Source organism: Pseudomonas sp. Irchel 3F6 (assembly GCF_900187595.1).
Lineage (GTDB): Bacteria > Pseudomonadota > Gammaproteobacteria > Pseudomonadales > Pseudomonadaceae > Aquipseudomonas > Aquipseudomonas siliginis.
Genome location: NZ_FYDP01000007.1, coordinates 114,592 through 171,075 on the forward strand (window position 1 = coordinate 114,592; position 56,484 = coordinate 171,075).

At 61.2% G+C, this 56,484-nt stretch carries 54 protein-coding genes (2 of these 54 cut by a window edge); 28 read left to right on the forward strand and 26 right to left on the reverse strand.

Annotated elements, in window-relative coordinates; genetic code table 11:
- Positions 1-337 carry the 3' portion of a large-conductance mechanosensitive channel protein MscL gene (mscL, locus tag CKW30_RS21590; protein WP_024014404.1) on the forward strand. 77 nt of this gene lie to the left of the window's left edge, so the window shows 337 of its 414 coding nt (coding positions 78-414); the start codon falls outside the window, past its left edge; the stop codon is at positions 335-337.
- A 45-nt stretch (positions 338-382) separates the two neighbouring features.
- On the opposite strand, the gene CKW30_RS21595 is transcribed toward mscL, so the two are convergent.
- On the reverse strand, positions 383-1,159 hold the full coding sequence (locus CKW30_RS21595) for a ferredoxin--NADP reductase (protein WP_095181864.1): 777 nt from the start codon (positions 1,157-1,159) through the stop codon (positions 383-385).
- Between the two features lie 313 nt (positions 1,160-1,472).
- Between CKW30_RS21595 and CKW30_RS21600 the strand changes: the two genes are divergently transcribed.
- Both CKW30_RS21600 and CKW30_RS21610 read left to right on the forward strand, forming a co-directional pair.
- Positions 1,473-2,183: an autoinducer binding domain-containing protein gene (locus tag CKW30_RS21600; RefSeq protein ID WP_177434230.1), complete on the forward strand. Its 711-nt coding sequence runs from the start codon at positions 1,473-1,475 to the stop codon at positions 2,181-2,183.
- A gap of 174 nt (positions 2,184-2,357) precedes the next feature.
- Positions 2,358-3,482 carry a class I SAM-dependent methyltransferase gene (locus tag CKW30_RS21610; protein ID WP_095181865.1) on the forward strand — a complete coding sequence of 375 codons (1,125 nt, stop codon included), beginning with the start codon at positions 2,358-2,360 and terminating at the stop codon, positions 3,480-3,482.
- A 72-nt stretch (positions 3,483-3,554) separates the two neighbouring features.
- On the opposite strand, the gene CKW30_RS21615 is transcribed toward CKW30_RS21610, so the two are convergent.
- The 3 genes from CKW30_RS21615 to CKW30_RS21625 all read right to left on the reverse strand — a co-directional run bounded on the left by CKW30_RS21615 (position 3,555) and on the right by CKW30_RS21625 (position 6,263).
- The gene (locus CKW30_RS21615; RefSeq protein ID WP_016773090.1) at positions 3,555-3,722 is read right to left on the reverse strand and encodes a DUF2474 domain-containing protein; all 168 of its coding nucleotides are present in this window, start codon (positions 3,720-3,722) and stop codon (positions 3,555-3,557) included.
- A gap of 84 nt (positions 3,723-3,806) precedes the next feature.
- A complete protein-coding gene (gene cydB / locus CKW30_RS21620) occupies positions 3,807-4,814 on the reverse strand; it encodes a cytochrome d ubiquinol oxidase subunit II (RefSeq protein WP_024014408.1) in 1,008 nt (335 codons plus the stop codon).
- 3 nt (positions 4,815-4,817) lie between these two features.
- Complete coding sequence (locus CKW30_RS21625; protein WP_095181866.1) at positions 4,818-6,263, reverse strand: cytochrome ubiquinol oxidase subunit I; 1,446 nt, start codon at positions 6,261-6,263, stop codon at positions 4,818-4,820.
- Between the two features lie 470 nt (positions 6,264-6,733).
- Between CKW30_RS21625 and CKW30_RS21630 the strand changes: the two genes are divergently transcribed.
- The gene (locus tag CKW30_RS21630; RefSeq protein ID WP_095181867.1) at positions 6,734-7,969 is read left to right on the forward strand and encodes an MFS transporter; all 1,236 of its coding nucleotides are present in this window, start codon (positions 6,734-6,736) and stop codon (positions 7,967-7,969) included.
- A gap of 5 nt (positions 7,970-7,974) precedes the next feature.
- Here CKW30_RS21630 and CKW30_RS21635 read toward each other — a convergent pair whose 3' ends face one another.
- Entirely contained in the window at positions 7,975-8,526 is a 552-nt protein-coding gene (locus CKW30_RS21635) for a DJ-1 family glyoxalase III (RefSeq protein WP_095181868.1), read from the reverse strand.
- A gap of 67 nt (positions 8,527-8,593) precedes the next feature.
- Positions 8,594-9,040, reverse strand: a complete 447-nt coding sequence (locus CKW30_RS21640) for a DUF4879 domain-containing protein (RefSeq protein WP_095181869.1) — start codon at positions 9,038-9,040, stop codon at positions 8,594-8,596.
- 220 nt (positions 9,041-9,260) lie between these two features.
- Here CKW30_RS21640 and CKW30_RS21645 point away from each other — a divergent pair, with 220 nt between their 5' ends.
- From CKW30_RS21645 to CKW30_RS21660, 4 genes are all read left to right on the forward strand, one after another.
- Positions 9,261-10,556, forward strand: coding sequence for an NCS2 family permease (locus tag CKW30_RS21645; RefSeq protein WP_016773083.1), 1,296 nt, complete (start codon positions 9,261-9,263; stop codon positions 10,554-10,556).
- Positions 10,553-11,632, forward strand: a complete 1,080-nt coding sequence (trmA, locus tag CKW30_RS21650; RefSeq protein WP_095181870.1) for a tRNA (uridine(54)-C5)-methyltransferase TrmA — start codon at positions 10,553-10,555, stop codon at positions 11,630-11,632. Before CKW30_RS21645 ends, trmA begins: the two co-directional genes overlap by 4 nt.
- A 270-nt stretch (positions 11,633-11,902) precedes the next feature.
- Positions 11,903-12,343 carry a type II 3-dehydroquinate dehydratase gene (gene aroQ / locus CKW30_RS21655; RefSeq protein WP_041477760.1) on the forward strand — a complete coding sequence of 147 codons (441 nt, stop codon included), beginning with the start codon at positions 11,903-11,905 and terminating at the stop codon, positions 12,341-12,343.
- 5 nt (positions 12,344-12,348) lie between these two features.
- Positions 12,349-13,203 (forward strand): shikimate dehydrogenase, encoded by an 855-nt coding sequence (locus tag CKW30_RS21660; protein WP_095181871.1) that lies wholly within the window; start codon positions 12,349-12,351, stop codon positions 13,201-13,203.
- Positions 13,204-13,321: 118 nt separating this feature from the next.
- Here the strand turns inward: CKW30_RS21660 and CKW30_RS21665 are convergent, their stop codons facing one another.
- Both CKW30_RS21665 and quiC read right to left on the reverse strand, forming a co-directional pair.
- Positions 13,322-13,999: a TetR/AcrR family transcriptional regulator gene (locus CKW30_RS21665; protein ID WP_016773079.1), complete on the reverse strand. Its 678-nt coding sequence runs from the start codon at positions 13,997-13,999 to the stop codon at positions 13,322-13,324.
- A gap of 102 nt (positions 14,000-14,101) precedes the next feature.
- Entirely contained in the window at positions 14,102-16,003 is a 1,902-nt protein-coding gene (quiC, locus tag CKW30_RS21670) for a 3-dehydroshikimate dehydratase QuiC (RefSeq protein WP_095181872.1), read from the reverse strand.
- A 361-nt stretch (positions 16,004-16,364) separates the two neighbouring features.
- Here quiC and CKW30_RS21675 point away from each other — a divergent pair, with 361 nt between their 5' ends.
- The gene (locus tag CKW30_RS21675) at positions 16,365-17,699 is read left to right on the forward strand and encodes an MFS transporter (protein ID WP_041477757.1); all 1,335 of its coding nucleotides are present in this window, start codon (positions 16,365-16,367) and stop codon (positions 17,697-17,699) included.
- 118 nt (positions 17,700-17,817) lie between these two features.
- On the opposite strand, the gene CKW30_RS21680 is transcribed toward CKW30_RS21675, so the two are convergent.
- Complete coding sequence (locus tag CKW30_RS21680) at positions 17,818-18,696, reverse strand: DMT family transporter (RefSeq protein WP_095181873.1); 879 nt, start codon at positions 18,694-18,696, stop codon at positions 17,818-17,820.
- A gap of 390 nt (positions 18,697-19,086) precedes the next feature.
- Between CKW30_RS21680 and CKW30_RS21685 the strand changes: the two genes are divergently transcribed.
- Entirely contained in the window at positions 19,087-19,971 is an 885-nt protein-coding gene (locus CKW30_RS21685; protein WP_095181874.1) for a neutral zinc metallopeptidase, read from the forward strand.
- Positions 19,972-20,925, forward strand: a complete 954-nt coding sequence (locus CKW30_RS21690) for an alpha/beta fold hydrolase (RefSeq protein WP_095181875.1) — start codon at positions 19,972-19,974, stop codon at positions 20,923-20,925.
- A gap of 133 nt (positions 20,926-21,058) precedes the next feature.
- Here CKW30_RS21690 and CKW30_RS21695 read toward each other — a convergent pair whose 3' ends face one another.
- The 3 genes from CKW30_RS21695 to CKW30_RS21705 all read right to left on the reverse strand — a co-directional run bounded on the left by CKW30_RS21695 (position 21,059) and on the right by CKW30_RS21705 (position 23,199).
- Positions 21,059-21,652, reverse strand: a complete 594-nt coding sequence (locus tag CKW30_RS21695) for an HAD family hydrolase (protein WP_056790576.1) — start codon at positions 21,650-21,652, stop codon at positions 21,059-21,061.
- Complete coding sequence (tesB, locus tag CKW30_RS21700; RefSeq protein WP_095181876.1) at positions 21,649-22,518, reverse strand: acyl-CoA thioesterase II; 870 nt, start codon at positions 22,516-22,518, stop codon at positions 21,649-21,651. Before tesB ends, CKW30_RS21695 begins: the two co-directional genes overlap by 4 nt.
- A gap of 111 nt (positions 22,519-22,629) precedes the next feature.
- The gene (locus CKW30_RS21705) at positions 22,630-23,199 is read right to left on the reverse strand and encodes a GNAT family N-acetyltransferase (protein WP_095181877.1); all 570 of its coding nucleotides are present in this window, start codon (positions 23,197-23,199) and stop codon (positions 22,630-22,632) included.
- A gap of 82 nt (positions 23,200-23,281) precedes the next feature.
- Between CKW30_RS21705 and CKW30_RS21710 the strand changes: the two genes are divergently transcribed.
- Positions 23,282-24,202, forward strand: coding sequence for a histone deacetylase (locus tag CKW30_RS21710; RefSeq protein ID WP_095181878.1), 921 nt, complete (start codon positions 23,282-23,284; stop codon positions 24,200-24,202).
- 280 nt (positions 24,203-24,482) lie between these two features.
- Positions 24,483-25,727, forward strand: coding sequence for a TIGR03862 family flavoprotein (locus tag CKW30_RS21715; RefSeq protein ID WP_095181879.1), 1,245 nt, complete (start codon positions 24,483-24,485; stop codon positions 25,725-25,727).
- A 150-nt stretch (positions 25,728-25,877) separates the two neighbouring features.
- Here CKW30_RS21715 and CKW30_RS21720 read toward each other — a convergent pair whose 3' ends face one another.
- The 5 genes from CKW30_RS21720 to CKW30_RS21740 form a co-directional block, all read right to left on the reverse strand.
- On the reverse strand, positions 25,878-27,218 hold the full coding sequence (locus tag CKW30_RS21720; RefSeq protein WP_041477749.1) for a DEAD/DEAH box helicase: 1,341 nt from the start codon (positions 27,216-27,218) through the stop codon (positions 25,878-25,880).
- Between the two features lie 52 nt (positions 27,219-27,270).
- On the reverse strand, positions 27,271-28,206 hold the full coding sequence (gene yedA, locus CKW30_RS21725) for a drug/metabolite exporter YedA (protein ID WP_095181880.1): 936 nt from the start codon (positions 28,204-28,206) through the stop codon (positions 27,271-27,273).
- 324 nt (positions 28,207-28,530) lie between these two features.
- Positions 28,531-29,136: a PolC-type DNA polymerase III gene (locus CKW30_RS21730; protein ID WP_095181881.1), complete on the reverse strand. Its 606-nt coding sequence runs from the start codon at positions 29,134-29,136 to the stop codon at positions 28,531-28,533.
- Positions 29,137-29,171: 35 nt separating this feature from the next.
- The gene (locus tag CKW30_RS21735; protein WP_095181882.1) at positions 29,172-29,651 is read right to left on the reverse strand and encodes an NYN domain-containing protein; all 480 of its coding nucleotides are present in this window, start codon (positions 29,649-29,651) and stop codon (positions 29,172-29,174) included.
- Positions 29,652-29,938: 287 nt separating this feature from the next.
- Positions 29,939-30,700 carry a DUF2076 domain-containing protein gene (locus CKW30_RS21740; protein ID WP_095181883.1) on the reverse strand — a complete coding sequence of 254 codons (762 nt, stop codon included), beginning with the start codon at positions 30,698-30,700 and terminating at the stop codon, positions 29,939-29,941.
- A 177-nt stretch (positions 30,701-30,877) separates the two neighbouring features.
- On the opposite strand from CKW30_RS21740, the gene CKW30_RS21745 reads away from it, so the two are divergent.
- Together CKW30_RS21745 and CKW30_RS21750 are read left to right on the forward strand one after the other, a co-directional pair.
- Positions 30,878-31,552, forward strand: a complete 675-nt coding sequence (locus CKW30_RS21745) for a YciC family protein (protein WP_016773061.1) — start codon at positions 30,878-30,880, stop codon at positions 31,550-31,552.
- Positions 31,553-31,627: 75 nt separating this feature from the next.
- Complete coding sequence (locus CKW30_RS21750) at positions 31,628-32,707, forward strand: endonuclease/exonuclease/phosphatase family protein (protein ID WP_095181884.1); 1,080 nt, start codon at positions 31,628-31,630, stop codon at positions 32,705-32,707.
- 11 nt (positions 32,708-32,718) lie between these two features.
- On the opposite strand, the gene CKW30_RS21755 is transcribed toward CKW30_RS21750, so the two are convergent.
- The 3 genes from CKW30_RS21755 to hrpB form a co-directional block, all read right to left on the reverse strand.
- Complete coding sequence (locus CKW30_RS21755; protein WP_095181885.1) at positions 32,719-33,144, reverse strand: hypothetical protein; 426 nt, start codon at positions 33,142-33,144, stop codon at positions 32,719-32,721.
- Between the two features lie 13 nt (positions 33,145-33,157).
- Positions 33,158-33,730, reverse strand: coding sequence for a hypothetical protein (locus CKW30_RS21760; protein ID WP_095181886.1), 573 nt, complete (start codon positions 33,728-33,730; stop codon positions 33,158-33,160).
- 129 nt (positions 33,731-33,859) lie between these two features.
- The gene (gene hrpB, locus CKW30_RS21765) at positions 33,860-36,379 is read right to left on the reverse strand and encodes an ATP-dependent helicase HrpB (RefSeq protein WP_095181887.1); all 2,520 of its coding nucleotides are present in this window, start codon (positions 36,377-36,379) and stop codon (positions 33,860-33,862) included.
- A 110-nt stretch (positions 36,380-36,489) separates the two neighbouring features.
- On the opposite strand from hrpB, the gene CKW30_RS21770 reads away from it, so the two are divergent.
- Positions 36,490-36,909, forward strand: coding sequence for a hypothetical protein (locus CKW30_RS21770; RefSeq protein ID WP_042610556.1), 420 nt, complete (start codon positions 36,490-36,492; stop codon positions 36,907-36,909).
- A 13-nt stretch (positions 36,910-36,922) separates the two neighbouring features.
- Positions 36,923-37,819 carry a cation diffusion facilitator family transporter gene (locus CKW30_RS21775; RefSeq protein ID WP_056790613.1) on the forward strand — a complete coding sequence of 299 codons (897 nt, stop codon included), beginning with the start codon at positions 36,923-36,925 and terminating at the stop codon, positions 37,817-37,819.
- On the opposite strand, the gene CKW30_RS21780 is transcribed toward CKW30_RS21775, so the two are convergent.
- Complete coding sequence (locus tag CKW30_RS21780) at positions 37,813-38,751, reverse strand: DUF6515 family protein (protein ID WP_095181888.1); 939 nt, start codon at positions 38,749-38,751, stop codon at positions 37,813-37,815. The genes CKW30_RS21775 and CKW30_RS21780 overlap by 7 nt on opposite strands.
- 450 nt (positions 38,752-39,201) lie before the next feature.
- Between CKW30_RS21780 and CKW30_RS21785 the strand changes: the two genes are divergently transcribed.
- Complete coding sequence (locus CKW30_RS21785) at positions 39,202-39,681, forward strand: Lrp/AsnC family transcriptional regulator (protein WP_007909658.1); 480 nt, start codon at positions 39,202-39,204, stop codon at positions 39,679-39,681.
- 281 nt (positions 39,682-39,962) lie between these two features.
- On the forward strand, positions 39,963-40,172 hold the full coding sequence (locus CKW30_RS21790) for a DUF2788 domain-containing protein (protein ID WP_016773053.1): 210 nt from the start codon (positions 39,963-39,965) through the stop codon (positions 40,170-40,172).
- Here CKW30_RS21790 and CKW30_RS21795 read toward each other — a convergent pair.
- The 4 genes from CKW30_RS21795 to CKW30_RS21810 form a co-directional block, all read right to left on the reverse strand.
- Positions 40,167-40,802 (reverse strand): pseudouridine synthase, encoded by a 636-nt coding sequence (locus CKW30_RS21795; protein ID WP_095181889.1) that lies wholly within the window; start codon positions 40,800-40,802, stop codon positions 40,167-40,169. The two genes, CKW30_RS21790 and CKW30_RS21795, sit on opposite strands and share 6 nt — an antisense overlap.
- A gap of 72 nt (positions 40,803-40,874) precedes the next feature.
- A complete protein-coding gene (gene amn / locus CKW30_RS21800; protein WP_016773051.1) occupies positions 40,875-42,374 on the reverse strand; it encodes an AMP nucleosidase in 1,500 nt (499 codons plus the stop codon).
- Between the two features lie 182 nt (positions 42,375-42,556).
- Entirely contained in the window at positions 42,557-44,212 is a 1,656-nt protein-coding gene (locus CKW30_RS21805; protein WP_095181890.1) for an acyl-CoA dehydrogenase family protein, read from the reverse strand.
- A 95-nt stretch (positions 44,213-44,307) separates the two neighbouring features.
- Positions 44,308-46,659 carry a hybrid sensor histidine kinase/response regulator gene (locus CKW30_RS21810; protein ID WP_095181891.1) on the reverse strand — a complete coding sequence of 784 codons (2,352 nt, stop codon included), beginning with the start codon at positions 46,657-46,659 and terminating at the stop codon, positions 44,308-44,310.
- A 475-nt stretch (positions 46,660-47,134) separates the two neighbouring features.
- On the opposite strand from CKW30_RS21810, the gene CKW30_RS21815 reads away from it, so the two are divergent.
- The 4 genes from CKW30_RS21815 to CKW30_RS21830 all read left to right on the forward strand — a co-directional run bounded on the left by CKW30_RS21815 (position 47,135) and on the right by CKW30_RS21830 (position 50,652).
- A complete protein-coding gene (locus tag CKW30_RS21815) occupies positions 47,135-47,932 on the forward strand; it encodes a hydroxymethylpyrimidine/phosphomethylpyrimidine kinase (RefSeq protein ID WP_007909650.1) in 798 nt (265 codons plus the stop codon).
- A gap of 18 nt (positions 47,933-47,950) precedes the next feature.
- On the forward strand, positions 47,951-48,574 hold the full coding sequence (gene thiE, locus CKW30_RS21820; RefSeq protein ID WP_041477735.1) for a thiamine phosphate synthase: 624 nt from the start codon (positions 47,951-47,953) through the stop codon (positions 48,572-48,574).
- A 15-nt stretch (positions 48,575-48,589) separates the two neighbouring features.
- Positions 48,590-49,873 (forward strand): glutamate-1-semialdehyde 2,1-aminomutase, encoded by a 1,284-nt coding sequence (hemL, locus tag CKW30_RS21825; protein ID WP_095181892.1) that lies wholly within the window; start codon positions 48,590-48,592, stop codon positions 49,871-49,873.
- Between the two features lie 224 nt (positions 49,874-50,097).
- Complete coding sequence (locus CKW30_RS21830; protein WP_041477733.1) at positions 50,098-50,652, forward strand: tetratricopeptide repeat protein; 555 nt, start codon at positions 50,098-50,100, stop codon at positions 50,650-50,652.
- Between the two features lie 191 nt (positions 50,653-50,843).
- Here CKW30_RS21830 and CKW30_RS21835 read toward each other — a convergent pair whose 3' ends face one another.
- Complete coding sequence (locus CKW30_RS21835) at positions 50,844-51,173, reverse strand: DUF1820 family protein (RefSeq protein ID WP_016773045.1); 330 nt, start codon at positions 51,171-51,173, stop codon at positions 50,844-50,846.
- A gap of 132 nt (positions 51,174-51,305) precedes the next feature.
- On the opposite strand from CKW30_RS21835, the gene miaB reads away from it, so the two are divergent.
- The 5 genes from miaB to lnt form a co-directional block, all read left to right on the forward strand.
- Positions 51,306-52,634 (forward strand): tRNA (N6-isopentenyl adenosine(37)-C2)-methylthiotransferase MiaB, encoded by a 1,329-nt coding sequence (miaB, locus tag CKW30_RS21840; protein WP_041477732.1) that lies wholly within the window; start codon positions 51,306-51,308, stop codon positions 52,632-52,634.
- A 283-nt stretch (positions 52,635-52,917) separates the two neighbouring features.
- A complete protein-coding gene (locus CKW30_RS21845) occupies positions 52,918-53,910 on the forward strand; it encodes a PhoH family protein (RefSeq protein ID WP_095181893.1) in 993 nt (330 codons plus the stop codon).
- Positions 53,903-54,397: an rRNA maturation RNase YbeY gene (ybeY, locus tag CKW30_RS21850; RefSeq protein WP_016773042.1), complete on the forward strand. Its 495-nt coding sequence runs from the start codon at positions 53,903-53,905 to the stop codon at positions 54,395-54,397. Before CKW30_RS21845 ends, ybeY begins: the two co-directional genes overlap by 8 nt.
- Before the next feature lie 5 nt (positions 54,398-54,402).
- Positions 54,403-55,242, forward strand: coding sequence for an HlyC/CorC family transporter (locus tag CKW30_RS21855; protein WP_024014438.1), 840 nt, complete (start codon positions 54,403-54,405; stop codon positions 55,240-55,242).
- Between the two features lie 14 nt (positions 55,243-55,256).
- Positions 55,257-56,484 carry the 5' portion of an apolipoprotein N-acyltransferase gene (gene lnt, locus CKW30_RS21860; protein WP_095181894.1) on the forward strand. It continues 296 nt past the right edge of the window, so only the first 1,228 of its 1,524 coding nucleotides appear in the window; it begins with the start codon at positions 55,257-55,259; the stop codon falls past the right edge of the window.

A 56,484-nucleotide genomic window follows, 5' to 3' on the forward strand; every position in this document is an offset into this window, starting at 1 on the left:
CGCGGCGTTTGGCAAAATCGTTTCGTCGTTTGTCGGCGACGTGATCATGCCGCCGATTGGCCTGTTGATCGGTGGGGTGGACTTCAGTGATCTGGCTGTCACGCTCAAAGCAGCCCAGGGCGATGCGCCCGCAGTGGTGCTGGCTTACGGCAAATTCCTGCAGACGGTGCTGGATTTCGTGATTGTCGCTTTCGCGATTTTCATGGGTGTCAAAGCCATCAACCGCCTCAAGCGCGAAGAAGCTGTAGCACCGACCGCGCCGCCGATCCCGAGCAAGGAAGAGCAACTGCTGGGCGAAATTCGCGACCTGCTCAAGGCGCAGAACGAGCGGCCCTGAGGCATTCGGTAGTCATCAAAACGGCACCCGCGGGTGCCGTTTTCGTTACCAGTAATTTTCCACCGCAACCTGCCCCGGCTTGCGCGTGAGGCTCAGGCGCATGTCGCGCTGCTTGAGCAAGGCGCGGGTGTCGTCGATCATCTGCGGGTTGCCGCACAACATCACACGCGAATGCTCTGGCGAGAGCTCAACGCCCGCCGCGCGTTCCAGTTCGCCGTTTTCAATCAGCGTAGTAATCCGGCCCTGCAGCGCGCCTGGATGCGCTTCGCGGGTCACAGTGGGGATGAATTGCAGCTTGTGGGCGTATTCGCTCAGATAGTCCCGTTGCGCCAACCCGGCGATCAACTCCTGATAAGCCAGTTCCCGCGCCTCCCGCACGCTGTAGACCAGAATGATCCGCTCGAATTTCTCCCAGACCTCGAAGTCCTGCAGGATCGACAGAAACGGTGCCACCCCGGTGCCGGTGGACAGTAACCACAGGTCTCGGCCATCGACAAAGCGATCCAGCGTCAGGTAGCCGAACGCCTGGCGTTCTACCATCAAGCTGTCGCCGACCTGGAGCCGGCTCAGCTCACTGGTGAATTCGCCGCCCGGCACGACGATGGAAAAGAACTCGAGAAACTCGTCGAACGGCGACGACACCATCGAATAGGCGCGCCAGACCATGCTCCCATCGGCCTTGGTGACGCCCAGCCGGGCGAACTGGCCGGCACGGAAGCGAAAGCCGGGGTCGCGGCTGGTGCGCAGCGTGAACAGGTTCGGCGTCAACGGTTGCACATCGAGCAAGGTCTGGGTGGTGTACTTCTCGGCACTGGCAGTCATGAGGCACTCCTTGAAACGATTGCCTATAGTGTCCCGCAAAACCGCGCTGCCAAACACCTGCCAACGGTAATGATATTGACAGAATCAGCGCTGCACATTCGATGTGATGTCAATTTTAGATCTAGAGTAATAACTTTAAGATGGCAGTTAAAATATAACAGCGCGTATTGCTAAGAACACTTTATAAAAAACATCAAAGTTTCAATCTCGAAAAAATGTAAGGCGTTTCGCAGGAAAGATCCTACACTTCGATTCGTGCCGGATCTTTTGGATCCATTCCGCACCCCGATATCAAGATACAGAGGCAAAGTTCATGGAAACGTGGAAGGAATCACAATTGAAACAACTGACATTTGCCAAAGGCATTGAAGCGGCGTACCCGATACTGCTGAGATTTGCCGAGAACCTGGGCTTTAACTACTGTGCAATAGCAGTGACGTCCCCTCACCGTGATGTCCATCTGAATGCCTTGCAAATCAATAACTATCCGAAAGAATGGAACATCCAGTACAACAAAGAGAACTTCCGCAATATTGATCCGGTAATAGCGCATTGCAATCACTCAATATTACCCATCGTCTGGGAAGAAAGAGTCTTCAACAATGCACCCGAGTTGTGGCAGGCGTTGAAACAGAATGGGCTGCAGCATGGCTGGTCGCAGGCCTTTCATGACGAAACCAGCGGTTTGTGCAGCATCATCAGTCTGGCTCGAACCCACTGCCCGATCAGCCCGCTCGAACTGTATGAGCATTACGGTTATCTGTTTTTTGCCAACCGACACTTCAGTGACCTGTATGCCCGCACCGTTCCCACACCGGCCAAACCCAGCAAACCGAGGCTATCGTCCCGGGAACTGGAGATCATGAAATTGTCCGCCATGGGAAAGACCGCTCACGATATCTCGAGAATCCTCAGCCTGAGCGAACGCACCGTTAACTATCATGTGCAAAACGTCATCGAAAAATTCAACGTCTGCAACAAGATTTCCGCAGTGATTGCCGCCGCTCGTGCCGGGATTATCTGACTGACGAGCGATATCGCACGGTAATCCTGCGAGTATTTACGCGCAAAAAAACGTACCATTCAGGCCTTTCCGAGTGATGACGCAACCTGCTTGCATCGCAGTCCACTCGGTCGGATCCCGTCGCACCATCTGCCGGCAACGGGATATCTGCCGAATATCCTGAGTCCCCGCCCCATGCCCTTGCTCGAAACGCCTTTCGCCCAGCTCGACCTGATCCGCCAGCCTGAACAGCAGAATGAACCGCTGCAAGCCTTCGATGCGGCGGACGAATACCTGCTCAATCATCTCGCCAGCGAACAACCTCAGAGCAGCACCCGCGTGCTGGTGCTCAATGACAGCTTTGGCGCCTTGGCGATCAGCCTGCTGGGCAAGGTCGAGGTGAGCAGCAGCGGCGACTCGTTCCTCGGTTTCGTCGGGCTGGAAAAGAATCTGCTGCGCAATGGCCAGGCGTTCGACGCGATTCGTCCGGTTCCGGCCAGTGAGCCCTTGGTCGGGCCGTTTGACCGGGTGCTGATCCGCGTTCCCAAGACGCTGGCGCTACTGGAAGAACAGTTGATCCGCCTGCAAGGGCAACTCGCTCCGGGCGCGCAAGTGATCGCCGCCGCCATGGTCAAGCATCTGCCGCGCGCTGCCGGCGATCTGCTCGAGCGCTACATTGGCCCGGTGCAGGCGTCGCTGGCCGTGAAGAAAGCCCGACTGCTGATCGCCACGCCTGAAACCAAAGCGCTCGCCACATCGCCCTATCCGACTCGCTATCGCCTCGACGAACCGGCAATCGAACTGCTCAACCACGCCAATGTGTTCTGCCGCGAAGGCCTCGACATCGGCACTCGCGCGTTTCTGCCGCATCTGCCAAAGAACCTTGGCCACGCGCGAGTCGCCGATCTCGGTTGCGGCAACGGTGTTCTGGCAATCGCCAGCGCCTTGCAGAACCCGGATGCGCATTACACGCTGGTCGACGAATCGTTCATGGCGGTGCAATCGGCTGCCGAGAACTGGCGCGCGGCATTGGGCGATCGCGAAGTGATCGTGCGCGCTGGCGATGGTCTGGCCGGGCAGGCGCCGCAGTCGCTGGACGTGGTGCTGTGCAACCCACCGTTCCATCAGCAACAGGTGGTCGGCGATTTCCTCGCCTGGCGCATGTTCCAGCAGGCGCGCGAGGCGCTGGTGGTCGGCGGTGCGCTGTACATTGTCGGCAATCGGCATCTGGGCTATCACAGCAAACTGGCGCGCTTGTTTCGTGGCGTCGAGCAAGTGGCGGCCACGCCGAAATTCGTCATCCTCAAAGCGCGCAAATAAATCTGCGGCATAAAAAAACCCTCCGTGAGGAGGGTCGCAAGTCCATACCCGAAGGCGCCGGGACGGGATATTTCAGTGGGTGGTCAAACCTGCGGCATTCATGAACATGCGCATCAGGCTGGCGGCGATGAATAACACGCCGACACTGCCAACCCAGATCAGGGCCAACCAGCCGAGCCGCTGCCACAGCGGCTTTTTTTCGGCTTCTTCAATGTCGTGCAGGGAATGTTTGCCGGTCATTGCATCGATCTCCGTTAAGCCAAGGCGTCACTGCGGACGCCTTCGCGAGCAGGCTCGCTCCCACAGGGCAAGCCCAGCATTGGATTAGTGGTAACCGTCTTCATGGGTCACCTTGCCGCGGAACACGTAGTAGCTCCAGAAGGTATACCCCAGGATGAACGGGATGATGAACAACGTGCCGACCAGCATGAAGCCCTGACTTTGCGGCGGCGCGGCGGCGTCCCAGATCGAGATCGACGGTGGCACGATGTTCGGCCACAGGCTGATGCCCAAGCCACTGTAGCCGAGGAAGATCAGCACCAGGGTCAGCAGGAACGGCGTGTAGTTGGCGTTACGTGCCACCGCGCGGATCAGGCCGTACAAGGTGACCAGCACCAGAATCGGCACCGGCATGAACCAGAACAGATTCGGCATGCTGAACCAGCGTGAGGCGATTTCCGGATGCGACAGTGGCGTCCACAGGCTGACGACACCAATCACTGCCAACAGGACGAACGCCAGCGGTCGCGCCAGATCATGCATTTGTTCCTGCAACTTGCCTTCGGTTTTCATGATCAGCCAGGTACAGCCGAGTAAGGCATAGGCCACCACCAGCGCCGCGCCGCAGAACAGCGTGAACGGTGTCAGCCAGTCCAGTGAACCTCCAGCGAACTGGCGATTGACCACCGGCAGACCATCGATGAACGCTCCCAGCGCCACGCCCTGAAAGAACGTCGCCGCGATCGAACCACCGATGAATGCCTTGTCCCACAGGTGACGTTTTTCATCCTTCGCCTTGAAGCGGAACTCGAAGGCCACACCGCGAAAGATCAGGCCCATGAGCATGAAGATCAGCGGCAGGTACAGCGCCGACAACACCACCGAATAGGCCAGCGGGAAGGCGCCGAACAACGCCGCGCCACCCAGCACCAGCCAGGTTTCGTTGCCGTCCCAGACCGGGGCGACGGTGTTCATCATCACGTCGCGATCGGTCTTGCCGGGTACGAACGGGAAGAGAATGCCGATGCCCAGGTCGAAGCCGTCCATGACCACGTACATCATGATGCCGAAGATGATGATCACGGCCCAGATCAGCGGAAGATCGATACCCATGAGTCAAATCTCCTTGGTCAAGCGAGTGTTGTCTTCGTGCTCGCCCTCGGCCGGATCATCGGCTGCGGACAACGGACGCGCCGGGGTGCGTTTCTTGCCTGGACCACCGTCCGGCGTTGCGCTGCCTTCGCTGATCTTCGGCCCTTTGCGCACCAGGCGCATCATGTAGCCGAGACCGGCGCCGAACAGCGCGAAATACACCACGACGAACATGATCAGGGTGATGCTCATCTGCATGAAGCTGTGGTTGGACGAAGCATCTGCGGTGCGCATCAGGCCATAGACCACCCACGGTTGACGACCGATTTCCGTGGTGAACCACCCGGCGAGAATCGCGATCAGGCCGGACGGCCCCATCCACAAGGCCAGACGCAGGAACGGCCGCGAGGTATACAGCGAGTCGCGTTTGCGCAGCCACAGACTCCACAAACCGGTGAAGATCATCAGGAAACCGAGGCCGACCATGATCCGGAACGACCAGAACACGATGGTCGAATTCGGCCGGTCTTCCGGTGGGAATTCCTTCAGCGCCGGTACTTGTTTATCCAGCGAGTGGGTGAGGATCAGGCTGCCGAGGTAGGGAATCTCCACAGCGAACTTGGTGCGCTCTTCTTTCATGTCCGGCCAGCCGAACAGGATCAGCGGCGTCGCTTCGTCGCCATGGTTTTCCCAGTGGCCTTCGATCGCAGCGATTTTCGCTGGCTGATGCTTGAGCGTGTTGAGGCCGTGGAAGTCGCCGATCACCGCTTGAATCGGCGCGACGATCAATGCCATCCACATGGCCATCGACAGCATGGTGCGGATCGCCGGGTTGTCTCTGCCGCGCAGCAGGTGCCAGGCCGCCGACGAGCCGACGAAGAACGCCGTCGCGACGAACGCGGCCGTGGCCATGTGCATCAGCCGGTAAGGGAATGACGGGTTGAAGATGATTGCCAGCCAGTCGGTGGGGATCACCTGACCGTTGACGATTTCAAAGCCTTGCGGGGTCTGCATCCAGCTGTTGGAGGCGAGAATCCAGAAGGTCGAAATCAGCGTGCCGATCGCTACCATCACCGTCGAGAAGAAGTGCAGGCCGCGCCCGACCTTGTTCCAGCCGAACAGCATGACGCCAAGGAAACCGGCCTCAAGGAAGAACGCGGTGAGCACTTCATAGGTCAGCAACGGCCCGGTGACGGCACCGGCGAAGTCGGAAAAACGACTCCAGTTGGTGCCGAACTGATAAGCCATGACCAGCCCGGAAACCACGCCCATGCCGAAGTTGACGGCAAAAATCTTCGACCAGAAATGGTAGAGATCGCGGTAGGTGTCGTTGCGGGTCTTCAGCCACAAGCCTTCGAGCACCGCCAGGTAACTCGCCAGGCCAATCGTGATGGCCGGGAACAGAATGTGGAACGAGATGGTGAACGCGAACTGAATTCGGGCGAGATCGAGAGCCTCTAAACCGAACATATGGCTTCCTCTGTCAGGTAATACGGGTAGCTGGCCCGGAGGCCTGCACCACTGCCCCCACGGATATGGAGTGCGGCGAATTCGGATTCGTTCTTTTTTTGCAACCATCGCAACGCAGGGAGTCTGGCCAAATGGCCGCCAGATCAGTTCCGGTCGGGGTCTTGATCTGGATCAAGCAACGTTGAAAGAGTAGTCCCATTTTTACCAATGAACTGCGTGGTGGTTTGCCGCGTGACAAGTTGCCTCACTCCCCTGTGGCGAGGGGATTTATCCCCGTTCGGCTGCGCAGCAGTCGTCGCTTCCAGCTTTTGGGGCCGCTGCGCGACCCAACGGGGATAAATCCCCTCACCACAGGGTTGATTGTCAGCATGAAAGATCGATGTCTGGCTAACTGAATTGCATCTCGTAGCAACTTCCTGTTACAGACTGGTGATAATCTCGCCGTTCACTCGCCCAAGACCTGCCTTCAGATGCCCATTCAAGAGCCCCTGCTGTTACGTCACCATCGTCCATTCATGGCCTTTTGGCTGGCGCGGATTTTCACCGCCAGCGGTTTCCAGATGCTCACCGTCGCGATCGGCTGGAACCTGTATCAGCTGACTGGCAACGTGCTGGATCTGGGCCTGGTCGGTCTGGTCGAATTCGCCCCGCGCGTGCTGTTCATGCTGCACACCGGGCACGTTGCCGATCGCTATGATCGGCGCAAGGTCGCCGCGCTTTGCCAGTCGTTGCAGGCACTGATTGCCTTGGCGCTGGCTATCGGCAGCGCCACCGATCACGTCACCCGCGAGATGATTTTCATCCTCGCCTTCCTGCTCGGCGCCGCCCGTTCGTTCGAGATGCCGACGACTCAGGCCTTGCTGCCGAGCATCGTCCCCAGTGCGCTTTTCCCCCGTGCGGTTGCCGCCGCGCAATCGGCGCAGCAGTCGGCCACTATCGTCGCTCCGGCTCTTGGCGGTTTGCTCTATGCGTTCGGCAGCGTCTGGGTCTACGGCCCGACCGTGCTGCTGTACGTGATCGCCTGCGCGCTGATGCTCAACCTGCCGGCACGCCAGACGCCATTGAATAAAGGCAAAGCCACGCTGGACTCGCTGCTGGCGGGAATTCGCTTCATCCGCAGCCGTCCGGACATCCTCGGAGCGATCTCGCTGGACCTGTTCGCCGTGTTGCTCGGTGGCGCCACGGCGTTGCTGCCGGTATTCGCCAAGGACATTCTGCTGACCGGCCCGTGGGGCCTTGGCCTGTTGCGCTCGGCGCCGGCGGTGGGTGCGTTGCTGATGTCGCTGTTTCTGGCGCGATTTGCCGTGGAACGCAATGTCGGCCGGGTGATGTTCACCGCCGTCGGCATCTTCGGCGTCGCTACCATCGCGTTCGGCCTGTCGACCTCGTTCTGGTTCTCGCTGGCGGTGCTGGTGGTGCTCGGCGCAGCGGACATGATCAGCATGGTCATCCGCGCCTCGTTCGTACAACTGGAAACCCCCGACGAAATGCGCGGCCGGGTCAGTGCGGTCAACGGCCTGTTCATCGGCGCATCGAACCAGTTGGGCGAATTCGAATCCGGCCTCACCGCCCACTGGTTCGGCACCGTGCCGGCCGTGGTGATGGGCGGGATCGGCACGCTGGTGGTAACGGGGACGTGGATCAAACTGTTTCCGACGTTGGCGAGTCGGGATCGGATGCATGTGCCGGTGGAAGAGAAGGCCTGAATCCTTCAGGCCATCAACTCCCCCGCCACCCTCGCCCGCAACGCCTTGCCACCAAGCTGCTCGACCAGGGCCAAGGCAAATTCCAGCGCCGCGCCCGAGCCTTGGGCCGTGATGCAGTTGCCGTCGACCACCACCGCTTGATCAACAAACGTACAGCCTGATAGTTGATGGCTGGCGCCGGGCAGGCAGGTCATGCGTCGCTGGCGCAGCACGCCTGATGCTTGCAGGGCGACAGCCGGAGCTTCGCCGATGGCGGCGAACAGGCGGCCGGCGCTGGCTTGGTCCTTGAGCAATTGCTGCAAGGGCTGATGCGCCGCCAGATGCCGGGAACCGACGGCACCGCCCGGCAGGACAATCAGGTCGAAACTCTGCGCCAGCACATCGACCAGCATGCCGTCGGCAGTCAGCCGGGTGCCGCGCGCGCAGGTCAGCATGCGCCGGCCTTCGATACTGGCGGCAACCACTTCGATACCGGCACGGCGCAGCACGTCGATCAGGGTCACGCTTTGCAAATCGTCGATGCCCTCGGCGAGGGCAATCAGGGCTCTGGAAGTCATGGGCGCTTTCCGCTGGATAGTCAGTCAAGCGTAGTCAGCTTTGTCCCACCCTGTTCGCAGACAGCCGTTACTTGATGTAAAGCTGGGTCGAAAGCGTGTTGCGCGGAGCGTTGATCGAGGTGTTGCTGAAGTTGAAGGTGCCTTCCTGTTTGCCGGCCAGATCGAAGGTATAAAGAGAGCCGACGGTTTTGCTGCCGGGGGTGCATTCGGTGAGGTTGCCATTATCGAAGGCGCACACCGGACCTCGGGTGCCGTTGACCTCGAAGCCATCCAGCGTCACGTGTGGCTGGTTCTGGCCATAGCCGACTTCCAGCACGAAGACTTTGATATTCGGCCCGCTGTGATTGCATTGGGTTTGCGGCTGGTTATCGGCAATATCTTCCAGGCCGCAGGACGGTGACTGCACTTTGATCACCTTCACCTCGGAGAGTGGCGGCGCCGATGCCGCGAACGCCGGAGCTGTCACCAGTAGTGCTGCAATCCATCCGAAAATCCTGATCCAACCGTTGCGCATGCCTGCCCACTCCAAAAAATCAGCGCGCAGTATGGCGCAGTTGTCGGCTGCGCAAAACTTCGCCGACGATCGACACCAACATCCGCCAAATTCCTCACGCGGCTGGTATGATGCGCGGCTTTTTCCGGCCCACGACAATTTTCCAGGCGCTTGCGACGGTCTGTGCTTTGCTGTTGAGGTCGATACATTCACGGCGCCACGCGCGCCACGGGGAGCAGACATGCTGGAAAGGCTGTTTCAACTCAAGGCACACAACACCAACGTGCGCACCGAAATTCTTGCGGGCGTCACGACTTTCCTGGCCATGGCTTACATTCTGTTCGTCAACCCGAGCATCCTCGGCGAGACCGGCATGGACAAAGGCGCGATCTTTGTCGCCACCTGTCTGGCGGCTGCAATCGGCTCGACCGTGATGGGCCTGATCGCCAACTACCCGATCGCTCTCGCTCCGGGCATGGGCCTGAACGCCTTCTTTACCTACACCGTGGTGCTGCACATGGGCCACACCTGGCAAGTGGCGCTGGGTGCGGTGTTCATTTCCGCCGTGCTGTTCTTTCTGCTGTCGATCTTCCGCATCCGTGAATGGATCATCAACGCCATTCCGCTGCCACTGCGCTCGGCGATTGCCGCGGGTATCGGCCTGTTCTTGGCACTGATCGCCCTGCACAATGCCGGCATCGTGGTCAGCAACCCGGCGACCATGGTCGGCCTCGGCGATCTGACCAAACCGGCGCCGATTCTGGCCACCGTCGGCTTTGCCGTGATCGTCGCCCTCGAAGCGCTGAAAGTGCGTGGCGCGGTGCTGATCGGCATTCTCGCCGTAACCATCGCCTCGATCGTACTGAACGTCACCGAATTCGGCGGCATCATGTCAATGCCGCCGTCGCTGGCGCCAACCTTCCTGCAACTGGACATCAAAGGCGCACTGGACATCGGTCTGGTCAGCGTGATTTTCGCCTTCCTGTTCGTCGACCTGTTCGACAACTCCGGGACCCTGATCGGCGTCGCCAAGCGCGCCGGCCTGATGGGCAAGGACGGCCACATGCCGAAAATGGGCCGCGCGCTGATCGCCGACAGTACGGCGGCCATGGCCGGCTCGCTGCTGGGTACGTCGACCACTACCAGTTACATCGAATCCGCTGCCGGCGTCAGTGCCGGTGGCCGCACAGGCCTGACCGCCATCGTCGTGGCGATCCTGTTTCTGCTGGCGCTGTTCTTCTCGCCCCTGGCGGCCAGCGTTCCGGCATTCGCCACCGCACCAGCGCTGCTGTTCGTCGCCGTGCTGATGACTTCCGGCCTGGCGGAAATAGACTGGGACGACATCACCGTGGCTGCGCCGGTTGTGGTTACCGCGCTGGCCATGCCGTTCACCTATTCGATCGCCAACGGTATCGCCTTCGGCTTCATCGCCTGGACTGCCATCAAGCTGCTGTCCGGCCGTGCCCGTGAGCTGAACCCGGCACTGGTGATTCTGTCGATTCTGTTTGTGATCAAGTTGGGTTGGTTCAACGCATGAGTTTCGATTCCCAAGCCTACGCCGAACAACTCGAAGCCAAGGTCACGCGCTTGCGTGATCTGCTGGCACCGTTCGATGCACCTGCGCCGACGGTGTTTGATTCGCCTCTGCAGAACTTTCGCCTGCGCGCCGAATTCCGCCTGTGGCGCGAGGGCGGCGAACGGCATTACGCGATGTTCTCTCAGGACGACAAACGCACGCCGATCCTCATCGAAGAATTCCCGATTGCCAGTCTGCGCATCAACCAGTTGATGCCGCAGTTGAAGGCCGCGTGGCAAGCCAGTTCGGCGCTGAGCCACAAGCTGTTCCAGGTCGAATTTCTGACCACGCTGGCCGGCGACGCGATGATCACCCTGTGCTATCACCGTCCGCTGGACGAGCACTGGCATGCGGCAGCCACTCAGTTGTCGGCAGATCTCGGCGTGAGCATCATCGGCCGCTCCAAAGGCAAGCGCGAAGTGCTCGGGCAGGACTATGTCGTCGAGAAACTCGAAGTCGGCGGCCGCACCTTCAGCTATCGCCAGCCCGAGGGCGCATTCACCCAGCCCAACGGCACGGTGAACCAGAAGATGCTCAATTGGGCTTACGAAGCGCTGGGCGATCGCAGCGACGATCTGCTCGAGTTGTACTGCGGCAACGGCAACTTCACCCTGCCGCTGGCGACTCGCGTGCGCAAAGTGCTCGCTACCGAAATCAGCAAGACTTCGGTCAACGCGGCCCTGAGCAACCTCAGCGAAAACGCTGTGGATAACGTTACGCTGGTGCGTTTGTCCGCCGAGGAGCTGACCGAAGCGCTCAACGAAGTGCGCCCGTTCCGCCGCCTGCACGGCATCGATCTGAAGAGCTACGAATTCGGCAGCGTCTTCGTCGACCCGCCACGCGCCGGCATGGACCCGGACACCTGCGAACTGACCCGGCGCTTCGACAACATCCTCTACATTTCCTGCAACCCGGACACCCTGGCGGCCAACATCGCCCAGTTGCATGACACCCACCGCATTACCAAGTGCGCATTGTTCGACCAGTTCCCCTGGACCCATCACATGGAATCCGGTGTGCTGCTGACCCGGCGTTGATTGCGGGTAGTTGGTACGAGAAAGCCGTCGTGATTGACGGCTTTTTTGTGGGTGCTCTAAAAGATCGCAGCCTTCGGCAGCTCCTACATGTGGAACGCGGTTATCTGTAGGAGCTGCCGAAGGCTGCGATCTTTTGATCTGTGCGATCACCGAACATAAAACGCCAAGGTCATTTCTGTTCAATTGACCGATGTAACCATCTAGTACATTTTATCTCCACAGGCCGGAACCTCTCGGCCCATGCCAAAAACAATAAGTGGAGTTGCCCCCATGTCCCCTATCGTTCTGGTGCTTAACGGCCCGAACCTGAACCTGCTCGGCACCCGCGAGCCGGCGACTTATGGTCATGAAACCCTGGCCGATATTTCCGCGCTGTGTGGTCGCGCGGCTGACGAGTTCGGTCTGTCCGTGGAATTTCGCCAGACCAATCATGAAGGCGAGCTGCTCGACTGGATTCACGCCGCGCGTGGTCGTTGTGCCGGGATCGTGATCAATCCGGCGGCGTGGACGCATACGTCCGTGGCGATTCGCGATGCACTGGTCGCCAGTGAATTGCCGGTGATCGAGGTGCATCTGTCCAACGTCCACGCCCGTGAGCCGTTTCGTCATCATTCGTTTGTTTCCGGCATCGCCACGGCGGTGATGTGCGGGTTCGGCAGCCATGGCTATCGCCTGGCGCTGGAGCATTTCAGCCAGCGGTTGCAGAGGTAAGAACCATGTCGCGTTCCAAGGTGATACTCGCCGGGCTGATCGGCGCCGGGATTCAGGCTTCACGTACGCCGGCACTGCATGAGCACGAAGGTGATGCGCAGGGCCTGCGTTATCTGTACCAGCTCATCGACCTCGATCAATTGCACCTCGACAGCACGGCCCTGCCCGACTTGCTGCAAGCGGCGGAGCGGATGAATTACACCGGGTTGAACATCACTTTCCCGTGCAAACAGGCGGTCATCCCGCTGCTCGACGAGTTGTCGCCGGAAGCCCGTGGCATCGGCGCGGTGAACACGGTGGTGTTGAAGGACGGCAAGCGTGTCGGCCACAACACCGATTGCCTCGGTTTCGCCGAGGGTTTTCGCCGGGGTCTGACAGACGCTGCCCGTGAACGCGTCGTCCAGATGGGCGCCGGTGGGGCTGGCGCGGCAGTGGCCCACGCGCTGCTCAGCGAAGGCGTACGGCAATTGACGATTTTTGATGTTGATCGCGAGCGCGCGGAAAGTCTGGCGAACAATCTGAATCAACATTTTGGCGCCGGTCGCGCGCAGGCCGGAGCGGATTTGCCCGGGGCGCTGGCGCAGGCCGATGGCCTGGTCAACACCACGCCGATGGGCATGGCCAAGCTGCCGGGTTCACCGGTGCCGGCCGGGTTGCTACGCAAGGCAATGTGGGTCGCGGAGATCGTGTATTTCCCGCTGGAAACCGAACTGCTGCGCGACGCCCGCGCCTTGGGTTGCCGCACGCTGGATGGCGGCAACATGGCGGTGTTTCAGGCGGTGAAGGCGTTTGAACTGTTCAGCGGCGTGGTGCCGGATGTGCAGCGCATGCTCGAGCATTTTCAGAGCATGAATGGCTGAACAACAGGGTAACTCTTGTGGGAGCGAGCCTGCTCGCGAAGGCGTCGATTCAGTCAACGAACAGGGCGACTGACACACCGCTTTCGCGAGCGGGCTCGCTCCCACAGGGGGGATCGAGTCAGGCCTTCAGGTAGCGCAACACCGATTCGCAGATCATCTCGCGGTGGCGCTGCTTGATGGTTTCGTCCGGCAGGTCGATCTGGAAGATTTCTCCCAGCGTGTGGCGGTTCGACACGCGATAGAAGCAGAACGAACTGATCAGCAGGTGCACGTCCAGCGCATCGATGCCACGCCGGAACAAACCTTCGTCCGCGCCTCGTTGCAGAATCCCGCCCAAGGTGTCGAGGATCGTGTTGTTCAGCGCCTTGATCGCATCGGAACGCTTTACGTACTCGGCGTTGTGGATATTTTCGATGCTGACGATGCGCACGAAATCGACGTTGTGGTCATGGTGATCGAAAGTGAATTCCACCAGTCGACGGATCGCCAGCTCAGGCGGCAGTTCGTCCAGGTGCAGGCGGTTTTCCGTGCTGCGGATATCGCCGTAAAGCTTCTCCAGCACCTCGACGTACAACTGCTCCTTGCTGCCGAAATAGTAATAGATCATCCGCTTGGAGGTGTGGATACGCTCGGCAATCGCGTCGACGCGGGCACCGGACAAGCCCTGCTGGACGAACTCGACGATCGCCTCCTGGAGAATGTTTTCACGGGTCTTTTCCGGATTGTTCTTGCGACTCTTGCGCGGCACTGCGTCGGACTCGACAGCAGCGGCGGAAAGTTCTGAATTCATGGTCATCGCGGGCTCACGGCCATCACTGCACAAGCTGGCGATTATGGGCCGCGCGGGACAGTGAAGGAAGCCGCGCAGCCGGTGTTTAATCCCGCGTTTACGAATTCCCTACAACTTCGCCTGACGCACCGCACCGCTGCGCGATTTGGCCATCGCCGCCAGCCGCACCGCAACGTTGGCCGCGCCGTAGCCGGCATAGCCATTCTTGCGCTGGATGATCTCGAAGAAGAACCGCCCCTCGAACGGCTCGGTGTAGACATGAAACAACTCGCCGCCCTGGGCATCACGGTCGTAGAGCACGTTGTAATAGGCCAGTTCGCTGAGGAATTCATCGTCGAAATCGAAACGCGCGGCGAGGTCGTCGTAATAGTTCAGCGGGATGTCCAGCAGCGGCACACCGGCCTCCTTGGCGCGACTGACCTGGGCGAAAATGTCGTCACAATCGAAGGCGATGTGGTGCACACCGGAGCCGCGATAACTCGACAGCGCATGCGAAATGGCGGTGTTGCGGTTCTCGGAGATGTTCAGCGGCAGCCGGATCGAGCTGTCGCGACTGCGCAGTGCGCGGCTCTTCACCAGACCGTACGGATCGGGCAAGACCACTTCATCGTCGGCCTCGAAATCCAGCAGGCTTTTATAGAACAGCACCCAACTGTCGAGGCTGTCCGCCGGCAACGCCATGGCCATGTGATCGATACGCTTGAGGCCGCCGCCGGTCTGCGCGTCGGGCAACAGATTGAAATCGGTGCCGTAAACATCGGCGTCCGCATCGACCAGATAAATCAGGCTGCCGTCCGGTGCGCGCACCGCCGCCAGCTCCAGTTCATTCGGCCCGACCAGGCCGCGATAGGGCTGCCCCTTGTAAGCGACCGCGCGGGCCAGCGCACTGGCGCTGTCCTTGACCCGCACCGCCGTAGCGCACAGCGACGGGCCGTGGGCTTCGAAAAAGCTGTGGGCGAAGGAATACGGCTCGGAGTTGAGGATCAGGTTGATATCGCCCTGACGCAGCAGGCTGACACTCTTGGAGCGATGCTGCCCGGCCTTGGCAAAGCCGAGGCGTTGCAGCCAGTGACTGAGCTTCGCACCGAGGGATTCGTCGACGGCAAATTCGAGAAATTCCACGCCGTTGTATTCGCTGGCCGGCGGCGTTTCGAAAAGAATTTCACGGTTGGCCACCGGCGGCGCTTCCTGCTCGAGACGCTGACGGATCTTCTCTTCCAGATACAGCAGCGAGCGCAATCCGTCGGCAGCGTTGGCTCGCGGGGGCGCGGCGCGGAAGCCGTCGTTGAAGATTTCCAGCGACAACGGTCCGGTATAACCACTCTTGATGATCGGCGCGAGGAAACCCGGCAGATCGAATTCGCCCTGCCCCGGGAAACAACGGAAATGCCGGCTCCACTCCAGCACGTCCATGGCCAGGATCGGCGCGTCGGCCATTTGCACGAAGAAGATCTTGTCGCCGGGAATGTCGGCGATCGCGCCGGGATCGCCCTTCAGCGACAGGGTGTGAAAGCTGTCGAGCAGCACGCCGAGGTTGGGGTGATCAGCCTGACGGACGATGTCCCAGACCTGTTGATAAGTATTGACGTGACGGCCCCACGCCAGCGCTTCGTAACCGATGCGCAAGCCACGGGCGCCGGCGCGTTCGGCCAGCAGGCGCAAATCATCGACGAGGATTTGTTGATCGCCGACACTGTCCGGCGAGGCGTTGCTGCAGACCAGCACCAGGTCGGTGCCAAGTTCCTGCATCAGATCGAACTTGCGCTCGGCACGCTCGAGGTTGCGCGCCAGGCGATCGCGGCGGCAGCCTTCGAAATCACGGAACGGCTGAAACAGGGTGATGGCGATCCCCAGATCGGCGCACATCTGTTTAATTTCCCGGGGACTGCCGTCGTAGTAAAGGAGGTCGTTTTCGAAAATCTCCACGCCGTCGAACCCGGCGGCGGCAATGGCTTCGAGTTTTTCCGGCAGGGTGCCGCTCAAGGAAACGGTGGCAATGGAACGCTGCATGTTTCAACTCCCGGACTGCGCCGCTTTATCTTTACTGTAGGAGCTGCCGAAGGCTGCGATCGTTTGATCTTGATTACCAAAACAGCAAAATCAAAAGATCGCAGCCTTCGGCAGCTCCTACCGGGGAATGGGTTTTTATAGTGAGGGAAATTATTGGCTGCATCCCTGCGCGCAGCAATTTAAAGTGTACTACCCGGTTAGTTTTGCGTGCGATTATCGAACACTAAGGCGATTTGGCGAATTGACGATTTTTTGTTCACTGCCCAACATCGGTTGCACATCGAGTCCGGCCACTAACCACCGGGCAAGGTGTTCGACAGAAAAGAACACCAAATAACAAATCCAAAAACGGGTGGAACACATGATTCCTTCACAGACTTCCCGCATGGCTCCGGCCATGAGCACTGCCACGGGTGGCATTGGCGACAAGATCCGCGGCGCCATGGCCGTCGGCAAGACCCGCTGGGGCATGCTGGCGCTGGTGTTTTTTGCCACCACCCTCAACTACATCGACCGCGCCGCCCTCGGCGTCATGCAGCCGATCCTCGCCAAGGAAATGAGCTGGACGGCGATGGACTACGCCAACATCAACTTCTGGTTTCAGGTCGGCTACGCGATCGGGTTTGTCCTGCAGGGACGCCTGATCGACCGGGTCGGCGTCAAGCGCGTGTTCTTCTGCGCCGTACTGCTCTGGAGCCTGGCCACCGGCGCCCATGGCCTGGCGACCTCCGCAGTCGGCTTCATGGTCTGCCGCTTCATCCTCGGCCTGACGGAAGCGGCCAACTACCCGGCCTGTGTGAAAACCACGCGCCTGTGGTTCCCGGCCGGTGAACGCGCTGTCGCTACCGGCATCTTCAACGCCGGCACCAACGTCGGCGCGATGTTCACGCCGATGCTGCTGCCACTGGTCCTGCATGTGTGGGGCTGGCAAGCGGCGTTCCTGTGCATGGCGGCACTCGGCGGCATCTGGCTGCTGTTCTGGGGCTTGAAGTATTTCAATCCGGAAGACCATCCGACGGTGAAACAGTCGGAGCTCGATTACATCCAGCAGCAAGTCGAACCGGAACAGGCCCGCGTGCCGTTCAGCAAGATCCTGCGCATGCGCGGCACTTGGGCCTTCGCCCTCGCCTACTCGCTGACCGCGCCGGTGTTCTGGTTCTATCTGTACTGGCTGCCGCCGTTTCTCAATCAGCAATACAACCTCGGCATCAACGTGACGCAGATGGGTATTCCGCTGATCATCATCTACGTCACGGCTGACTTCGGCAGTGTCGGCGGCGGGATTCTGTCCTCGTTCCTGATCGGTCGCGGGATGAACTCGATCAAGGCGCGGCTGCTGTCGATGTTGCTGTTTGCCTGCTGCATCATCGGCGTGGTCATGGCCGCCGGCTCGGCGAATCTGTGGGTGGCGGTGGCGGCGATCTCGCTGGCGATCGGCGCGCATCAGGCCTGGACTGCGAACATCTGGAGCCTGGTGATGGACTACACGCCCAAGCACATGATGAGCACGGTGTTCGGCTTCGGCGGCATGTGCGCGGCGATCGGCGGGATGTTCATGACCCAGATCGTCGGCCACATCCTCACCGTTACCAACAACAACTACACGGTGCTGTTCACGCTGATTCCGGCGATGTACTTCCTCGCACTGACGTGGATGTACTTCATGGCACCGCGCAAGATTCCGACCGTCGAATAACCCGCTAAATTGCCCCTGTAGGAGCTGCGGAACGCTGCGATCTTTTGATCTTGCTGTTTAAGATCAAAAGATCGCAGCCTCGTTTCACTCGTCAGCTCCAAGGGATCTTTGCTCCCCCTTAGCGCCGGCTCTGCTGCCACGCTGCCGCCAATCCGCTGCAACAGATCACCGCGATACCGATCACCGTCAACCCGCTCGGGGTGTGATTGAACAGCAGCCAGCCCAACAACCCGGCAAAGACGATCTGGCAATAGCCGAACGGCGCCAGCAATGCCGGCGCGGCGTGACGGAAGGCCTGAGTCAGAAACAAGTGCGCAGTCATCCCGCAACTGCCCAGCGCCAGCATCAGCGCGGCATGAGGCAACGTCGGCACCTGCCAGAAGAACGGCACCAGCGCGCTCATCACCAGGGTATTGCACAGCCCGGCAAAGAAGTTGCTGGTGGTCGGGCTGTCCACTTCGGCGAGCTTGCGCGTCAGCAGCTGGTAGAAGCAGAAGAACAGCGCCGAGCAGAACGGCAGCAGGATTGCCGGGGTGAACAGTTCGCCGCCCGGGTGGACGATGATCAGCACGCCGATGAAGCCGCAGATCACCGCGATCCACTGTCCGCGCGTCACTCGTTCCTTGAGCAGCGGCACCGATAACGCCGTCACCAGTACCGGCGCGAGAAAGTTGACCGACGTGGCTTCCGCCAGCGGGATGTACAGCAGCGCCGTGGTGAAAAACAGGCTGGTGCCGAGCAGGCACAGGGCACGGGCGAGCTGCCATAACGGTTTTTTCGTACGCAGAACGCGCAAACCGGACTGCGGCAGGAAGATCCCCGCCATCAACAAGGTGTGCACCACATAGCGCGCCCACACCACCATCACGATCGGATAAAAACCGGAGAGGTATTTCGACAACGCGTCGTGGCTGGAAAACAGGAACGTCGCCACGACAATCAGCAAAATCCCCTTGAAGGGCTGGTTGACACCGGAGAGCGGGGTGCTGACGGTCATTGGCAATCTCTGAAAAAATACCCGGGCGAGCGTGCGCGCTGGCGGCAATCGTTGTGGCAATCATAGTCGGCCGAGCTTTCAGCAACCGCACAGGTTGCACTCTTCTGCGCCGGGAAACCGCCGTTGAGCAAAACCGTGACGCAAGATTCCCGCCACTTCGGCGCCCGGCCAGTGTGCAACATCACAGACTGCCGTCGAAACGGCGGGTTCATGAATCGGCAGAAGAAATCCCACTCGGGATTGAATTCACGGCCCGCTCGACCGTCAATACCAGGCCCGCACCATGTGGGCGCGTGTGCATGGACGGACGACCGGACTGGCGCCACACTCACACAGCGGCAACACTCATCACTAGCAGATTCATCACCGGCAATAAAAGAGGATTCCCACATGCTATGGAAAAAAGGCCGACGCAGTGACAACGTCGTCGACGCCCGGGGTGATGATGCCGGCGGTGGCGGCGGCATGCGCTTCGGTGGCGGCAAGGGCCTGAGCCTGACCGCCATCGTGCTGATCGTCGGCATCGGCTGGCTCACCGGCCAGGACCCGCTGCAGATCCTCGGCCAGTTGACCGGCCAGATGGAACAACCGGCGCCCACCTCGCAAACCCGCCAGGCGCCACCGGCCAATGATGAACAGGCTGAATTCGTCCGCTCGATCCTCGGCGACACCGAAGACACCTGGGGTCCGATCTTCCAGCAGGCCGGACGCCAATACAAAGACCCGACACTGGTGCTGTTCAGCAATCGGGTGAACTCCGCGTGCGGCATGGCCACTTCTGCCACCGGCCCGTTCTATTGCCCGGCAGACCAGAAGGTCTATCTGGACATGGCGTTCTTTCAGGAAATGTCGCAGCGCTTCAAAGCCGCCGGCGATTTCGCTCAGGCTTACGTGATTGCGCACGAAGTCGGCCACCATGTGCAGACGCTGCTGGGCGTCTCGGCGAAGATGCAGGCGGCGCGTCAGCAAGGCCGGCAGATGGAAGGCGACGGCGGCTTGCTGGTTCGCCAGGAATTGCAGGCCGACTGTCTTGCCGGCGTCTGGGCGTATAACGCGCAGAAACGCCTGAACTGGCTGGAACCCGGCGACATCGAAGAAGCCTTGAACGCCGCCAACGCCATCGGCGATGATCGCTTGCAGCAACAGGGCCAGGGCCGTGTGGTCCCGGACTCGTTTACCCACGGTACGTCAGCGCAAAGGGTGCGCTGGTTCAAAACCGGATTCGCGCAAGGCCAGGTAAGCCAGTGCGACACCTTCGCGGCGAAAACCCTGTAAATGCATAAATGGCTCGTGGCGTTATTGTTCATCGTCGGCACCGCGCAAGCGGCCGGCGTCGATGCGATCAGCCCCGGTCGCCTGCAACTCAAGGCCGGGGAGATGGCAGTGGGCATCGGCCCGGCACCGGAGAAGATCGAGCGGGTGCTGATCGTCATTCACGGTCGCCTGCGCAACGCCGAGACCTACCGCAAAAGCGCGGAAAGCGCCGCCGAACTCGCCGGGCAGACCGCGCACACGCTGGTGATCGCTCCGCAGTTTCTCAATGAAAGCGACGTCACCCTGTACTCCTTGCCGCCAACGGTGCTGCGCTGGCAGGGCAACGAGTGGATGGGCGGCGGCTTGTCCAGCGGGCCAAATCCGCTGAGCTCCTACGCGGCGCTGGATGAAATCGTCGCGCGGGTCAGCGATCGCAAACAGTTTCCGGACGTGAAGCAGATCGTGATCTTCGGCCACTCCGGTGGGGGTCAGGTGGTGCAGCGTTACGCCCTGCTGGCCAAGGATCAGCCAGCGCTCAAGGCCAACGGCATTCGCTTGCGCTATGTAGTGGCCAATCCTTCTTCTTATGCGTACTTCAACGAGCAGCGGCCAGTGGCGTTCGACCACGCACAATGCCCGGGCTTCAATCGCTGGAAGTACGGCCTGGCGGACATGCCGGTGTATGCCGGCGGGCAAACGCCGTTGCAGGTCGAGAGCGCTTACGTCAAACGCGAGGTGATTTATCTGCTCGGGCAGCAGGACGTCGACCCGGAACATCCGGCGCTGGACAAGAGCTGCGCGGCCGAGGCGCAAGGGGCTTACCGCTTGATGCGCGGAAAAATGTATTTCGGCTACTTACTGCGCCGGCATCCCGAGGGGGTCAATCAGCGGCTGATTGAAGTGCCTGGGGTCGGGCATGACGGGGATGGCATGCTGACGTCGGCGGAGGGGCAGAAGGCTTTGTTTGATCAGTGAGTTTTCTAATGAATCCACCGGCCCCTTCGCGAGCAGGCTCGCTCCCACATTTGGAATAAATGCCACACTCGGAATGCATTCCCCTGTGGGAGCGAGCCTGCTCGCGAAGGCGTCCGATCAGACAACAACGATCTCAGGCCTGCAGCATCCGCCGCAACTCGACACAATCCTTCGCATGCCAATCGGTCAACTCCGGCCACGGGTTATCCGGCAGGTTCACCAACACCGTCCGCGCCCCCGCTGCTCGACCGCAATCCAGATCAAAGCGGTAATCGCCGACCATCACCATGTCACTGGCCGGCACTTGCCAGGCCTCGGCCAGTTTCAGCAAACCGCCCGGATGCGGCTTCGGCGGTGCTTCGTCGCGACCCAGCACATCCTCGACCGCGAAGCAGTCGGCCAGGCCGATCGCCTCCAGCGTCACGTGCGCCAGCTCCCGCGCATTGCGCGTGAGAATGCCGAGGCGATAACCGCGCGCATGCAGGTCGCGCACCAGCTCCACCGCGCCGGTGGCCGGGGTCGAGCCCAGCGCCAGATCGCGTTCATGCTCGAGCAACCAGGCATGCTTGGCCGCTGCTTCATCCGCTGGCAATGCAGCGAGGTGGGTGAGGATGTCATCCTCCGGCGGAATCGCCAGTGCCACCCGAATCGCCGCGAAATCATGCACGGCGACAGTCAGCGTGCCGTCCATGTCGAACACCCAATGACGAACCTCGGTCAGGCTCATGCCCAGTCCTTGCGATGGCGGATCAGACCTTCCTGAGTCACCGAAGCGACCAGTTGCCCGGCACGGTTGAACACGCTGCCACGGGAAAAACCACGGGAGTTGCCGGCCCACGGGCTGTCCATCGCGTAGAGCAACCAGTCATCGGCGCGCAGATCATTGTGGAACCACAGCGCGTGATCAAGGCTGGCGACCTGCATGTCCTTCTGCCAGACCGACTTGCCGTGGGGCAGCATCGACGTGGTCAGCAGGCCGAAGTCCGAGGCATACGCCAGCAGGTATTTGTGCAGCGCCGGGATGTCGGCCAAGGCGCCGTCGGCGCGGAACCACACGTACTTCAGCGGATCGGCCGGTTGCGGGTTGTACGGGTCTTTTTCGGTAACCGGGCGTACTTCGATCGGTTTCGGACACAGCAGTTTTTCACGCATGTGCTCGGGAATCAGGTGCGCTCGCTGCTGGATCAGTTCCAGTTCCGAGGGCAGGTTTTCCGGGCCGACCACCACGGGCATCTGGCCCTGATGCTCGAAGCCTTTTTCGTCGTACTGGAACGAAGCGCTGCACGTGAAGATCGGGTGGCCCTTCTGAATCGCCGTCACGCGGCGGGTGCTGAAGCTGCCGCCATCACGCACGCGATCAACCGAATAGACCACCGGCAACTTGGCATCGCCCGGGCGCAGGAAATAACCGTGCAGCGAGTGCACATGGCGCGCCTCTTCCACCGTCTGACTGGCGGCCGACAGCGACTGGCCGAGCACCTGACCGCCGAACAACTGGCGGAACCCCAGATCCTGACTACGACCACGGAACAGGTTTTCTTCGATCGGTTCCAGGGTCAACAGATCGACCAGATCTTCCAGCACTTGGCTCATTCAGACACTCCTCACACAAAGCAATGGCCGCGCAGTCTTGGCTGCGGCGGACGATTCAGGTTCTGGCACGGGCCAAATACGATGGCGGCCATTGTAAACGTCCGTGTCGGCTTATTCATGCAAGGTTTGCAGCCATTGTTCGCGGCTGATGCGATACAGAACATGGCGGCGCAACGGGTGATCGAGCGCAACCTTGGGGTGATCGAAATCATCCTGCGGATCGTGATGCATGCCGATCGCCTGCATGACCTTCTCCGACTGCGCGTTCTGCCCGGCGGTAAACGAGACGATTTCCTCCAGTTTCAACTGGTCGAAACCCGCGCGCAGAGCCGTCCACGCCGCTTCGCTGGCGTAACCCAGGCCCCAGTGTTCCTTGGCCAGACGCCAGCCGATCTCCACCGCCGGGGTGAACGGCGCATCGAAGCCGACCACGCCCAACCCGGTAAAACCGATGAACTCGCCCGTGTCCTTGCGCTCCAGTGCCCACAGGCCGAAGCCGTGCTCGGCGAAATGCCCGCGCACGCGGCCGATCAATGCGGCGCTTTCGAGCCGGGTCAGCGGCGCCGGAAAGTAGCGCATCACCTGCGGATCGGCGCACATCGCGGCGAATGCCGGCAAATCCTCATCCTGCCACTGACGCATCAACAACCGCGCGCTTTGCAGCTCCAGTATCGGCTCCATCGTCCCCTCCATTTCCATGCCGTTGAGTCTACATCGCTGGTAGGATCGTTCATTCTTTCCCAGGTTCTGCGCGAAACAAGCCATGCCTTTGCCGTTGATCTACCACGAAGACTACAGCCCCGAGTTTCCTGCGGAGCACCGCTTCCCCATGGACAAGTTTCGTCTGTTGCGCGATCACCTGGTCGACAGCGGCCTGACCCGCGACGCCGACCTGCTGCGCCCGCAGATCTGCCCCAACGACATCCTCGCCCTCGCCCATGACCGCAGCTATATCGAACGCTACATGAGCGGCGAGTTGTCCCGCGAAGACCAACGGCGCCTCGGCCTGCCGTGGAACGAGGCGCTGGCGCGACGCACCGTACGTGCGGTGGGCGGTTCGATCCTCGCGGCAGAGCAAGCGCTGGAACATGGCCTGGCCTGTCATCTGGCCGGCGGCACCCATCACGCTCACTACGATTACCCCGCCGGCTTCTGCATCTTCAATGACCTGGCGATCATCAGCCAGTACCTGTTGCAGAGCGGCCGGGTCAATCGCGTGCTGATCTTCGATTGCGACGTGCATCAGGGCGACGGCACCGCGCGGATTCTCCACGACACGCCGGAGGCGATTACCGTTTCCCTGCACTGCGAGAAGAATTTTCCCGCACGCAAAGCCGAAAGTGACTGGGACATCCCGCTGCCCAAAGGCATGGGCGATGCCGACTATCTGCAGGTGGTCGATGACACGCTCAATTACCTGCTGCCGCTGTATCAACCGGATCTGGTGCTCTACGACGCTGGCGTTGATGTGCACAAGGACGATGCCCTCGGTTATCTGCAACTGACCGACGACGGGGTGGCCGAGCGCGATGAACGGGTGATGCGCCATTGTCTGGGCCGCGACATCCCGGTGGTCGGGGTGATCGGCGGCGGCTACAGCAAGGATCGCCACGCCCTCGCCCGCCGCCACGGCATCCTCCATCACAGCGCGCAACGAGTGTGGGATTCACACGGCTGTCATTGAAACGTGCTGCGTTACCCACAATCGCTGTGGAACTGCCTGTGGATAACCTGAGTGAAAGGGACTGCAGGCCATGCTGGCCAAGGCGCCCAGCGCACTGTTTGTTTTTTAACCAGCCTCGAAATACACCGCAGCCCCGGTGGGAGCGAGCCTGCTCGCGAAAGCTTTAGCACCTACAACATCTAATTGACTGACAGACCGCGTTCGCGAGCAGGCTCACTCCTACAGGGGTTCAGCGCTGTTAGAATGCGCGCCTTGTCCCGCCATACCGCAGCGCACCCCCATGACCCAGAACTCCGCCCCCGCCAACACCCACGTCGCTATCATCGGCGGTGGCCCCGCCGGCCTGATGGCAGCCGAAGTGCTGAGCCAGGCCGGAATCCGCGTCGACGTGTACGACGGCATGCCCTCGGTCGGGCGCAAGTTCCTGCTGGCTGGGGTCGGCGGCATGAACATCACCCACTCCGAAGCGTACCCGGCGTTCCTCTCCCGCTACGCTGAACGCGCACCGCAGATCGCCCCGCTGCTGCGCGCATTCGATGCCGATGCCTTGTGCCAGTGGATTCACGATCTGGGCATCGAAACCTTCATCGGCAGCTCCGGCCGCGTGTTCCCCACCGACATGAAAGCCGCGCCACTGTTGCGCGCCTGGCTCAAACGCCTGCGCGACAGTGGCGTGGTTATCCACACACGCCATCGCTGGCTCGGTTGGAACGCAAGCGGCACATTGCGCATCGCCAGTCCGCAAGGCGAAATCAGCGTAAACCCCGACGCCACCCTGCTCGCCCTCGGCGGCGGCAGTTGGTCGCGCCTGGGCTCGGATGGCGCGTGGATGTTGCCGCTGGAGCAGCACGGCGTGGATCTGGCACCGTTGCAGCCAAGCAATTGCGGCTTCGAGGTGCAGGCCTGGAGCGAGCTGATGGTGAGCAAATTCGCCGGCGCGCCGCTGAAAAACATTGCCATCGGTTTGAACGACGACATCCCGCGCTTGGGCGAATGCGTGATCACCGCGACCGGCATTGAAGGCAGCCTGATCTATGCGCTGTCGGCGCCGATTCGTGAGGAAATCAATCGCTATGGCGCAGCGGTTATCCACATCGACCTACTGCCCGGCCGGCCTGTGGATAAATTGCAGGCAGCCCTGAGCAAACCACGCGGCTCGCGCTCAATGGCCAAGCATCTGCACAGTCAGGTGGGGATTGATGGGGTTAAAGCAGCGTTGTTGCGCGAGCTGACCGATGCCGAAACCTTCGCCGATCCGGCGCTGTTGGCCCGAGCGATCAAAGCGTTGCCGCTGACTCTGGTGAAAACCCGTCCACTGGACGAAGCGATCAGCAGTGCCGGTGGCGTAAGGTTCGAAGCGATGGATGAGCGCTTGATGCTCAAGGCGCTGCCGGGGGTGTTTTGTGCGGGCGAGATGCTCGACTGGGAAGCGCCGACCGGAGGCTATTTGCTGACCGGGTGTTTTGCCAGCGGGCGGGCGGCTGGGTTGGGTATTGTGCAGTGGCTTAAGCACAAACCCCTGTAGGAGCTGACGAGTGAAACGAGGCTGCGATCTTTTGATCTTCAAAAATCAACATCAAAAGATCGCAGCGTTCCGCAGCTCCTTCAGGGAAACGCATCCCCAATGTGGGAGCGAGCCTGGTCGCGAAGACGTCCTTACAAACGCTTCATCAAATCAAGGCTTGCGCTTACGCGGTCCGGTATTGAACACCGGCACTTTGCGCACCGGCTTGATCGATGGCTCCGGTGCCGAGGTCTCGCCGCTGTCGACCCACTTGCCCAGATTGCGCTTACCACCGCCACCGCCCGACGCTTTCGGCTTCTTCGGTTTTTTCGGTTTCTTGATCACCTGACCGCTGGCATCGGTGTCCGGCACGCGGTGCTCGGGTTCGAAATCCGGCTCGTTCTGGCGCTTCAGGTTCTGCCGCGTCAGCATTTCGATGGCCGAGAGCATGTTCACTTCATCGGCACACACCAGCGAGATCGCCTCACCGGTGGCACCTGCGCGGCCAGTGCGGCCGATGCGGTGAATGTAATCCTCGGCGACGATCGGCAGATCGAAGTTGACCACCAGCGGCAGGTCTTCGATGTCCAGACCACGGGCGGCGACGTCGGTCGCCACCAGAATCTGCACTTCGCTGAGCTTGAACCGGTCCAGCGCGCGCTGGCGCGTAGCCTGGGGTTTGTCGCCATGGATGCCGTCAGCATTCACACCGAGGCCCTGAAGTTTTTCCACCAGCGCATCGACGCCGTTGCGGGTCTTGGCGAACACCAGCACCTGCTTCCACTTGTTCTTGCGCATCAGGTGCACGAACAGTTCGGCCTTGCGCTTCTTGTCTACGGTGACGATCCACTGCTTGACCGTGTTGGCAGCGACGTTGCGCGGGCTGACTTCGACGCTCAAAGGATCATTGAGCATCTGCCCGGCAAGCAGGCGGATGTCATCGGAGAAGGTCGCGGAAAACAGCAGGGTCTGGCGTTTTTTCGGCAGCATGCGGTAAATGTTCGCCAGTTCTTCGGAGAAGCCCAGGTCGAGCATACGATCGGCTTCATCCAGCACCAGCGTTTGCAGTTGATCGAGTTTCAGCGCGTTCTGGCGGAACAGGTCGATCAAACGGCCGGGTGTGGCGACCAGCACATCGACGCCGCCGCGCAGCTTCATCATCTGCGGGTTGATGCTGACACCGCCGTACACCGCGTACGTGCGCAACGGCAGGTTTTCCGCGTACTGGCGCACGGCTTCGTGGACCTGCTCGGCCAGCTCGCGGGTCGGCACCAGAATCAGCGCACGCGCCGAATTGGCGGTGACTTTCGGCCCTTCCATGGTCAGCAACTGCAACAGCGGCAAAGCGAAACCGGCAGTTTTACCGGTGCCGGTCTGGGCGGCTGCCATCAGGTCACGACCGGCCAGCACCGCCGGAATGGCTTGCGCCTGCACCGGCGTCGGGGTCTGGTAGCCGAGCGTCTCGAGGGAGCGCAGCAAGGGTTCGATCAGGCCAAGGGAGGCGAAAGTCATGGGAGTACCGTAGGAAAAAATGACGCGGGGATGCAATGCCGCGCAGTTTACCCTAATTCGTACGCGCTTCCGTCGGAACGGCTTTCGCCTCTTCCACGGGTGGCTGCGCAGGTCGACGCCACTGCGGCAGGCTGATCAGCAGCACGGCGCTGATGATCACCAGCATCGCCAACGCTTCTTCGATGCCGATGGTCTCGCCGACAAACACTACACCGAGCAACACCGCCACCGCCGGGTTGACGTAGGCGTAACTGGTCGCTGCCGCCGGGCGCACGTGTTTGAGCAGATACATGTAGGAATTGAAGGCGATGATCGAGCCAAAGAAGATCAGATAGGCCAGCGCCAGCCAACCCTCGAGCGACGGCATGGCTTGCAGGTGCTCGCCGCTCAGCGCACTGCCGATCAGCAAGACCACGCCGCCGACGAGCATTTCCACCGCACTGGCCATGGCCCCCGCCGGCAATGGCAGGTATTTGCTCCACACCGAACCGAACGCCCAGCTCGCCGCCGCGAAGATCAGCAACATCGCGCCGAGCGGGCTCGATTGCAGGTTGGAACCCATGTTGAGCATGGCGATGCCAATAATCCCCAACGCCACACCGGCCCACTCCAGCCGCGTATTGCGCGCGCCCCAGAAGTAGCCGAACAACAAGGTGAACAGTGGCACCGTCGCCACCGCCAGCGCAGCAACACCTGAAGCCACCCCGGTGTGCTCTGCCACGCTGACCGCGCCATTACCAAAACTGAGCAGCAGAATGCCGACCAGCCCCGCCGCTTTCCACTGCGCCCAGGTCGGCGCCGCAGCCCCGCGCCAGCGCAGCCAGGCGTACATCAAGCTGCCGGCAATGACGAAGCGCACCCCGGCCAGCAACAGCGGCGGCCAGTATTCGACGCCGATGCGAATCACCAGACAGGTCGATCCCCAAATCACGTACAACGCAAAAAACGCAGCGATCAACGGCAGGGAAAAACGGCGCAAGGCAGGCATGGGCAGCTCGACAGTCAGATTCGGTGAACGGTTTATTCTAGAAAGGCCGCCGCGCAAAAATAAGTTACAAAACCTGTTTTTCGCGCCGGTACACTTTTGCATGAAAGCAACTGAGACCGCTAAGGTCCTTGTGGGAGCGAGCCTGCTCGCGAAAGCGGTGTATCAGTCACAGTTGCGTTGAATGACACACCGCATGGATCGTCCCCACGCTCCGCGTGGGAATGCCTCAACGGACGCTCTGCGTTCGGCTTTGAAAGGGACGCGGAGCGTCCCGGGCTTCATTCCCACGCTGGGCGTGGGAACGATCAGTCGGAGTACCCGGGATCAGCGATAACGCTGCAGATGCTCGCCGACTTTCGCCGCAGGGACTTTCTGCAACTTGCACAGCAGGTCGTGATTCAACTCGCGCACCCCGTGCTTGCCCCGCAACTCTTCCGCCAAATGCGCCATCAGATTGGCCGCCATCTCGGCATCGGCCATGGCCCGGTGAGCCTGGCCCGTATGCGGCAACTGCGCGAAAGTGGTGAGCGTGCCGAGCTTGTGATTCGGCGCCGCCGGCATCAGGCGCCGCGCCAGCAGCAGTGAACAGGCGAAATTCTGCAGGCGTGTGCGTTTGATCCGCCCCAGTTCGAAATCCCAGAACTTCTGGTCGAACGAGGCGTTGTGCGCCAGCAACGGCGTGCAGCCGACGAATTCGTTGACCTCTTCCATCACCCGCTCGGCCGGCGGCGCGGTGCGCAGCATGGCGTTGCTGATGCCGGTCAGTTGCTCGATGAACGCGGGGACGCGCACGCCGGCGTTCATCAGGCTCTGGTAACGCTCGACGATGCGGCCGTTTTCCAGCATGACCACGGCGATTTCCGTGGCGCGGCAGCTGCTGTTCGGCGACAGGCCGGTGGTTTCAAAGTCGATGACTGCAATGCGTTCCAAACCGGGGTGTACTCCGTTCAAATCTATTGTTCAGCTCAGCTCTTGAGCAACAGTGCGCCTTCGATCGGCACGTAGCGGCTGGCGGCGCGGATCAGCGAGTTGGCGGTAAGGCCAGGGACGCCGTAGGCCACCGCTTGCACGCCGTGCTTGTTGATGATGCGCTCGAGCAGCATGTCGAAATCGCCGTCACCGGAAGCCAGTACCACTTCGTCGACATGGTCGGCGGCGTCCATGATGTCCAGGGTAATGCCCACGTCCCAGTCACCCTTGGCCGAGCCGTCGCTGCGCTGGATGTAGGGCTTGAGCTTCACGATGAAGCCGAGGTTGCGCAGGATCTGCTGAAACTGCTGCTGCTTGCTGTCGCCACGGTCGATCGCGTAGGCGTAGGCCTCGACGATCTGCCCGTTCTTGCTGATGTCCGCCCACAATGCGGCGTAGTTGAAGTGGCAACCATAGGCCTGACGCACGGTGTAGTAGAGGTTCTGCACATCGGCGAACACTGCGATTTTTTTCACCGGAGTTCCTGTGGGCGCACAAGCGCACGAAGCGGGGTCAGGCGATCAGGCCTGAAAAAGGCGCTCAGTATGCCAGCCAAGAGAAAGATTCAGCGAATAATCACCGGCTGGCGCCGAGGTGTCCCTGACAAACGGTGTTGTGGCGAGGGGATTTAGCGAAACGTCGCACCGCCCCGCTGGGCTGCGGAGCAGTCCTCGCTTCAATCAGGAAAAGCGGGGCTGCTGCGCAGCCCAACGGGGATAAATCCCCTCGCCACATGGGTCGATGTCAGCCTTGAAAGGCTATGTCAGACGAAAGAGTCGTCGTCATCGAAGAACGACGAATTGTCGCTGCTGTAATCGGCGTCGCTGAAACCGCCCTGGTCATTGCCCGAGAAGCCGTTGTCCGCCACGCGCTGATCATCGCCCCAGCCGTTGTTGCTCTGGTCGGCGACCTGCGCCGGTTCTTCCTTGATGACCTCGACGATTTCTTCCGGTTGCTGATTATGGTGGAACAGGCTGCTGATGCCCTGCGCCAGCATCACACCGCCGGCCACGCCAGCGGCGGTTTTCAGCGCGCCGCCGAGGAAGCTGTTGCCCGCCGCCGGGGCTGCCTGCTGCGCATAGTTGGGCGGCGCGGCGCCGAAGCTCTGTTGTGGCGCCGGTGCCTGGTAGCTCTGCTGCTGTGCCGGTTCACGCCAGCCGCCGGAGGACGACGGCGCTGCGCTCTGGCTCGGCGCCGGACGTGAATTGCCGCCACCAAAAATGCTCGACAGGAAGCCACCGCTACCGCTCGCGGCCGGTGCGCCGCTCTGGGCCTTGGCCGATTGCAGCTCGGCCTGCAGGCGCTGGACTTGCTGGGTCAGCTGCTTGTTCTGCTCATCGAGGCTTTTCAGCGCGGCCTCTTGCACCAGAATCGCCTGGGTCATGAAATAACCTGCCGCCGGTTGGCGCGTCAGGTGTTCCTTGATCCGCGTCTCGGCCTGGGCGTCGCGCGGGGCTGCCTCCGTTTCGGCCTGTTGCAGCCGGGAAAACAGTCCATCGATCAGGGTTTGCTCTTCGCTGTTCATGGCGACCTCGTAGATTGCCGGTAATAACGTGCCCGCCCCCACTCTGGGCGCGGTGCTCTCCTGTAATGGAGACAGTGTCAAAACGTTTCAATGACCTTTACCGAATGTTTACGTTTGTGTCGGCCCGCGTTGCATCGGTTAAAGTGAGCCACTGTTTTCGACCTGCGATACCGACTGATGAATGCCCTCGAAGTACTGCGCGACTCTTTGTATTTTTTCAAACGCCATCTGGGCAGCATCGTGCAGTTGTGCCTGCCACTGGTGATCGTCGAAGCTTTCTTGCAGCAGGCGGTCGATCACGCCACCGGGCCGGACACCTTCGCCGGAGTCAGCATCATCGTCGGCCTGCTGGTGTATCCGCTGTACACCGCCGCGCTGATCCTGTTTCTCGATGCGCGCAGCCGTGGCGAGTCGCCGCGCAACCGCGACCTGCTGGCGATGGCCGCAACCCTGTGGCCACGCTTCGCCGTGCTGACCGCGCTCAATACCTTGCTGATTCTGCTGGGCCTGTCGCTATACTTCCTGCCGGGCCTGATGCTGATGGTCATGCTCGCCTTCGCTGAATACCTGCTGGTGCTGCGCGGCCTCGGGCCGTTGCAGGCGATGAAGGAAAGCCTGCGCCTGACGCGCGGGCACTTCTGGCGCATCCTGCTGTGCATTCTCTGCGTGATGACTCCGTTGTGGTTGCTCAAGGGCGCGACGCTGGCGGTGTACCCCGAACCGCAGAATCCGCTGATTGCCGGGCTGATCGACAGCGCTCACAGCTTTCTGCAACTGTTCACCAGTGTGGTGCTGTTCCGCCTGTTCATGCTGATCAGCGAATTGCCTGACAAACGTAACGGAGCGGTCTGACCGCGCCGTGCTTGGGCTTCGCGGCTGCCGTCAGGTATGCTCGGGGCCACTTCCTGTAACGCTATAAGCCGAGCCATGACCCGTCTGCTGCGCTACACCCTGCTTCTCGTCATCCTTGCCGTCGTCCTGTTCGGCGTACTGCTGTTCAGCCTGACCTGGCGCCCCGATGCCCGCGAAACCCTGCCGGTCAGTTGCAGCACCACGGCGCCGACGCTGGTGCCCGGGCAAGCACTGAAAGTCATGACCTGGAACGTGCAGTTCCTCGCCGGCAAGCGCTACGTATTCTGGAATGACCTGGCTCAGGGCGACGACGAAGCGCCGACCGCCGAAGACATGGCCTTCAGCCTCGACGAAGTGGCGCGGGTGATCCGCGACGAACAACCCGATGTGGTGTTGTTGCAGGAGCTCGACGACGGCGCCAAGGCCAGCGATTACCAGAACCAGCTCAAACTGTTGCAGGAACGTGTCGCCGATCTGTACCCGTGCAGCACCAGCGCCTTCGACTGGAAAGCCGATTTCGTCCCCGAGCCCCATATCTACGGCAGCGTCGGCCGCCAGTTGGCGACGTTGAGTCGCTATCGCATCGAACACGCCGAACGCCTGCAACTGCCCGTGGCCCCGAGCAACTTCATCAGCCGCCAGTTCCAGCCCAAAGATGCTTTGCTGGCAGTCAAACTGCCGCTCAGCGATGGCGGACAACTGACCGTATTCAACACACACTTGCAGCGGGCCAGCCAGGCAGACGGCAACGTGCAGGCGCAAGTCGCTGCCGTGGCCAAAGTGCTCGACAAGTATGAAAGCCAGGGCCTGCCCTGGCTGATCGGTGGCGATTTCAATCTGCTGCCGCTGGGCCAGTACCGACGCCTGCCCGCCGAGCGACGCACGCCCTACTCTGCCGACAGCGAACTGCATCTGCTGTGGGACAAGTACCCGATGATCCCGACCAACAATGAAGCCGGCGGCATCGACCGGGCCAAATGGCTGACCCATTACCCCAACGACCCCGGGCTCAACGGCCCGGATCGCACGGTGGATTATCTGTTCTACAGCCCGAAGCTCAAACGCCTGCAAGCACAGGTGCGGCAGGACGATACCTTGCGCATCTCCGACCACTTGCCGGTGATTGCGCGGTTCCTCCTGCCCGCTGCGCCCTGAGCGCTCTGACCTTAGAAGCCGGGCGGAATGTAACCGGGGACAAACCGGACGCCCAGGCACTTGCCATGCAGGATTCGCCCGTCCTCGATCAGGAACTGTGCAATCTTCTTCTGTTGATCGATCTTCGCCTGCAATTTGCAATCGGAACTGTGCCCAACTTGCTGATAATGCTCGGTGTACACCATGCCGTTGCCGGTATGGGTCATCGAAGTGCCAGCCGCTTCGGTGGTGGTCCAGCTCGCGGACTTGTACCAGGTCAGCACGGCCAAGGGTTCGCCATTTGGGCCGATTTCTTTTTTCATCGAATCAGGCGTGCCGAACAGGTCCAGTGCTTCCTGGAGATCGCGGCCCTCCCAGCGGCTCTGCGCGATAGTGCCACAACCGCTCAATATCAATCCTGCCACCAGGGTTGCCAGCCACAAACGTGTGTAAGTCATTGGATGCCCCGGCTTATTTCTTGAGTTCGAGCAGGCTGTCGATGTTGTCCATCATCTGGCTCTTTTGCTGAATCGGCGCGAGCTTGAAGAACATCTGCTGCAGCATCTCGATCATCTGCAGGTATTCCATCTTGCCCACGGCGGCCATGTCGTTTTTCGCGCGACTGCCAGGGGCGCAGGCAAACTTCAGCGCTTGCTGGACCCAGAACTCTTCGGGGGTCTGCCATTGATTGGCAACTTTCAGATGACGCATGGTGTAGGCGAGGCGCTCGATGGACTGGCCATTGATAAAACGCACCTTGCCCGTAGAGCATTGGGCTTCGAGGTTGTAGACGTCGATCATCGGTTTGCCCGGCTCTTCATACACCAGGGTCACTGCGACCATGGTCGCGCCTTTGGTTTTCTGCGAAGGCACGACCGAGGTGGCATCGGCGACGTACATGATGTTTTTCTGGGGCACGCCGTTGCCGTAGATAATCCACCAGTCGCCAATCGGGTTGGACTCTTCGGCCATTGTCGGATTAGAGGCGGCCAGCAGCGCAGCCGACAAGAAGATCAACTTCTTGAACTTGAAGAAAGAGCTCATGGGCAGTTCCGTTCCTTGGGCGCAAGTTGTCAGGCAACAAGGCTTGATATTGTTCAGGCCGCGATTTTGGGAGCCTGAACAAACAAGGGCAATTAGCACGGATGGGCTAATGGCGCGCTGCCATTGTGTTCAGGTACCGCGTGGCTTTGCCCGCGCGGTGGCTTCGGCGACCAAGGGATCGTCCGGCCAATAATGCTTCGGATAACGCCCCTTCAGATCCTTCTTCACCTCGGCATAGGTGCTGCGCCAGAAGTTGGCCAGGTCCTGCGTGACCTGCACCGGTCGCCGCGCTGGCGACAGCAGATGCAGCTTGACCACTTGCCGGCCGCCGGCAATCCGTGGCGTATCGGCCAGACCAAACAGCTCCTGCAAGCGCACCGCGAGAATCGGTGGATGGTCGCTGTAATCCAGACGAATCGATGAACCCGACGGCACGCTCAAATGATGCGGCGCCAGCTCGTCGAGTTTCTGTGGCAGCGGCCACGGCAGCAGATTGCGCACGATGCTCGACAGGTCGAGGTGGGCGAAATGGCTCAGCCGCGAGACCTTGCCCAGATACGGCAGCAACCAGTCTTCCAGGGTATTGAGCAGCGCTGCATCGCTGACATCCGGCCATTGGCTGTCGTCCTGAGTGTTCAGATCGAGCTGACGCAGCAGCGCCACCCGCGCCTGCCACTGGCGCAGTTCTGGCGTCCATGGCAGCAGCTCCAGACCCTTGCGTCGCAGCAGATTGACCAGGGCCTGACTGCGCGTGTTTTCATCGAGACCGGTCAACGGTTCGCGGCTGAGAATCAGCTCGCCGACCTTGCGCTGGCGCTCGGCACGCAGCACGCCTTCGCGTTCATCCCAATCGAGTTGGTCGACGCTGCGCACTTGCTCGGCGAGCACCGAATCGAACAGCGCCGGATCGAAATCCGCCGCCAGATAGATGCGTTCTTCGCGCTGGCCCTGACGGCTGCCGAGGTCGGCGATGACAATCCACTCATGCTTCATCAAGCTGTCGGCCTCAGCGAACAGCGCGGCGCGACCGTTGGCCAACCGGTATTCGGCCCCCCCGGCACGCCGTTGCTGGGCGACGCGATCCGGGTAGGCCAGCGCCAATAGCGCGCCGAGCCAGCGCGGATGCTCGGGATCGTTTACCGGTTCGCTCGGCTTGCCGCGCAGATAGCCGCGATATTGCCGAGCCAATTGCCGGGCACGTTGCACCCCGCCCTGCGCCCCACGACCGGCACGTTCTTCGCCGGAAAGCAGAACCAATCGGCTGTGCAGATCCGCACCAGCGCCGCGCAGGATATCGCGCTCGCCGAGCAGCGCCGCCACATCGCAGGCCATCGCCGCCAGCCCCAGCGCCTGACCGCGCAACAGCAAATGCGCAATGCGCGGATGCGCCGGCAGTTCAGCCATGGCCTGGCCGTGGGCCGTCAGCGTGTCACCGTGCAAGGCGCCTAGCCGTTGCAGCAGATCCTGCGCTTGCGCATACGCGGCCGCCGGCGGCACATCCAGCCAGACCAGTTCGCCCGGGGTCACGCCCCAGCGCCCCAGCTGCAAAGCGAGGCTGGCCAGATCCGCCGAGAGAATTTCCGCGCTGCCATAGGCCGCCAGTTGTTCGTGCTGATCCTGTGACCACAAGCGATAACACACGCCCGGCTCCAATCGCCCGGCGCGGCCGGCACGCTGGGTGGCGCTGGCCTTGGAGATGCGTTGAGTGTCGAGGCGGGTCATGCCGCTGCCCGGGTCGAAACGCGGCACCCGCGCCAGCCCGGCATCGATGACCACGCGCACGCCGTTGATGGTCAGGCTGGTCTCGGCGATGTTGGTTGCCAGCACCACTTTGCGCTGACCGGGCGGCGCCGGATCGATCGCCGCGCGTTGCGCATTGAGGTCGAGTTCGCCGTGCAACGGGCACAGCAAGATGTCTTTGCGCTCGCCAATGGCGTCGGCCAATTGCTGATGCACGCGACGGATCTCCGCTTGCCCCGGCAGAAACACCAACATGCTGCCGGTCTCGTCGTGCAGCGCTTCGAGCACGGTTTGGGTAACGCGTTGATCGATGTATTCCCCTGGTTGGAACGGCCGGCCCCAGCGCATCGTCACCGGGTACATGCGGCCTTCGCTGCGCAGGATCGGCGCGTCATCGAGCAACCCCGCCAGGCGCTCGCCTTCGAGGGTCGCCGACATCAGCAGAATCTTCAGCGGCTGTTCAGCGCGAAACAGCTCGCGACCGTTCAGACTGAGGGCCAGCGCCAGATCGGCGTCGAGACTGCGTTCATGAAATTCGTCGAAGATCAGCAGGCCCACACCCTCCAGCGCCGGGTCGTCCTGCAAGCGCCGGGTGAGAATGCCTTCGGTGACCACTTCGATACGCGTCTTCGGGCCGACTTTGCTGTCGAGGCGGATGCGATAGCCGACGGTTTCACCGACCTGCTCGCCGAGCTCGCTGGCCAAACGTTCCGCCGCTGCGCGCGCGGCCAGACGCCGTGGTTCGAGCATGACGATGGTCTGCCCGGCCAGCCAGGCTTCGTTGAGCAAGGCCAAGGGCACGCGGGTGGTCTTACCGGCGCCGGGCGGTGCTTCGAGCACGGCTTCGTGGCGTGACGCAAGGGCTTCACGCAGGGCGGGTAAAACATCATCGATCGGCAAAGAAATCATGCTGGCTCCCAAACAGAGCGGCGAGTATAACGACGAACTGTCTGACGTTCGTCAGGGTCTTAACTTCACAAGACGAAGCTTCGTTGTTTGATGACTCAGGAGACATTTCCATGCGCTTACCCTCTCGCCTGATTGGCGGTGTTCTGGTTGCCACTCTGCTCACGCAACTGTCGGCGTGCGGTTCGATTTTCTACCCGGACCGCCGTGGCCAGATCGACGGCAAGATCGACCCGGCGATTGCCGTGCTCGATGCCGTCGGCCTGCTGTTCTACATCATTCCCGGGCTGATCGCGTTTGCCGTCGACTTCGCCACCGGGGCGATCTATTTCGAACCGGGCCACACCGCGCAGATCGATCCGGCCAAGCTCAAGCAAGCCATCGGCCCTGACGGGCAGGTCGACAATCACAAGTTGCAGGCGATTCTTGAGAGCGAACTGGGTAAAGACTTTCCTCTCGACGACCCGCGTCTGATCCAGCACAAGGGCAGCACTCAGCAACTGGCGATGTTCGGCCTGCAACCCGCCGCTTGAATAAGGACGTTCAATGACCTCCAGCCCCGAACACGCCCGCCTGCTGCGGCTGGCGACCCGCGCCTCGGTGGCGGTCGCGTGCACGCTGATCGTCGCCAAAGCGATTGCCTGGTGGCTCAGCGGATCGGTGAGCATGCTCGCCGGCCTCACCGACTCGGCGCTGGATGGCGTCACCTCGATGCTCAATCTGCTGGCGGTGCATTACGCACTGCGTCCGGCGGATGACGATCACCGTTATGGCCACGGCAAAGCCGAATCGCTGGCGGGCATGGCGCAGGCGTTGTTCATTGGTGGCAGCGCGGTGTTGATCGCGTTTCAGGCCTACGAGCGCTTGCAGAAACCAGAGCCGCTTGGCGCGCCGTGGCTGAGCATCGGTGTGATCGTGTTTTCCCTGCTGCTGACGGCGGCGCTGCTGATGTTGCAGCACCGGGTGATCAAGCAGACCGGCTCCAACGCCGTGCGTGCCGACTCCCTGCATTACCGTTCGGACCTGCTGCTCAACGGCAGCATCCTGATCGCGCTGGTGTTGGCGGGAATGGGTTTTGCGCAACTGGACGCGTGGTTCGGGCTGGGGATCGCCGTGTACATTTTCTGGAGTGCGATCCAGATCGCCCGGGAAAGTTTTTCGGTGTTGATGGACGAGGAGTTGCCGACCGATGTCAGCCAGCACATGCTCGAACTGGCGTGCAGCGTGCCGGGGGTGCTCGGTGCGCATGACTTGCGCACGCGGATCTCGGGCAACCACTGGTTCGTGCAATTGCACCTGGAATTGCCGGGCGAACTGACCCTGTCAGTCGCCCATGGCATCAGCGATCAAGCGGCGGCGGCGATTCACAAGGAATATCCGAAGGCCGAGGTGCTGGTGCACGCCGACCCACAGGAAGTGGTGCTCGCCGCCCGCACTCAGTAATTGACTTGGTAACCGCGACTGCTCAGGCAGTTGCCCTGCGCCTGGCGATAGGCCTGAACCACTTCGGGTGCCGGTTGGTAGGTCGCGGTGCGCGGGTCGAAACCGCTTTGCTGCACCGCGTACTGCGAGCACTGGTAACCGTCCTGCTGCACCTGCTGCGGTGACTGGCCGTTGGCCGGGTAGGCTTCGACGTCATAGCCTTGAGATTGCGGTTGCGGCGGTTGCTGCAGCGGCGGCTCGACCACCACGTAATCCTGCGTCGCCTCTTGATAGGCGTAATACGAGCCGGCGGCGAGGAACAGCAGCGAGCCGCCGATCCACACTTCACGGGCGTAATCCGGCAAATACTGGATGCGGATCCCGCGCGGCGGCTGCACGACGATGTAGCGCGGGCCTTGCGGGCGATACCAGTAGCCGCCGGAATAGAAGTAATCCTGACCGCGATACGGCACGCGGTAATCACGATCCGGGAAACGATCGATCACATGGCCCGGACGATATTGCGGGCCAGGCCCCCAGCCATTGCCATGACCGTTCGGCCGTCCCGGCCAGCGGTTGTCATCGGGACGTGGCCGCGTCTGCCATTGCTGATTGTGGTAACCGTTCTGCGGGCGCTCGTCGCGGTAGTAACCCTGACGCGGCTCCTGAGTCTGGTGCACGGCGTCGGGTCGCGGCTGGATCGGCAGGTTGTTGCCCGGCTGGCGAGGCGGTTCTGGACGATCATCGACACGGTTGCGGTTCTGCCATTGACCGTCATTGTTGTGCGGCTGGCCGTTGTGCTCGAACTGATGGCTGTTGTCGCCACGGATGATCCCGTCGTTCTGCGGCCCGTTGCCCGGCCCGCGATTCTGCGGCTCATCGGCCAGCGCTTGCGCACTGACCCCCACACACAGCAAACCAACACCGGCCAGACGCCAGATGCGCGAATTCATGCTTTTCCTCACTGTGGGAGCCTGTCGTTGGCAGGGCTTGTTGCTGAGACTCGAAACAGCCCCATCGGGTTCTGCAACAGGTTATCAGTCGCGCGACTTATTTATTGAGGCGCCAACATGAAATCGCAGGCAAGAAAAAAGGGAGACCCGTCGGCCTCCCTTCTGGAGAACTTCGTCCTGGCTCGACGCTTTTGACGTCGGCTCACCTCACGCCGTCTTCTGGACAGTGTGCAGCTCGGGGGCCGGCACATCCCCGGTGGGGGTGGCGGCCGCGGCGGGCCTGATTGGGCGGGCCGCGTGGACTGTGTTACCGAGCAGTGATTCTGGTGTTAAGAATAAGCCTGAGGCTGCGACAGAGGATTGCGAAAATTGCTCAATTAAACACCGCTTGCGCAATTTTTAACCCTGGATAGATAATCTGCCGCAATAGTTACGACCAAGGACAGATTGATGAGCAAACTTGACCGGTATGACCTGAGTATTTTGGCGGAATTGCAGCGCGACGCCCGTATCTCCAACCAGGAACTGGCCGAACGCATCGGTCTGTCGCCCTCGCCTTGCTCGCGCCGGGTCAAGCAGCTGGAAGACGATGGCTATATCTCGCGCCAGGTGGCGCTGCTCGATCGCAAGATGCTCGGCTTGAGCCTGACGGCGTATGTACTGATCGGCATGGACCGGCACACCCCCGAGCGCTTCGAGAATTTCGAGGCGGCAATCCGCACGTTGCCGCAAGTGCTGGAATGCAGTCTGGTGACCGGAGTGGATGCCGACTACCAGTTGAAAGTGGTGGTGCCGGATATGGATCACTATCAAAAGTTGCTGTTGGGGCATCTGACCCGGATCGAGGGGGTCACCAGCGTGCGGTCGAGTTTTGTGCTGAATCAGGTTTTGAACAGTACTGAATTGCCGCTGACTCATTTGCGTAGCTAAGCAAAAGCCCCTCACCCCAGCCCTCTCCCGGAGGGAGAGGGAGCCGACCGCAGGGTCAGGCGTTATACATCGACCTGAAAGCCCGAGTCGATTACGGATTCGCAACAGCTGGAACAGGTCGACATAGCTCATCAGCATCCCCCGATCGGTCCCCTCTCCCTCCGGGAGAGGGTTAGGGTGAGGGGAACAATTGCGGATCAGACCCAGATCAATGCCACCCCACCGACCATGGCGTATACTCGCCGCCGCCCTTTCAGCCCTGTCCGCGCCGGAGATCGCCAATGGATCCAGCACTGTTCGAAGAGTGGATGATGACCGGTCTGGTCAGCATCCTGATCATTTTCATGGGTTTCATCGTCTGGGATCTGGCGAAGAAGTCCAAGGCCGGGCGGTTCGGCTCGTTCATTCTGTTTTTCGTGCTGGGCCTGGGCGTGGCCGCGTTCATCATCAAGAGTGTGGTGATCGGCCTGATCGAGTCCGGCGCCTTATAAGCGCGCCGGCACTTCCCGCCACTGGCCCTGATCCAGCCCTTCAAGGGTCCAGTCGCCAATCCTGACTCGCACCAGACGCAACGTCGGCAGCCCGACCGCCGCCGTCATGCGCCGCACCTGACGGTTGCGCCCTTCGCGAATCACCAGTTCCAGCCACGAAGTCGGTATGGTCGCGCGAAAGCGTACCGGCGGATTGCGCGGCCACAACTGCGGCTCAGCCAGTTGCCGCGCTTGGGCGGGCAGAGTCATGCCGTCATTCAGCTCGACGCCATCACGCAGGCGCTGCAACTGCTCGGCCGTCGGCTCGCCTTCCACCTGCACCCAATAGGTCTTCGCCAGTTTGTGTTTCGGATCGGCGATGCGCGCCTGCAACTGGCCGTCGTTGGTCAGCAGCAACAAACCTTCGCTGTCACGATCCAGACGTCCGGCCGGATAAATCCCCGGCACATCGATGTAATCCTTGAGCGTCGCCCGCCCTTCACCGTCGCTGAACTGCGTCAGCACATCGAAGGGTTTGTTGAACAGGATCAGCTTCGGCTCAGCCGGCGGCGCTTTTGCGACACGGCGTGGCGAGGACGATTGCGGCTTCACACCGGGACGGCGCGAAGGGGGACGCGGGGGACGGGACATAAGAGACAGAACATTTAGCGATCAGGGCTGACAATGCTAGTGCCCCGACCGCCAAATGACCACGACTAACCGTTAACGGAACGGCGGCTCGTCGAAGCTGCGCAACTTGCGCGAGTGCAGCGAGTTCAGTTCGGTACGCAGCAGATCCACCGCTTCGATGCCGATTTTCAAATGCTGGCTGACCGCGCGTTCATAGAAGGCGTTGGCCGAGCCCGGCAGTTTGATTTCGCTGTGCAGCGGCTTGTCCGAAACGCAGAGCAACGTGCCGTACGGCACCCGCAAGCGATAACCCTGCGCTGCAATCGTGCCGCTTTCCATGTCCACCGCAACCGCGCGGGACAGGTTGATCAGCGGTCGTTCCTGAGCCCAGCGCAGTTCCCAGTTACGGTCGTCGTAGGTCAGAACCGTGCCGGTGCGCAGGCGCTTCTTCAGATCGTCGCCCTTCTCGCCAGTGACATTCGCCGCTGCCTGTTGAAGCGCAAGCTGCACTTCGGCCAGTGCCGGGATGGGAATATTGGGCGGCACCACACGATCAAGAATGCCGTCGCGGCGCATGTAGGCGTGGGCCAGCACGTAATCGCCGATGGTCTGCGACTGACGCAGGCCACCGCAGTGGCCGATCATCAGCCAGCAATGCGGACGCAGCACCGCCAGGTGATCGGTGATGTTCTTGGCGTTGGACGGGCCGACGCCGATGTTCACCAGCGTGACACCGTGGCCGTCGCTGGCGATCAGGTGATAGGCCGGCATCTGGTACCGGTGCCAGACCACACCGGCGGCAATCGCCGAGGCTTCGCCGTGATCCATGCTCTTCTCGATGATCACGTTGCCCGGCAGGACCATGCGCACGAAGCGCGGGTCGCGGCGCAACTGCTCCAGACCATGAACGATGAACTGATCGACGTAGCGATGGTAGTTGGTCAGCAGAATCCACGGCTGCACATGGCGCCAGTCGCTGCCGGTGTAATGCACCAGACGGCGCAGCGAGAAGTCCACGCGCGCCGCATCGAACAGTGCCAGCGGCAGCGGATCGGTGTTTTCCCAGTCGTAGAGGCCGTCGGCAATGCCATCGGTCGCGGCGGACAGATCGGTACTCGGGAACACCCGCGCCAGCACCGCCGCAGTGACGCCGGAACCGGCCAGTTCATCGCCCTGCTCGACCACATACGGATACGGAATGTTCTGCTGGCTGACGCCGACTTCGACGGTCACGGTGAAGTCGTGCATCAACGGCGTCAGTTGTTCGAGCAGGTATTTGCGAAACGCCGCCGGGTGGGTGACGGTGACGCTGTAAGTGCCCGGCAACTGCACCTTGGCGTAAGCGCGGGTGGTCTGCGGCACTTCGCCCTGGCAGTGGTAGGTCAGACGCAGTTCGGGATAACGAAACAGGGCACGCTGTTCGGCGTCGGGTTCGACGCGGTCCTTGAGGTAACGCTTGAGGGCAGAATTCAGCGCAGTGGTGGCCCGCTCATGCAGCTCGGCCAGACGATCCACGGCTTGTTCGGCGGTTTGAACGACAATAAACGCTTCGGTCACGATCAGCTTCCTGTGTTCTGACTTGCAGAGCTTCATCTTGCCTGCATCGTGGACGCACGGGAACAGTGGCGTTGTGGCGACACTTAAATCTGCAGACCAATGATGTCCTCTGTGGGAGCGAGCCTGCTCGCGAATGCGGTGGATCATCCAATAAAGATGTCGACTGACACACCGCTTTCGCGAGCAGGCTCGCTCCCACAGGGGGGATATGACGTGGGTCAGAAAAGCTGAGGGGTCGAGCGTGCGACGATGGCTTCGACGTCCAGCCCACGCGGCAACCCGCCGTAGACGCGACCGCCACCGCCACCGCTCAGGCGGCTGGCAATGAAAGCATCACTGACCGCCGAATTCCCCGCCTCCAACAGAAGCTTGGCCTGCAACCCAAGCGCAATGTCTTCAGTCAGTTGCCGCGCTCGATACTGAATTTCACTGGTGTCCTTGAATTGCGCCTGCAACTGCTGGATATGCGCAGCCAGACGCTTGTCGCCATGGCCGTCGCCCAGTTCGCTGAACAGCACATCGAGCACGCCCGGTTCTTTTGACAATGCGCGCAGCACGTCGAGACATTGCACATTCCCCGACCCTTCCCACGTCGAATTCACCGGCGCTTCGCGGTACAGGCGCGGCAGGATGCTGTCTTCGACATAACCGGCGCCGCCCATGCATTCGGCGGCTTCGTTGATCATTCCTGGCGCACGTTTGCATATCCAGTATTTGCCCACCGCCGTCACCAGCCGCGCGAACTGCGCTTCGTGGCGATCATCCAGATGATCGAGCGCCTTGCCCATGCGCAGACTCAGGGCCAGCGCGGCCTCGCTCTCCAGGGCCAGATCGGCGAGTACGTTTTGCATCAGCGGCTGCTCGCTGAGCAATTTGCCGCCGACCTTGCGGTGCGCGCAGTGATGGCTGGCCTGGGTCAGTGCCTGGCGCATCAGCGAGCTGGAGCCGACCATGCAATCAAAACGGGTCATCGCTACCATTTCGATAATGGTCGGCACGCCGCGCCCTTCTTCGCCGATCATCCACGCCAGCGCCCCACGAAACTCCACTTCGCTGGAGGCGTTGGACTGGTTGCCGAGTTTGTTTTTCAGACGCTGAATGTAGAACTGATTGCGCGTGTCGTCCGGGCGATGGCGCGGCAGCAGGAAGCAACTCAAGCCCTTGTCGGTTTGCGCCAATGTCAGGAAGGCGTCGCACATCGGCGCCGAGCAGAACCACTTGTGCCCGACCAGTTCATAAGCCTGACCCGGGCCGCTGGCGCCGACCGGATAAGCCTTGGTGGTGTTGGCGCGCACATCGGTGCCGCCCTGCTTCTCGGTCATCGCCATACCGATGGTCACGCCAGCCTTGTGCGCCATGCCGACGTTGCGCGGGTCGTAGTCGGTGGCGAGGATTTTCGGCAGCCACTGTTCGACCAGGTCCGGCTGCAAGCGCAGGGCCGGCACGCTGGCGAAGGTCATAGTCAGCGGGCAACCACTGCCGGCCTCGGCCTGGCTGTGCAGGTAGGTCATCGACGCGCGGGCGACATGTGCGCCGTCCTGTGGTTGTGCCCAAGGCAGCGAGGTCAGGCCATGTTCGATCGCGGTGCGCATCAGCTCGTGGTAGGCCGGGTGAAACTCGACCAGATCGATGCGATGGCCGTAGCGATCATGGCTGGCAAACACCGGTTTGTTCTGGTTGGCGAGAAACCCCGCTTCCATCAAAGGCCCACCCGCGAGTGCGCCATAGGCATCGATGCGCGACTCGGCCCAACCGGCGCCAAAACGCCGCGACCACTCCTGTAACGGCAGATCGATGCGGTACAGGTTGGTGCCGTCCAGCGACGGCGGCTGATTGGTGACTTCGTGGGTTTCGGCGAACTGATGCAGGTTCATGACGGCGCTCCGTGTTCAGCAATGACACCAGTTAAGCACTGGTGCTTTTTTGAACAAAGTGTCATAGACGCCGTTTTTGCGGCGCTTTTACCCCATCAGCAACTGAGCACGCGGCGCTGTAATGCAGCCTGCAGATCCTCGAATTTGACCGGTTTGTGCAGATAGTCGATAGGCGCGCCCGGGGCGCATTGCTCGCGATCCGCACCCAGCGCCAGCATGAATACCGGCAAGTGCGCACAGCCCGGCAATGCATGGATCTGGCAGCACAGCGATGCGCCTTCGTGGCGGGGCAACTGGCAATCGATCAGCACCGCATCGAAACTTTCCCGTTGCAGGCAGTCCAGCGCGGCGGCGCCGTTGTCAGCGCTGCGCACGCGGAAACCGAGCTTGAGCAACATGCCACGCATGACCAGTTGATTGACGCTGTTGTCGTCCACCAGCAGCACCGTGCAGTCCTGCGGCGCACGAATGCAATCGCGGGTCGGCTGATCCGCAGGCGCTTCGATCACCGGCAGTTCGAATTCGACATCGAGTTGGAAGCGGCTGCCGCGTCCCGGCTCGGAACGATGGGTGAGTTTGCCGCCGAGCAATTCGACCAGCTGCCGACAGATCGCCAGCCCCACCCCCAGGCCGCCGTATTCGCGAGTCATCGAACCATCGAGCTGGAAGAAACGCTGATACAGGGTCGCCTCGCCCAGATCAGTGAAACCGATACCGGTGTCGATCACCGCGAACGATAGCGCCATGCGCTCATCCGCCGACGGCCGCCCGGTAACGCGCAACGCCAGCCCGCCGACGCGGGTGAACTTGATCGCATTGTCCAGCAGGCATTCCAGGCACTGCGCCAGTTTCGCGCTGTCGCCGAGCAAGCGATCAGGCAGGGTCGGCAGCACCTCGACCTTGAAGTCCAGCGACTTGCTCGCTGCATTACCTTCGAACTGCGCGCGCAACGCCTCGACCACTGCGCGCAGGCTGAAACTGCCCGGCGTCGCCTTGAGTTTGCCGGCCTGCAATTCAGTGAGCGTGAGGATGCCATTGACCATGCGCATCATGTCGCGAGCAGAACCGGCGGCGGTTTGTTGATATTGCTCAAGCTCGGGATCGAGGTCGACGGTCTGCATCAGCTCCAGCGAACCGATCACGCCGTTCATCGGCGTGCGCAGTTCGTGGGTCAACGTCGCGAGGAATTCATCCTTGAGCTTGTTGCTGTGGGCCAGTTGCTGGTTGAGCACTTCGAGTTTCTGCCCGGCGTCGAACAAGGTCTGCGCCTGTTGTTCGCGCATGGCGTTGATGCGGTCGGCCAGCGCCAGCGACAGCAGCGCCACCTCGATGGCCGAGCCGATCTGGCTGGCGTACATGGTCAGGAACACGTTGGGCAGCAGGCCCAGCACCATCAGCGTGTTGACGATGCCGCCGAGCAGGAACGCCGACCAGGCGATGATGAAGTAACGCGCCACCCGCAGGCCGCGCCACCAGGCAAGAATCCCGGCGGCAAAGATCACCACGGTGAAGGTCAGCGCCAGTGTGGTCGCCAGGCGCAGGGCCAGGGCGTAACTGGTCATCAGCGACAGGCCGATCACCAGCGCACTGAAGGCAATCAGGCCGATCAGCAAGCGATCCAGCCAGGGGCTGTGGGTCTTGGTCTGCAGGAAACTGCGGGCGAACTGGCTGCCGAACAGACCGGCGCAACCGATGAAGAACGGTGTCGCGGCGTTGGCCCACCATGGGTTGTCCGGCCAGAAATACTCGACCGCCGCGCCATTGACCGACAATTGATAGAGGCCGAACGAGCCGATATAGAAGATGTAATAGAGGTAACTGGTGTCGCGCACGCTCAGGTAGATGAACAGGTTGTAGACCAGCATCCCCAGCAGCACGCCATAAATGATGCCAAGTACGTACAGGCGCACCGGCTGGTCTTCGAGGTATGCGCTGCTCGACCACAACGTCACCGGCGCCTGGATCGAGCCTTCGCTGGCCAGGCGCAGGTACAGCGTCTGCTGTTGATCCGGTTTGAAGGGAAGGTCGAACAGGTAGTTGTTCTGGCGGATCTCGCGACTGGCGAAAGGCAAGGCATCGCCGGTCTGGCGCACCAGTCGGTATTCGCCGTTGGCGCCAGGTAAGTACAGATCGAGGTGATCAAGCGGCGGATACGCCAGTTCCAGCAACCAGGTGCGCTGGGCGGCCGGGTTGCTCGGGCGGTAATGCAGGTCGATCTTCAGCCAGAACGCCGAGCGCGAGTAACCGGCGTTGAGCGTGGCTTTGTCGTGGGCTTTGAACTGGCCGGCGGCGTCTTGCGCGCGGACGTCGGCAATCGTCGCCTGACCGCTCGGGTCTTCGAACACTTGCAGCGATCGGCCCAGTGGCAGGCTTTGGGTGAATTCGTCGAATTCGACAGCGCTCGCCATGAGGGGCAAGCAGAACAGCAACATCAGCAAATAGCGCATTGAAGCCCCAGCGTGGCTCGTCCGGTTGTGTCAGGAAGCCCCCCATTCCCTTTGAGTAGACGTAAAACCGGTATTACCTGTGATTGTTTGGATCCAGCCTAGCATAGCCGTTGATGGCCATTGAGCACCATGGAAATTTTTCCTACAACGGCTCTAGAACGGGCGTTCCAGGGCAAAGCACCGAGATAGAGCTGTTGGGTTGGTCAACTCGCGACGACAGCCTCCTTGATAGATGACCAATTGTGGCGAGGGGATTTATCCCCGTTCGGCTGCGAAGCAGTCGCCAGTCCATCCAGCGAGATGTGTCAGAAAGAACCGGATTGCAGGGTTTGGGGTCGCTTCGCAGCCCAACGGGGATAAATCCCCTCGCCACAAATGTGCTCCAAATAAAGACTGCGGGGTTGTCCGACAATCTGCTCGCAAACACCGTGAGTACTGAACCCCAAAATCAGCTTTGGTGGTAAGCTCGCGCACCATGAATATCTACAGCTCCCGCCCCGTTGTCCTCTGTCTCTCCGGCCACGACCCCAGTGGTGGCGCCGGCTTGCAGGCAGATATCGAAGCCTTGCTCGCGCAGGGTTGCCATGCGGCTCCGGCCGTCACCGCCCTGACCGTGCAAGACACCGTCAACGTCACTGACTTCCGCGTCCTCGACCGTGAATGGGTACTGGCCCAGGCCAACGCCGTGCTCAACGACTCCGAAGTCGCCGCAGTGAAACTGGGCATGCTCGGTTCGCTGGAGATGGTCGACACGGTCGTCGAACTGCTCTCGGCGCACCCGCATCTGCCGGTGGTCTGCGACCCGGTGCTGCGTGCCGGCGGCGGCGGACGCCTGGGCAAGGACGAGGTCGGCTATGCGATGCGCGAGCGTCTGCTGCCGCTGTCGATCATTGCCACGCCCAATCTTCCTGAAGCGCGCATCCTCGCCGAACTGCCTGAAGGCACAGCCGACGAGTGCGCAGAAAAACTCCTGCCATTCGTCAAAAACCTGCTGATCACCGGCGGCCATGGCGACGAAACTGAAATCCACAACCGCGTGTACAGCCGCGACGGCCTGCGCGAAACCTTTATCTGCCAGCGCCTGCCGGGCAGCTATCACGGCTCCGGTTGTACGCTGGCCAGCGCCCTCGCCGGTCGCCTGGCTCAGGGCGAACACCTGGCCAGTGCCGTGCGCAGTGCGCTGGATTACACCTGGCGCACTTTGCGCGATGCCGAACAACTGGGCAAAGGCCAGTTCGTGCCGCGTCGCCTGCCGCTGGATTTCTGCTCGTAACGTCGTGAGGTCTGCCCGATGAAACTACGTGGCCTGTATGCCATTACCGACAGCCAGTTGCTGGCCGGCAAGTTTCTGTCTTACGTGGAGGCGGCGCTCGACGGCGGCGTCACCCTGCTGCAATACCGCGACAAGAGCAGCGACGAGGCCCGCCGTCTGCGCGAGGCCGAAACGCTGCGCAACTTGTGCGAGCGCTACAAGACGCAGTTGATCATCAACGACGACGCCGAATTGGCCGCGCGCCTCAATGTTGGCGTGCACTTGGGCCAGACCGACGGCCCGCTGTCGCCGACCCGCGCGCTGCTCGGCTCGAAAGCGATCATCGGTTCGACTTGTCACGGGCAAATCGCCCTGGCCGAACAAGCCGCTAAAGAAGGTGCGAGTTATGTCGCCTTCGGCCGCTTCTTCAATTCCACCACCAAACCCGGTGCACCAAGCTGCAGCCTCGACTTGCTCGACGAAGCCAAGCGCACGCTGCACTTGCCGGTCTGCGCGATCGGCGGGATCACCCTCGATAACGCCGCGCCACTGGTCGAGCACGGTGTCGATCTGCTCGCCGTGATCCACGGTTTGTTCGGCGCCGAGAGCAGCGCCGAAGTGACCCGCCGCGCCCGCGCCTTCAACGAACTTCTGAAAATCTGATTTGAGAGCCCGATCATGTCTCGTTCCGAAACCCTGTTTGCCAATGCTCAGAAACACATCCCCGGCGGCGTTAACTCGCCGGTGCGCGCGTTCAAGAGCGTTGGCGGCACCCCGCTGTTCTTCAAACACGCCGAAGGCGCTTACGTCACCGACGAAGATGACAAGCGTTATGTCGATTACGTGGGTTCGTGGGGGCCGATGATCCTTGGCCACAGCCATCCGGACGTGCTCGACGCGGTGCGCAATCAGCTGCAACACGGCCTGTCCTACGGCGCACCGACGTCGATGGAAACCGAGATGGCCGATCTGGTCTGCTCGCTGGTGCCGTCGATGGAGATGGTGCGCATGGTCAGCTCCGGCACCGAAGCGACCATGAGCGCGATTCGTCTGGCCCGTGGTTTCACCGGGCGCGACAGCATCATCAAGTTCGAAGGCTGCTACCACGGCCACTCCGACAGCCTGCTGGTCAAGGCCGGTTCCGGCGCTCTGACCCAGGGCGTACCGAGCTCGGCCGGCGTGCCGGCAGCGTTCGCCAAACACACCCTGACCCTGCCGTTCAACGACATCGACGCGGTTGAAGCGATGCTCGCCGAAGTGGGCGAGGACGTGGCGTGCATCATCGTCGAACCGGTCGCCGGCAACATGAACTGCGTACCGCCAGCGCCGGGCTTCCTCGAAGGCCTGCGTTCGCTGTGTGACAAGCACGGCGTGGTGTTGATTTTCGACGAAGTGATGACCGGTTTCCGCGTCGCCCTCGGCGGTGCCCAGGCGCACTACGGCTTGACGCCGGACCTGACCACGTTCGGCAAGATCATCGGCGGCGGTATGCCGGTGGGCTGCTTCGGTGGCAAACGCGAGATCATGCAGCGCATCGCCCCGCTCGGTCCGGTGTATCAGGCAGGTACGTTGTCGGGTAATCCGCTGGCGATGGCTGCCGGCCTGACGACCTTGCGTCTGATCAGCCGCCCGGGTTTCCACGCCGAATTGACCGACTACACCGCGCGCATGCTCGACGGTCTGCAACAGCGTGCCGATGCTGCGGGCATCCCGTTCGTGACCACTCAGGCCGGCGGCATGTTCGGTCTGTACTTCAGCGGCGCCGATGACATCGTCACCTTCGACGACGTGATGGCCAGCGATGCAGCAATGTTCGGTCGCTTCTTCCACCTGATGCTGGAAGGTGGCGTGTACCTGGCGCCGAGCGCTTTCGAAGCCGGTTTCACCTCGATCGCCCATGGCGAAGCCGAGTTGCAACTGACACTGGACGCCGCCGAGCGCGCCTTCGCCGCATTGAAATAATCGCCGTACCGCTGACGTTGGCTATGGCCAGCGTCAGCTTTCACCTACATCCGCTCGGTTTTTCCGACGTGCCTGCGAAAATCCTGCCCGAATCGGGCGATATATTCCCCACGCAGCAGAAAAACGAGTAAAGACTTTGTAAGGTTGGCCCTGCTTATTTCATAATGCGCGCTTATTGGATCCCTCGACGGGTCCGCGTGCCCTTCAGAGGTAAGTCGATTCCCATGAACCGCACCGGCCGCACCCTTGCATTGGGCTGCCTGTTGCTCCTTCAGCCCCTGCTCGCGCATGCACAAGCAGGCGGCAACTCGTTGTTGATCCCGGCGATGGGTCGTTGCACCCTCAATACTCAGCCGCAAGATGTCACGCAGGCACTGGCCGCCTGCCAGAAAGCGGCGGACGAAGGGGACGCGCAAGCGCAATACGAGTTGGGTGAGTTCTACTACGACGGCAAGAACGCGCCGCGCGACCTCAATCAAGCCCTGAGCTATTTCGAAAAGGCCTCGTTGCAAGGCCACGCCCAGGCGCAATACAAGCTCGGCAGCATGTTCTTCCACGGTGAAGGTGTGCAGGCCAACAATATCCAGGCCTACATCGTGCTGAAGATGGCAGCGGTCAACGGTGCCGAAGAGGCGCTGGACACGGCCGACGAAGTCTCGGAAAAGATGTCCCGCGAAGATCTCGAAACCGCCACTCAGGTGCTCGGGCAGATTTTCCGCAAATACCTGATGGAACTGCAGAACGCCGATGGGCGTACGCCATTCTCACCATTGCCCTAAAGGCTGCGGAGATTACCTGTGGCGAGGGGATTTATCCCCGCTGGGCTGCGAAGCGGCCCCAAAACCTGCAACCCGATTCTGTCTGACACACCTTACTGAATGGAGCTGCGACTGCTTCGCAGCGCAACGGGGCGGTGCGACGTTTCGCTCCCCCCCCTCACCACAAACTCATCCCAATCCAGAATCCGCTGTTACTTCTCAGGCATCGGCATCGGAAACGGCATGACATTGCCGACCGCGCCACGGGCTTCGCTGATTTTCGGTGTACCCAGACGTTCCACTTCATCGATGCGCACGATCGAATGCATCGGCACAAAGCTGCGCACCACGCCTTCGAATTGCGCCTTGAGCTTTTCTTCGCTCGGATCGACGACCATTTGCGTACGCTCGCCAAAGACGAATTCTTCAACTTCCAGGAAACCCCACAGATCACTTTGATAGATCTGCTTGGCGTACATTTCGAACACCTGGCCCTGGTTGAGGAAAATCACCTTGTAGATTGGAGCTTCGCGTTTGGTCATGGCGGGCGGATAACATCGGGGTAAAAATGAGGGCGCGAACTATAGCATAGCCACCGGACGCACAGCGGTAGGAACCTGACGGCTTGTTCCCTATAATGCGCGGTTCTTTGAATCACGTGACGACCCGAATCCATGGCCAAGAAGCTTTACATCGAAACCCACGGTTGCCAGATGAACGAGTACGACAGCTCGCGCATGGTCGATCTGCTGGGCGAACATCAGGCCCTGGAAGTCACCGCTCGCGCGGAAGACGCCGACGTGATTCTGCTCAACACCTGCTCGATCCGCGAACGCGCGCAGGATCGCGTGTATTCGCAGCTCGGCCGCTGGCGCGAACTGAAGCTGGCCAATCCGGACATGGTCATCGCCGTCGGCGGTTGCGTGGCCAGTCAGGAAGGCGCGGCGATCCGCGATCGCGCTCCGTACGTCGACGTGGTGTTCGGCCCGCAGACCCTGCACCGTCTGCCGGAAATGATCGACGCCGCGCGCAGCAGCAAGCTGCCGCAGGTCGACGTCTCGTTTCCGGAAATCGAAAAATTCGACCACCTGCCCGAGCCGCGTATCGACGGCCCGAGCGCTTATGTGTCAGTGATGGAAGGTTGCAGCAAGTACTGCACCTTCTGCGTGGTGCCGTATACCCGTGGTGAAGAAGTCAGCCGGCCGTTCGACGACGTGATCGCGGAAATCATTCACCTTGCCGAACACGGCGTGCGTGAAGTGACCTTGCTCGGGCAGAACGTCAACGGCTATCGCGGCCAGACACACGACGGTCGCCTGGCCGATCTGGCCGAACTGATCCGCGTGGTCGCCGCTGTCGATGGCATCGACCGCATCCGCTACACCACGTCGCACCCGCTGGAGTTCTCCGACAGCCTGATCCAGGCCCACGCCGAAGTGCCGGAACTGGTCAAGCACTTGCACTTGCCGGTGCAGTCGGGCTCCGACCGGATTCTCGCGGCGATGAAGCGCAACCACACGGCGCTGGAGTACAAATCCAAGCTGCGCAAATTGCGCGCTGCCGTGCCGGGGATCTGCATCAGTTCGGACTTCATCGTCGGCTTCCCCGGTGAAACCGAGAAAGACTTCGAGCAGACCATGAAGCTGATTGCCGATGTCGGCTTCGATTTCTCCTACTCGTTCGTCTACAGCCAGCGCCCGGGCACGCCCGCTGCCGATCTGGCCGATGACACACCGGAAGAATTGAAGAAAGAACGTCTGAACGCGCTGCAACATCGTCTGAATCAGCAGGGCTTCGAGATCAGCCGACAAATGGTCGGCTCGATCCAGCGCATTCTGGTGACCGATTATTCGAAGAAAGACCCGGGCGAGCTCCAGGGCCGCACCGAGAATAATCGTATCGTCAACTTCCGCTGCGACAATCCCACCCTGATCGGCCAGTTCGCCGACGTGCACATCGACGCCGCGCAACCGCACTCGCTGCGTGGTTCGCTGGTTCAATAACACCATCGCATTGTGGATGGGGCTTCTGTGGTGAGGGGATTTATCCCCGATGGTTGGCGCAGCCGACCCAAAACCTGCAATCCGGGTGATCTGATACACCTCTGATAATGGTTTCAGGGCCGCTTCGCGCCCCATCGGGGATAAATCCCCTCACCATAAATGACCCCGCCAGCCACAGAGAATGGGGTCGAAAGCAGCGTCGATATTTAAGAGCTTTCGCACCCAGGCCACTGGCGTTATCCTTGATTTCATCCTAATTGCCCCAGGGCGGCTAAATACGACCTTGAACGCACCCATCGAACCACATCGTTTTCTCCTCGAGCCTTTTGAGGCTCGCCGCTTCGCCAATCTGTGCGGGCAATTCGACGAGCATTTGCGCTTGATCGAACAGCGCCTGGCCATCGAGATCCGCAATCGCGGAAACCAGTTCGAGCTGATTGGCGATCCAAAACTCACCACGTCCGCGGAAAACCTGCTGCGCCGCCTGTACCGCGAAACCAAGGGTACCGAGCTGTCGCCAGACCTGGTGCACCTGTTCATTCAGGAATCAGCAGATATCGACAACCCGGCCCCTGCCGAAGCGACCGTCGCCCTGCGCACCAAGAAAGGCATGATTCGCCCGCGCGGCTTGAATCAGCAGCGCTATGTGAAGGAAATCCTCGGCAACGACATCAACTTCGGCATCGGCCCGGCCGGTACCGGCAAGACCTATCTGGCCGTGGCCTGCGCGGTGGATGCGCTGGAGCGCGAGCAGATCCGCCGCATCCTGCTGGTGCGTCCGGCAGTCGAAGCGGGAGAAAAGCTCGGCTTCCTGCCCGGCGACCTGTCGCAGAAGATCGACCCGTACCTGCGCCCGCTCTACGACGCGCTGTACGAAATGCTCGGTTTCGAATACGTCGCCAAGCTGATCGAGAAACAGGTGATCGAAGTCGCGCCGCTGGCCTACATGCGCGGTCGTACGCTGAACAACAGCTTCATCATTCTCGACGAAAGCCAGAACACCACCGTCGAGCAGATGAAGATGTTCCTCACGCGCATCGGCTTCGGCTCCACCGCCGTGATCACCGGTGACATCACCCAGGTCGACCTGCCGCGCGGCACCAAGTCCGGGCTGCACCATGTGATCGAAGTGCTCAAAGACGTGCCGGGCATCAGCTTCACCCACTTCCAGCCCAAGGACGTCGTGCGCCACCCGTTGGTGCAGCGGATTGTCGAGGCCTACGAGCGCTTCGAAACCCGTGCCGAAGCCGCGAAGGAAGCCACGCGCGATGCTTGAGCTGGATCTGCAAATCGCCACTGAGGCCAGCGCGCCGAGTGAAGCCGAGTTCCGCCAGTGGTGCGAACTGGCCCTGCGCCAGCGCAGCGCTGATTCGGAAATGACCATTCGTCTGGTCGACGAGGAAGAAGGCCGCGAGCTCAATCACACCTGGCGCCACAAGGACTACGCGACCAACGTGTTGTCGTTCCCGGCGGAAGTGCCTGACGAGTTTCTCGATATCCCGCTGCTCGGCGATCTGGTGATCTGCGTGGCCGTGGTCGAACGCGAAGCCGCCGAGCAGGGCAAGGAACTAAAGGCGCACTGGGCACATCTGGTCATTCACGGCTGCCTGCATCTGTTGGGTTACGACCATATAGATGACGACGAAGCCGAAGAAATGGAAGCGCTGGAACGCGAGTTGCTTGCTGAACTGGGCTATCCCGATCCGTACGCGGACGACGAAACCGAACACTCCCCCATCGTTACAACAAAGGATTCAGAGTAATCGCTATGAGCGAAGATCGATCGAGCAACGGGCAGAAGTCATGGCTGGGTAAGCTGACCCAGGCTTTTGCCCACGAGCCGAAGAACCGTCAGGAGCTCCTCGAGCTGCTGCGTGATGCACATCAGAACAAACTGCTGGACAGCGAAGCGCTGGCCATCGTCGAAGGCGCCATCCAGGTGGCTGACCTGCAAGTGCGCGACATCATGGTGCCGCGCTCGCAGATGGTCAGCATCAAGGCGACCCAGACACCCCGCGAATTCCTCCCCGCCGTCGTCGACTCGGCCCACTCGCGCTATCCGGTCATCGGCGAAAGCCATGACGACGTGATGGGCGTACTGCTGGCCAAGGATCTGCTGCCGCTGATCCTCAAGGAGAACGGCGACAGCTTCAACATCAAGGACCTGCTGCGCCCGGCCACCTTCGTGCCGGAGTCCAAGCGTCTGAACGTGTTGCTGCGTGAGTTTCGCGCCAACCACAACCACATGGCCATCGTCATCGACGAATACGGCGGTGTGGCCGGTCTGGTGACAATCGAAGACGTGCTCGAGCAGATCGTCGGCGACATCGAGGACGAGCACGACGTCGAAGAAGATAGCTACATCAAGCCGCTGCCCAGCGGTGATTTCCTGATCAAGGCGCTGACGCCGATCGAGAACTTCAATGAGTTCTTCGACAGCGAGTTCTCCGACGACGAGTTCGACACCGTCGGCGGCCTGGTGATGAGCGCGTTCGGGCACTTGCCAAAACGCAACGAAACCACTGAAATCGGCGCTTATCGTTTCCGCATACTGAACGCCGACAGCCGTCGGATTCATTTGCTGCGACTGACGCCTATCGCTCGTTAATTCTAAGGACTGAAATGCGCTGGACAACCCGCCCCGGCTGGCCCGGTAACCTGCTGGCCGTGGCGGCCGGTGCAATCACCACATTCGCTCTCGCACCGTTCGACATCTGGCCGCTGGCATTGCTGGCGGTTGGTCTGTTCTATGCCGGTTTGCGTGAGCTGAGCCCGCGTCAGGCGCTCGGCCGTGGCTGGTGCTTCGGCTTCGGCCTGTTCGGTGCCGGCACCAGTTGGATCTATTACAGCATTCATCATTTCGGCGGCGCTTCGGTGTTGCTCGCCGGGTTCCTGATGCTGCTGTTCACCGCGGCGATTGCCTGGTTCTTCGCCCTGCCCGCGTGGCTGTGGGCGCGCTGGCTGCGGCGTAACGAAGCACCGCTGGCGGATGCCTTGGCCTTTGCAGCGCTGTGGGTCGGCCAGGAAGCGTTTCGTGGCTGGTTCCTTACCGGTTTCCCGTGGCTGTATTCCGGTTATAGCCAGCTCGACGGCCCGCTGGCCGGGCTCGCGCCGGTGGGCGGCATGTGGCTGGTCTCGTTTGTTCTGGCACTGACCGCAGCGCTGATCTACAACGCGCCGCGCTTGTTGCAGGCGCGCCGCAAGGGTTTTATCGCGGCCGGTGTGGTACTTCTGGCGGGGCCATGGGTAGCAGGCATCGCCCTCAAAGGCCACGCGTGGACCAGCCCGTCCGGCGCACCGCTGACCGTGGCCGCAATTCAGGGCAACGTCGCGCAGAGCATGAAATGGGACCCGGCCGAGCTCAACGCGCAACTGGCGCTGTACCGTGATCTGAGCTTACGCTCCAAACCGGTCGATCTGCTGATCTGGCCGGAAACCGCCGTGCCGGTGTTGAAGGAGTCCGCCGAGGGCTACCTGACGATGATGGGCAACTTCGCCGCCGAGCGTAAATCAGCGTTGATCACCGGTGTGCCGATCCGCCAGACCGTGCATCACGAACGGCGCTTCTTCAACGGCATCACCGTGGTCGGCGAAGGCGACGGCACTTACCTGAAGCAGAAACTGGTGCCGTTCGGCGAGTACGTGCCGTTGCAGGACGTGTTGCGCGGCTTGATCGCGTTCTTCGACCTGCCGATGTCGGACTTCGCTCGCGGCCCGTCCGATCAAGCGCTCTTGCAAGCCAAGGGTTACCAGATTGCACCGTTCATCTGCTACGAGGTGGTCTATCCGGAATTCGCCGCCGGGCTGTCGGCACGCAGCGACCTGCTGCTGACGATCAGCAACGACACCT

Bases quoted from the DNA above. Each gene is read 5' to 3' on its own strand.
- CKW30_RS21595 (WP_095181864.1), bottom strand. From the start codon at position 1,159: ATGACTGCCAGTGCCGAGAAGTACACCACCCAGACCTTGCTCGATGTG.
- CKW30_RS21600 (WP_177434230.1), top strand. From the start codon at position 1,473: ATGGAAACGTGGAAGGAATCACAATTGAAACAACTGACATTTGCCAAA.
- CKW30_RS21610 (WP_095181865.1), top strand. From the start codon at position 2,358: ATGCCCTTGCTCGAAACGCCTTTCGCCCAGCTCGACCTGATCCGCCAG.
- CKW30_RS21615 (WP_016773090.1), bottom strand. From the start codon at position 3,722: ATGACCGGCAAACATTCCCTGCACGACATTGAAGAAGCCGAAAAAAAG.
- cydB (WP_024014408.1), bottom strand. From the start codon at position 4,814: ATGGGTATCGATCTTCCGCTGATCTGGGCCGTGATCATCATCTTCGGC.
- CKW30_RS21625 (WP_095181866.1), bottom strand. From the start codon at position 6,263: ATGTTCGGTTTAGAGGCTCTCGATCTCGCCCGAATTCAGTTCGCGTTC.
- CKW30_RS21630 (WP_095181867.1), top strand. From the start codon at position 6,734: ATGCCCATTCAAGAGCCCCTGCTGTTACGTCACCATCGTCCATTCATG.
- CKW30_RS21635 (WP_095181868.1), bottom strand. From the start codon at position 8,526: ATGACTTCCAGAGCCCTGATTGCCCTCGCCGAGGGCATCGACGATTTG.
- CKW30_RS21640 (WP_095181869.1), bottom strand. From the start codon at position 9,040: ATGCGCAACGGTTGGATCAGGATTTTCGGATGGATTGCAGCACTACTG.
- CKW30_RS21645 (WP_016773083.1), top strand. From the start codon at position 9,261: ATGCTGGAAAGGCTGTTTCAACTCAAGGCACACAACACCAACGTGCGC.
- trmA (WP_095181870.1), top strand. From the start codon at position 10,553: ATGAGTTTCGATTCCCAAGCCTACGCCGAACAACTCGAAGCCAAGGTC.
- aroQ (WP_041477760.1), top strand. From the start codon at position 11,903: ATGTCCCCTATCGTTCTGGTGCTTAACGGCCCGAACCTGAACCTGCTC.
- CKW30_RS21660 (WP_095181871.1), top strand. From the start codon at position 12,349: ATGTCGCGTTCCAAGGTGATACTCGCCGGGCTGATCGGCGCCGGGATT.
- CKW30_RS21665 (WP_016773079.1), bottom strand. From the start codon at position 13,999: ATGACCATGAATTCAGAACTTTCCGCCGCTGCTGTCGAGTCCGACGCA.
- quiC (WP_095181872.1), bottom strand. From the start codon at position 16,003: ATGCAGCGTTCCATTGCCACCGTTTCCTTGAGCGGCACCCTGCCGGAA.
- CKW30_RS21675 (WP_041477757.1), top strand. From the start codon at position 16,365: ATGATTCCTTCACAGACTTCCCGCATGGCTCCGGCCATGAGCACTGCC.
- CKW30_RS21680 (WP_095181873.1), bottom strand. From the start codon at position 18,696: ATGACCGTCAGCACCCCGCTCTCCGGTGTCAACCAGCCCTTCAAGGGG.
- CKW30_RS21685 (WP_095181874.1), top strand. From the start codon at position 19,087: ATGCTATGGAAAAAAGGCCGACGCAGTGACAACGTCGTCGACGCCCGG.
- CKW30_RS21690 (WP_095181875.1), top strand. From the start codon at position 19,972: ATGCATAAATGGCTCGTGGCGTTATTGTTCATCGTCGGCACCGCGCAA.
- CKW30_RS21695 (WP_056790576.1), bottom strand. From the start codon at position 21,652: ATGAGCCTGACCGAGGTTCGTCATTGGGTGTTCGACATGGACGGCACG.
- tesB (WP_095181876.1), bottom strand. From the start codon at position 22,518: ATGAGCCAAGTGCTGGAAGATCTGGTCGATCTGTTGACCCTGGAACCG.
- CKW30_RS21705 (WP_095181877.1), bottom strand. From the start codon at position 23,199: ATGGAGCCGATACTGGAGCTGCAAAGCGCGCGGTTGTTGATGCGTCAG.
- CKW30_RS21710 (WP_095181878.1), top strand. From the start codon at position 23,282: ATGCCTTTGCCGTTGATCTACCACGAAGACTACAGCCCCGAGTTTCCT.
- CKW30_RS21715 (WP_095181879.1), top strand. From the start codon at position 24,483: ATGACCCAGAACTCCGCCCCCGCCAACACCCACGTCGCTATCATCGGC.
- CKW30_RS21720 (WP_041477749.1), bottom strand. From the start codon at position 27,218: ATGACTTTCGCCTCCCTTGGCCTGATCGAACCCTTGCTGCGCTCCCTC.
- yedA (WP_095181880.1), bottom strand. From the start codon at position 28,206: ATGCCTGCCTTGCGCCGTTTTTCCCTGCCGTTGATCGCTGCGTTTTTT.
- CKW30_RS21740 (WP_095181883.1), bottom strand. From the start codon at position 30,700: ATGAACAGCGAAGAGCAAACCCTGATCGATGGACTGTTTTCCCGGCTG.
- CKW30_RS21745 (WP_016773061.1), top strand. From the start codon at position 30,878: ATGAATGCCCTCGAAGTACTGCGCGACTCTTTGTATTTTTTCAAACGC.
- CKW30_RS21750 (WP_095181884.1), top strand. From the start codon at position 31,628: ATGACCCGTCTGCTGCGCTACACCCTGCTTCTCGTCATCCTTGCCGTC.
- CKW30_RS21755 (WP_095181885.1), bottom strand. From the start codon at position 33,144: ATGACTTACACACGTTTGTGGCTGGCAACCCTGGTGGCAGGATTGATA.
- CKW30_RS21760 (WP_095181886.1), bottom strand. From the start codon at position 33,730: ATGAGCTCTTTCTTCAAGTTCAAGAAGTTGATCTTCTTGTCGGCTGCG.
- hrpB (WP_095181887.1), bottom strand. From the start codon at position 36,379: ATGATTTCTTTGCCGATCGATGATGTTTTACCCGCCCTGCGTGAAGCC.
- CKW30_RS21770 (WP_042610556.1), top strand. From the start codon at position 36,490: ATGCGCTTACCCTCTCGCCTGATTGGCGGTGTTCTGGTTGCCACTCTG.
- CKW30_RS21775 (WP_056790613.1), top strand. From the start codon at position 36,923: ATGACCTCCAGCCCCGAACACGCCCGCCTGCTGCGGCTGGCGACCCGC.
- CKW30_RS21780 (WP_095181888.1), bottom strand. From the start codon at position 38,751: ATGAATTCGCGCATCTGGCGTCTGGCCGGTGTTGGTTTGCTGTGTGTG.
- CKW30_RS21785 (WP_007909658.1), top strand. From the start codon at position 39,202: ATGAGCAAACTTGACCGGTATGACCTGAGTATTTTGGCGGAATTGCAG.
- CKW30_RS21790 (WP_016773053.1), top strand. From the start codon at position 39,963: ATGGATCCAGCACTGTTCGAAGAGTGGATGATGACCGGTCTGGTCAGC.
- CKW30_RS21795 (WP_095181889.1), bottom strand. From the start codon at position 40,802: ATGTCCCGTCCCCCGCGTCCCCCTTCGCGCCGTCCCGGTGTGAAGCCG.
- amn (WP_016773051.1), bottom strand. From the start codon at position 42,374: ATGAAGCTCTGCAAGTCAGAACACAGGAAGCTGATCGTGACCGAAGCG.
- CKW30_RS21805 (WP_095181890.1), bottom strand. From the start codon at position 44,212: ATGAACCTGCATCAGTTCGCCGAAACCCACGAAGTCACCAATCAGCCG.
- CKW30_RS21810 (WP_095181891.1), bottom strand. From the start codon at position 46,659: ATGCGCTATTTGCTGATGTTGCTGTTCTGCTTGCCCCTCATGGCGAGC.
- CKW30_RS21815 (WP_007909650.1), top strand. From the start codon at position 47,135: ATGAATATCTACAGCTCCCGCCCCGTTGTCCTCTGTCTCTCCGGCCAC.
- thiE (WP_041477735.1), top strand. From the start codon at position 47,951: ATGAAACTACGTGGCCTGTATGCCATTACCGACAGCCAGTTGCTGGCC.
- hemL (WP_095181892.1), top strand. From the start codon at position 48,590: ATGTCTCGTTCCGAAACCCTGTTTGCCAATGCTCAGAAACACATCCCC.
- CKW30_RS21830 (WP_041477733.1), top strand. From the start codon at position 50,098: ATGAACCGCACCGGCCGCACCCTTGCATTGGGCTGCCTGTTGCTCCTT.
- CKW30_RS21835 (WP_016773045.1), bottom strand. From the start codon at position 51,173: ATGACCAAACGCGAAGCTCCAATCTACAAGGTGATTTTCCTCAACCAG.
- miaB (WP_041477732.1), top strand. From the start codon at position 51,306: ATGGCCAAGAAGCTTTACATCGAAACCCACGGTTGCCAGATGAACGAG.
- ybeY (WP_016773042.1), top strand. From the start codon at position 53,903: ATGCTTGAGCTGGATCTGCAAATCGCCACTGAGGCCAGCGCGCCGAGT.
- CKW30_RS21855 (WP_024014438.1), top strand. From the start codon at position 54,403: ATGAGCGAAGATCGATCGAGCAACGGGCAGAAGTCATGGCTGGGTAAG.